The sequence below is a fragment of the Rubellimicrobium rubrum genome (assembly GCF_006152115.1).
GTDB classification, from domain to species: Bacteria; Pseudomonadota; Alphaproteobacteria; order Rhodobacterales; family Rhodobacteraceae; genus Rubellimicrobium; species Rubellimicrobium rubrum.
Genome location: NZ_VDFU01000001.1, coordinates 1 through 54,775, shown reverse-complemented (window position 1 = coordinate 54,775; position 54,775 = coordinate 1). Strand labels below are relative to the sequence as shown.

Genomic DNA, 54,775 nt, shown 5'->3' with positions numbered 1-54,775 from the left:
GCGACCGGGTGAACGCCGAGAACTTCGCCCAGCACGCCGAGCATTACACCCGCATGCTGGCCGAGGCGATGCGCGATGTCGAACGTGCCCGCGAGGAGCAGGAGCAGTTCCAGCGCGAACGCCAGCAGGAACGCGACCGCCAGATGGAGCGGGAGCGTGAACAGCAGCGCGAACGCGACCAGCAGCGCGAACGTCAGCAGGAACGCGCCGCCCGGTTCCGCCCGCAGGAGGAGCGTACCCCCGAGGAGGCGCAGCCTGCCGTGTTCCACAACGAGCCGAGCTTCCTGACCCAGCCCCTGTTCCCTGTCATGGTGGCCGAGCCGCAGGACGACATGGTGCCGAACGCGGGGCTTGTTGACACGCCCGAGGAGCGGGCCCCGCGCCGCGATCGCCAGCGCCGCGGCCCGCGCGAGGGCAACGAACGCCGGGCTCCCCAGCCGCAAGCCGCAGCCGAGTCCAGCGGAGCCGAGCGGGTCGAGCCGAGGCCCAATGCCATCGTGCCCCAGGCCGCGCCGCCCGCGCCCGTAACCCTCGAAGCCGTGACCTCCGAAGCGGTGGCCCCCGAAATCGTCACCCCGGTCAGCGTGGCGCCCGAAGCCGTGACGCCCGAGGCCGTGATTCCCGACGCCGCAACTCCGGACGTCAGCGCAGATGCCGCCCCAGCCCAGCGTCCCCGCCGGCCGCGCAAGCCTCGCGCCCCACGGGCCGAGGTCGCGACCCCCGACGCAGCGGAGTAAGGCGCGGCGAAACCGCCTCACTGTCAGGATGACGAGCGGGCGGGGCCGAGGCCCCGCCCTAATCGTTTGCGTCGAGGCTGCGGGCCAGGGCGCAGAATGCCTCGAGCGACACCCGTTCCGCCCGCTCGGTCGGCGGAATTCCGACAGCCCCCAGATGCGCCTCGATATCGGGCGCGAGCCCCCGGAGCGAGGCGCGCAGCATCTTCCGACGCTGGCCAAAGGCGGCGGCCGTGACCCGCTCCAGCGTCTTCAGCCGGGCCGGAAAGCGCGGCTCAGGCAGCGCGTCGAGGTGCACGACCGACGAGGACACCTTGGGCGGCGGCACGAAGGCATCGGGCGGCAGTTCCAGCACCACGCGCGGCGTGGCCCGCCACTGGGCAAGGATGGCCAGACGTCCGTAGGCGTCATCCCCAGCCTGGGCGGTGATCCGCTGCGCCACCTCGCGCTGGAACATCAGCGTCAGCGAGGTCCAGAATGGCGGCCACTCGGGCGGGGTCAGCCACCGGATGAGCAGCTCGGTTCCCACGTTGTAGGGCAGGTTCGCGACCACCCGGACAGGCGGGGCAAGGCGGCCCGACAGGTCCACCGTCAGCGCGTCGCCCTCGATCACCTCGAGCCGCCCTGGATAATGTGCCGCAACCTCGGCCAGCGCGGGCAGGCAGCGCGCATCCTTCTCCACCGCAACGACCTTGCGGGCCCCCTCGGCCAGCAGCCCGCGCGTGAGACCGCCCGGGCCGGGACCCACCTCAAGGATATCGGACTGGGCGAGTTTGCCCGCCGACCGCGCGATGCGCGCGGTAAGGTTCAGGTCCAGGATGAAGTTCTGCCCCAGCGCTTTGCGGGCCGACAGCCCATGCGTCGCGATGACGTCGCGCAGCGGCGGCAGCCCGTCTATGGCCGCCATGGCGTCCCCCTTTGGCCCGAAAGCCGCCCGGCAACCTCCAGCGCTGCGATCATGGAACGGGGGTCCGCCACGCCCTGACCGGCGATGCCGAAGGCGGTGCCGTGATCCGGCGAGGTGCGCACGAAGGGCAGCCCCGCCGTGACATTGACGCCGCGCGCGAAGTCCACCGTCTTGATCGGGATCAGTGCCTGATCATGATACATGCAGATGGCGGCGTCGTAGGTGGCCCGAGCCGCTTCATGGAACATCGTGTCAGCCGGGAGCGGTCCCGACAACACCATCCCCTCGGCCCGCAGACGGTCCAGCACGGGCCGGATGACCGTCCGCTCCTCCGAGCCCATGAGCCCGTCCTCGCCCGCATGTGGATTCAGCCCCGCGACCGCAATCCGCGGGGCCGTCAAGCCCCAGTCGTGGCGCAGCGACGCATCCGTTATGCGGATAACGGCTTCAAGCCGTTCGGGCGTCAGCAGGCGCGGCACTTCGGACAGGGCGATGTGTATGGTGGCCGGAACGACGCGCAGCCCTTCGCAGGCCAGCATCATCACCACGTCCACGTCGCCGCCCAGATGGGCCAGGTACTCCGTATGGCCGGGGTAGCCGAAGCCCGCGCCCGACACGAGCGCTGCCTTGGAGATCGGTGCCGTGCAGAGCGCCGAGGCGCGTCCCGTCCGGATCAGCGCCACCGCGTCCCGTATGGCGTCGATCACCCCTTGGGCATGGGCCGGGTTCGGATGGCCCGGCGTGACCGGCGGGCCAAAGTCGCGGGCCAGCACGGGGAGGGCGCGCGACGCCATCCCGGCCGCCTCCTCGGGGCCTGCGACTTCGGCCACCGGCGTTCCGGGTGGCAAATGGCACGGATCGCCGATCCAGAGCATGGGCAGGCGCAGCGCGTCCCAGGCCTTGGCCGCGACCTCGGGTCCGATGCCCGCAGGCTCCCCGCACGAGACGACGATCGTCATGACCGCGCCACGCCCGGCCGTGTCATTCGCCCACGATCGTGGCGCTGGCCCGTAGGTCGGCGATCAGCGTATCGGCATAGCCCTGCAACTGCTCGCCCCGGAGGAGGTTGCGGACGGCGTCCCGGTCCGGCGCTCCCTCGGGGAGCCCAAAGGTCCGGCCGCACAGCATGGTGAAGACCAGAACCTGCCCCCCGTTTTCCGTGCGGCCCCATGTCGCTTCGCCGGCATCGAGGGCGGCAAGGTCCAGGGCCACGTCCTGCGGGATCGCGGCTGGGGCGACCGTCTCTCGCTGGATGTTGCCGTCGGGCAAGCCCTTGCCGAACAGGTCCACGCAGTCGTCCACCTGCCCGTCAAGCTGGGCGGCCTGGGCCAGCGCCTCGGGCGACCGGCCACCCGGGATGCGGACCAGGGCGTAATCCACCGACTCGGGCGCTGCCGCTGGCACCTGGCCTTCGCGGACAGCCCGAAGCTGGAGAAGCGCCACCGCGCCCGTGACCGGGAGCGGCGGGGTCACCTCGCCGGGCGCCAGGCCCAGCAGAAGGTCGCGGAGCGCCTCGGGATAGTTCGACAGCGGCACCCAGTCGAGTTGTCCTCCCTGGTCCCGCGACGGCACGGCCGACACCTCGCGGGCGGCGGCCGAGAACGCCTCGGCGGAGTCGAGCCCCGAAATCTCCTCGGCCACGGCGCGCGCCTGCGCTTCCTGGCCCTCAGGCGCGGGGATGACGATCTCGGACAGCAGGACCTCGATCCCGGTGGTCTGGTTGGACTGCTGCGCGAGGGCTTGCTCCAGCTCCTCGTCCGAAATCTCGATCCGTTCGGCGTAGCGGGCGCGTATGTAGTCGCGCCAGCTTGCGTTGATGCCCACGTAATCGCGCAGCGATTCGTAGGCGATGCCTTCGCCTTCAAGTTGCGCCACGAAGGCTTCGGCGGACAGGTTCGCGCGAGAGGCGAAATCCTCCAAGGCCCGCTCGAGCCCGTCCTCCTCCAGGGCGATCCCGACTCGGTCGAGTTCCTGCTGCTTCAGCCGCTCCTCGACGAGCTGGGTCCGTGCCAGTTCGGGCAGGTCGCCCGGCGTGCCAAAGGCATCCAGGAGCCGGACGCGCTGGTCCAGTTCGTAGCCGGTGACCGCGCGGTCGTTGACCACGATGACCGGGGAGAACAGATCCTGCGCGGCAACGGGCCCAGACAAGGCTACAGCGACGCCAAGCGCCCGCAAGAAGTTACCGGTTGCCATCGCCCCTCCTAGCTCAGCCGCCGCATGCGCCAGGGGTGACCCGCGCCTGCCGTCCGGCCGAGAAGCCGTTGAGATTGACCCCGAGCCCGAAGCTGGTGGAGGGCTCCACGTCGTCGGTGGAGGTGTAGCGGCGCGCGACGGAGACGTCCACCTCCACGCATTCGTTACGCCAGCCCAGGCCCAGCCCGGCCCGCGCCGGCTGGGCGTTCGCGGCGTCGTAGCGGGCGTCCGCCCGGACCGTCCAGCGCTCGGACGGGGTCCAGGCGGCATCGATGGTCCATTCGGCGGCGCGATCGGGGCGCGACTCGGCCGGGTCGGCGGGCAGGTACAGGAACCCCGCCGAAAGATTGATCGCCCGGTTGGACCAGTCCACCCGTGCCTCGGTCTTGCCGATGTCGAAGTCCGACAGGCTCCCGGCCAGCAGCGTCCGCGCATCCAGGGCAAAGCCGCCCTCGAGGTCGAGCTGCCCGCCCAGAAGCCAATCCGAGGCTGTGCCCGAGAGCCCAGACGCGTCCGACGCCTCGACCGATTCGGTCCGAAGTACCCGTCCCAGCGCCAGCGTCGAAGCGAAGCCCGGCCCCTGCCGCGTCCAGGACAGCCCGACCGACAGGCGCCCGCCCTCCTCGGCGGCGTCCTCGCCGGGGAACCGGGTCAGGGCGAACAGGTTCGCCTCGTCGAACTCGGGTAAGCGGCTGTCCTCGTTCGGGGGCAGGTCGCCATAGACGCCCGACCAGCCCAGGGAGGCCACGGGCTCGATCAGGTCCGACACGCCGCCCCCGCCATGACGGACCACGGGCCAGCGCAGGGTCGCCGCCGCCGCGGGCGTCGCCCGCAGGAGGGAGCCGGGCCTATCCGGGTCGTCGTTGACGCGATAAGCGTCCAAGGCGCCCCGGGCCTCGCCCTCCACCACCAGTCCCGGCCCCCAGATGACATCCCGGCGCCAGCCCGCCGCGGCCCCGGCACGCGTCACGTCGCGCCGGTCCTCGATGTCGCCCTCGGCCCCCCGGCGGAAACTTTCGAGATCCGCGCGCAGCGTCGCGGTCCCACCCATGGCAGCCAGCCGCTTGTCCCAGGACAGGGCGCCCAGCACTGGCGGCAGGGCCTCCTCCTCGGCGTCGTCGTCGCGCAGGGACCGGATATGCGTGATCTCGCCCAGGAACAGCGCGGTCTCTCCCACCCGGCTCAGCCGGACCGAGGAATCGAGCCGATCCAGATCGGAATAGCCGTAGTCGAGCAGATAGGCCTCGTCGCTGACCGCCGTGCCCGAGAAGGCGAGGTCCAGCCGGTCGCCCAGGTCGAAGGCCCCGTCCACCGACACGAAGCCGCGCGGACCCTCCTTCAGGTCGTCGTTGCTGGTCGCGCCGTTCACCTCCAGCGTCCCGGCCAGGAATGCCTGCCGGTAGCGCGCCTCGAGGGTGCGGGTGTGGGGCGACAGGTAGGGCACCAGCGTCAGGTCGCGCGACGGCCCGATCTCGATGAAGGTGGGCAGTTTGATCCCGAGTCCGAGCTGGTCCGTCGTGCGGACGCGCGGGATGAGAAGGCCGGTCGCCCGCACGTTGGTCGGGTCCGGCAGCCGCAGGCGAGGGATCCACAGGATGGGCACGCCCCGGATCAGGAACCGCGCATTGTCGAAGAACAACTGCTGCGCCACCTCGTCGTGGACGACCTGCTCGGCCCGGATCTCCCATAGCGGCGCGCGTCCGGGGCAGACCTGGCACGAGGAGACCGCCGTGCCCGTCAGCGCCGTGAGCCCGCCCACGCGGTCGATGCGGTTCGCCGCAAGCTGGAGCTGCCGGTCCAGCACCAGCCGCGCCCCGCGCAGGAGGCCGTCCTCAAGCCGGGGGTCCAGCTCGGCCCTCTCGGCGGTCAGCACCGTGCCGTCCGGGTCGCGGATCAGGATCGGCCCTTCGATGGTCAGCCGGTCGGCGGCGCGGTCATAGGTGACCTGGGCGGCGGACAGGGTCGTCCCCTCATAGAGGGCCTGCACGTTGCCCGACGCGACCAGCCGTTCGTCGGCGGTGACGAACAGGCGGTCGGCCACCAGGACGGCGCTGTCCTGCGCCACGGCGACGGCAGGCAGCAACCAGAGGAGAAGGGCCAGGAGGCGTTTCATCCTTCCTCCAGATGCAGCAGCAGTCCCATGGACAGGCCAATGGCCACGAGGGGCGGGGCCCAGGCCGACAGGGCGGGCGGGATCTGCCCAGCCTCGCCCAGGACCTGCGACAGGTTGCGCAGGAAGTACACGGCAAAGCCCGCGAGGATGGCCGCCAACACCAAGGTTCCCGTGCGCCGCCCGCGCTGATGGTGCATGGTGAACCCCGCCGCGACCAGCACCATCGCGACCAGGAAGGCGGGCAGCGCCAGTTCCATCTGCAGGAAGACCCGGTGCCTCTGGGCGGCAAAGCCCGCCTCCTCGAGCCGCGCGATGAAGCGCGGAAGCTCCCAGATCGGGATGGAGGACGGCGTGCCGAAGCTGTCGCGGATCTGATCGGCGGTGAGAGAGGACGGCAGTTCGAGCGACGCATGCCGCTGCGCCCCGGCTTCGGGGTTCGCCGCATCCAGGGGCCAGACCGTCGCGTCGGTCAGGGTCCATCCGCCCGAGGCCAGATGGGCGGCCTGCGCCTCGACGCGCTGGACCGGGCGGCCGTCCCTGTCGAAGCCCAGGAAGGTCACGCCCCCCAGCGAGGTGCCGTCAAGGTTCGACCGTTCGGCCCGGATCACCGTCGGCCCGGACGACCCGCTCTGCCGCAGCCAGAGCCCGTCATCGGACAGGGCCAGCGCCGATTCCTGTCCTTCCAGGCGGCCCACGCGCGATTCGTACTCGCGCGAGGTGGCGGCCACGATGGGGTTGAAGGCGGCGACGGCCACCACGCCCAGCAGCGCCGCCACTACCGATGGCCCGAGCAGCGCCCGCAGCGCCGACCGCCCCGAGCCCCGCGTGACTGCCAGCTCCGACGACCGGGCCAGCCCCAGGAACATGGCGATGGCGGCGATGATCGTGACCAGCGGCAGAATGCCGTACAGGCCCGCCGGCACGTTGAGCAGCGTCAGCCCGATCAGAGGCCACAGCCCGTCCGCGTCGTCCGAAAAGCGCCTGACCTCCTCCACGAGGTCGATCAGGGCGAAGATGCCGAAGAACACCAGCAGCGTCCGTAGAAAGGTGCGCAGGAACCGCCGCGCGAGGTAGCGGTCCAGGATCATGCCGGCACCGCCCGCGCGACGCACCGGGGCCGTGCGGCAAGCCAAAGGAGCGCCGCCGCGGCCGTGAAGCCCAGGACTGCCGGCAGATAGCTCAGCGGCCAGAGCGTGGGTTCGTCGCGCACCGCCTGGAGGGAGGCCGACTCGATGCCCTTGATGACGATCACCAGCACGACCGCCAGGACGACCTGCCGCCAAACGCCGAATCGGCTGAACTGACCCAGCAGCAGCGACCCCAGCCCGATGAGCGCCGCCACCGGCGCGAGAAGTCCTTCCGCGATCCGGTCCTGCGCCTCGGCGAAAAGCTGCGGGCCGGTCTTGCCGGTCTCGAGGGTCAGCGCCTCAGAGGGCCGCAGCAGCTCCAGGGTCGACAGCTCGCGCGAGTTGCGGCGGGCCTGGGTGGCGCTGGGCAGAAGGGGGCTCAGGTCATAGGACAGGTCCGTGAATCCGGTGGACAGGAGCCGCCCCCGGTCTTCGTCCAGCCGCTGGATCATGCCGTCCACCATCACAAGCTGCGGCCCCTCGGTCCCGCGCACCAGATAGGCCGAGGCAGCGGTATAGGTGACGCTCTGGCCGGGGTCCCGCGTGTCGGACAGCAGCAGGCCCCGCAACTCGCCCTGGGGCGTGATCTGCCGGATATAAAGCGTCAGGCCGTCGCGGGGCGAGATGAACTCCCCCTCGCGCAGGAGGCGGGCGGTGGCGGTGGCCGCGATCTCGGACTGGCGGGCGTTGAGGCGGCCGAGGCTTGCGGGCGTCAGCACATGGGACAGCACGCCGATCAGCACGCCCACGATCAGGCCGAAGACCAGGACCGGCCGGGCCAACCGCCAGGGCGACGCGCCCGTCGCCTGCACCACCGTCAGCTCCGAATCGCCCGACAGCCGCGCCAAGGCGTAAAGCGTGGCCGCAAAGGCGGCGAGCGGCAGCACCAGCTTGATGATCGACGGCAGCGCCAGCGCCGTCAGCTCCAGAAAGACCCAGGCCGACTGCCCATCCGCGATGAGCTGGTCGAACAGGACCACCGCCCGGTTGATCCAGTACACCATCACGAGCACGAGAGAGGCGAGCCCGAAGACCGTCATCAGCTGCGACAGCAGGTATCGGTCGATCCGGGCCACGCGCATCCCTCTTGCCTCGGCCCCAGGACTATCGCGGATCGGGCGCGGGTTGAACCTTCTTCTGGCATAGGCCGGGGGGGCGGGCTACCAACACACCGCCAAGCCGCAGGAGCCCCCATGACCGAGCCTCTCGCCATCACCTATGCCGCCCCCGACGCCGAGGCGCTGGCCCAGGCCACCGGCCGCATCGCCCTCCTGGTCGAGACCGAGGGTCGGATGTCGCCCGCCGCGCGCAAGGTGGACCAACTGACCCGCAAGGCCGTGTCGCGCCTCGTGGCCTCCCCCGCCTGGGAAAAGGCCAAGCCCGGCGAGGCCACGCTTTTGGCCTTTCCCGCCGGGCTCGCGGCCGAGGGGCTGGTCGTCGTCAAGGCGCCCCGCAAGCCCACCGCGACCGAGGCGCGCGCCATCGGGGCCGCTCTTGCCAAGGCGCGTGGCACCGGGCCGCTGACCGTCGTCGCGACCGGATTTACCCTCCCCGAAGAACTGGCCATGGCGCTGACGCTGCGCGCCTATGACTTCGTGGACCACAAGACCGCCCCGCGCGACCCCACGGGGCCGGTGACGATGGTCGTGGACGACCCGGACGCCGTCCGCGCACGCCTCGGGCCCTTCGATGCCGTCGCCTCGGGGGTCTTCTTCACCCGCGACCTCGTCAACGAGCCCGCCAACGTCCTCACCACCACCGAATTTGCCCAGCGCCTCGAAGGGCTGCGCGACCTGGGGGTGGAGGTCGAGGTGCTGGAGGAGGCCGACCTCGAACGGCTCGGGATGCGGCTGCTGCTGGCCGTGGGGCAGGGCTCCGAGAGCCCGTCCAAGGTCGTCGTCATGCAGTGGAACGGCGGCGGGGACGAGAAGCCCTTCGCCTTCGTGGGCAAGGGCGTGGTCTTCGACACCGGTGGCATTTCCATCAAGCCCGCGGGCGGGATGGAGGACATGACCATGGACATGGGCGGCGCGGGCGTCGTGGCCGGGGTCATGCGGACGCTGGCGCTGCGCAAGGCGCGGGCCAACGTTGTGGGCCTTGTGGGCCTGGTGGAGAACATGCCCTCGGGCAACGCGACCCGTCCCGGTGACGTGGTCGCCTCCATGAAGGGCGACACGGTCGAGATCATCAACACCGACGCCGAAGGGCGGCTCGTCCTTGCCGACGTGCTCTGGTACGCCCAGGACCGCTTCCAGCCCACGGGCATCGTCAACCTCGCCACCCTCACCGGCGCGATCATCGTCGCGCTGGGCCACGAGAACGCGGGCGTTTTCTCGAACGATGACGCGCTGGCCGATGCGCTCGTGGCCGCCGCCAAGGCCGAGGGCGAGGGCGCGTGGCGGATGCCGATGGGCGACGCCTACGACCAGAAGCTGAAAAGCCGGATCGCCGACATGATGAACGTGGGCGGGCGTGACGGCGGCTCGATCACGGCCGCGCAGTTCCTCAAGCGCTTCATCAAGGACGGCACGCCTTGGTGCCACATCGACATCGCGGGCGTGGCGTCGGTCAAGTCCGACACGACGCTGGCCCCCAAGGGCGCGACCGGCTGGGGCGTCATGGCGCTGAACCGCCTGATCGCGGACCGCTACGAGGCCAAGGGCTGAGCCAGGACCGGGGTCCGATGCCCGAGGCCTTCTTCTACCAGCTCAACGGCGACTCGCCCGAGGCGGTCCTGCCCCGCATGCTCGACATGGCGCTCCAGAAGGGGTGGCGGATCGAGGTGCGGGGCCCCGAGGCCCACCGTCAGGAGCGGCTCGACCTCGCTCTCTGGGGCCCGGGCGAGGAGTTCCGGCCCCATGGTCTTGCCGGTGGGCCGCATGACGCGGACCAGCCGATCCTGCTGACGGTGGGGGCAGGGACGGGCGGGCGCGACTGCCTGATGGCGCTGGACGGCGCGCCCGTGACCGAGGCCGAAGCCCGCGCGGCGGCCCGCGTTTGCGTAATCTTCGACGGAGCCGACCCCGAGGCGCTGTCCACCGCGCGGGGGCAATGGAAGGCGCTGACCGGAGCGGGTCTCGCCGCGCGCTTCTACGTCCGCGAGGATGGCGGCTGGGCGCTCAGACAGGAGCGTCCGGCGACCCCGTGACGCTCCAGCGCCGCTCGTTCGCCTCGATGGCGGCGATGCGCTCCTCGGTCTTTGGATGGGTCAGCAGCCAAGCCGGCGCTTGGGCCGCACCCCCGCCCGCCATCGCTCCCAGCTTGCGGAACAGCGACTTCTGCGGCCCGGTCCCGATTCCCGCCTTGAGGAGGACAGCCGTCGCATAGGCGTCGGCCTCGTATTCGTCGCGCCGCGACAGCCCGGCCGCCAGCAGGCCCATCAGGGCCTGGGCGACCCAGACCCCGATGCCCGGCAGCAGCCGCCCCAGCACCATGGCGAGTCCGACCTTGACCGCATTCTGTCCGGTGAAGTCGATCATCCGCCGCCTTGCATGGCCCAACGCGACATGGCCCAGCTCATGGGCCACCACGCTCCCCATCTCCTCAGCGGTGACCTGGCCGGCGCGGAAGCGGTCATAGAAGCCGCGCGTGATGAAGATGCGCCCATCCGCCGAGGCCAGCCCGTTGATCATCGGCACCTGATACAGGTGCACCTTGATGCGCGGCACGTCCAGCACCTGCGCCAGCCGGGCCAGGATCGGGCGAAGCTCGGGGTCCACGAGCTCCACCGATTTCTCGTCAAACTCGCGGGCTGTGCGCCAGGCCAGCAGGCGCGCATAGACGACCGCGCCAACGACGAGGAGGATGAGCGGGAGGAAACGGATCATGCGGGGAATATGGGCACCCCGAAGCCTTGGCTCAAGCGCGGCCGGGACCCGCGCCGGTCACGATTCCGGCTATACGAGGCTGCGCTGAATGGCGATCAGCACGAAGGTTCCCAGAAGGCCGCCGATGATGGCCCCGACCGTCGTCCATTGCAGCAGGTCGAGCCCGCGCCCGCCACGCCTCCGCGCACCGAGGAGGCCAGACAGGGCGCCCAGAACAAGGCCCGCCAGAGGATAGATCATGGAGCCGGTCTCCTGTCCGCAGAAGCGTCGTGCGCGGCGACCGGGTTGTTCGGAACCAGACCACCCGGCCGCGTCCCGGAGCCCTAGCCTGCCCACCGGACAGGGTCCAGTCCGTCCGTCCGGTCCGCAGCGAGGTCCCGTGCCGCAAGGCGCCGCCCTTCGCACGGATTGTCGGCGGTTCCATGACGGTTCGAGGTCAGAACGATGGCGGACCGTCGATGCCGCGGCAGCCGTGGCGGTCCCGCAACAGGAAGAACCAAGGTTCCTGGCAACGGTCGCTGTCAAGCTGCGGTAAGCGTTCCAGCTTCGCCCTTGGGTTGAGAAACGGCGTCTGGATCGCTTGTCAAGTATTGGAGCGTCCTCACGAAAACGGGGCGTGACAGCGCAGGGCCGGGCGTGTAGGAGCCCGGCAAGGACAGCAAGGAAAGCCGGAAGACTGGTGCCCTTCACGTACCAGGCTTCGGCCGGTCAGGGGAGCTACCATGAAAGCCGAAGTATTCCTGCCGGAGGATTATCGTCCCGCCGAGGACGAGCCCTTCATGAACGACCGCCAGATGGAGTACTTCCGCCGGAAGCTGCTGGCGTGGAAAGTGGAACTGCTCAAGGACTCCCACGATACCATCGAAGGGATGAAGGACGGCACCCGCAACATCCCCGACGTCGCCGACCGCGCCTCCGAGGAGACTGACCGCGCTCTCGAGCTGCGGACCCGTGACCGGCAGCGCAAGCTCGTGTCCAAGATCGACGCCGCGCTGCGCCGCATCGAGGAAGGGGAATACGGCTACTGCGAGATCACCGGAGAGCCCATCTCGCTCAAGCGGCTCGACGCCCGTCCCATCGCCACCATGACCCTCGAAGCGCAGGAGCGCCACGAGCGTCGCGAGAAGGTGCACCGCGACGACTGACGTCCTCATCGTCGGGGGCGGCATCGCCGGCCTCGCCTGCGCCCTGACCTTCGGGCGGCGCGGCGCGCGGGTCCAGGTGCTCGAACAGGCCCCGGCCATCACCGAGGTCGGCGCCGGCCTCCAGATCACCCCCAATGGCAACGCGGTTCTGAGGGCCTTGGGGCTTGTCCCTGAGGCAGCCGGGCTCCGGGCGCAGGCGGTGGAGCCCTGGGATGCCCTGACGGGTCGCCGCATCGCCCGCTTCGACCTGAACCGGGTTGGCGGGGACTACCTGTTCTTTCACCGGGCCGACCTCATCGGCCTTCTCCACGACGCCGTGCAGGCCACGGGCATCCCCATCCGCACGGGCGGTCGCGTTCAGGCGGTGACGCCCACCGGCGTCCAGCTAGAAGACGGCGAATCTTTGGACGCCGACCTCGTGGTCGGGGCCGATGGGCTGCATTCGGTCGTGCGTCGGCATCTGATGGGCGGGGACGCGCCCTTCTTCACCGGGCAGGTCGCTTGGCGCGCCCTGGTGGACCACCCGCACGAGGCCGTGGCCCGCATCTGGATGGCCCCCGGCCGTCATGTCGTGACCTATCCGCTGCGCGATGGACGGCTGAACGTCGTCGCCGTCCGCGCCGAGGCCGCCTGGACCGAGGAAGGCTGGGCTCACGCCGACGATCCGGCGGCGGTAAGGCAGGCCTTTGCCGGCGTCGCGCCAGAGCTGTCCGACATTCTGGGCCGCATCCGCGAGGTGCGTCGCTGGGGCCTGTTCCGCCACCCTGTCCCCGAGCGATGGCACGATGGCAGGGCCGTCGTTCTGGGCGATGCGGCGCATCCGACGCTGCCCTTCCTGGCCCAGGGCGCGAATCTTGCTCTGGAAGATGCTTGGGTTCTCGCTCGCGAGGCGATGGAAGGTCGGCTCGACGCCTATCAGGCGCAGCGCCGCCCGCGCGTGCTGCGTGCCCTGGCCGCCGCCAACGCGAATGCCCGCAACTATCACCTGTCGGGGGTAGCCCGTCAGACAGCGGTTCTCGGGCTGCGGACGCTCGGCGCGGTGGCGCCTAACCTGTTCCTGCGCCGGTTCGACTGGCTCTACGGCTTCGACGTGACCCACCCGGCCTAGAAGTTGGCGCTCGCGCGGTCCGTGACCCGTTCCAGAACCTGGTGGGTGCGCCAGTCCACGCGGAAGGCATCCTGCCCGACCCGCATGTAGACCCAGCCATCCGACACCGGCGGCAAGCCGTAATAGTCCGCGTTCAGGATGATCGAGTACTCGCCGCGTGAGACCACCTGTCCCACATCGACCAGCGGCGTCGCGGCCGAGCTGCTGGTCATCGCGGTCTCGGGGGTCGCGGCCGCAGTGGTGACGGACGGCGTCACCCGGATGCAACGCGCCCCGGTCGTGGCCGTGCTGCACGCCGCCCAGGCCGGGACAGACAGGAAAGACACAGCCGCCGCAAGCGCAACGGCCGCAACCTGGGTAGAGAGGGACATGATCACGGCTCCTGACACGCATGTGATGTCCCAACAGCCACAGTCCGCTTAGGGTTCCAGGGTCGCAGTCCACTCCGTGCTTGACAGGCAGAAAAGATTCTGTCGCGCCTGCGGAACCCGATCAGGCGTCCAGATCGATCCAGACCGGCACATGGTCTGACGGCTTCGGTCCGCCACGCGCGTCCCGCTCGATCCATGCCTCCACGAGCAGGTCGGCAGCCTGAGGGGTCAGCAGGTGGTGGTCGATGCGGATGCCGTTGTCCCGCTCCCAGGACCCCCGCTGGAAGTCCCAGAAGGAATAGACGCCCGGCTCCTGGGTCCGCAGGCGTATGGCGTCATACAGCCCCAGCGCCTCGAGCCGCCGGAACGCCGACCGCGATTCGGGGCGGAACAGGGCATCCTCGCGCCAGTCGTCGGGCCGCCGCACGTCGCGCGGCTCGGGGATGACGTTGTAGTCGCCCGCAAAGACGGCCGGCTCCTCCGAAGTCATCACCGCGCGCACCCGCGCGCGCATCCGCTCCATCCAGGCCAGCTTGTAGCTGTACTTGTCGCCCGGCGCGGGGTTGCCGTTGGGCAGGTACAGGTTGCAGACCCGCACGGCGCGGCGCTCGCCCAGCACCGTGCCCTCGATCCAGCGCGCCTGCTCGTCCGATTCGTCGCCCGGGAGGCCCCGGATCACGTCCTCCAGCGGCAGCTTGGACAGGATCGCGACGCCGTTGAAACCCTTCTGCCCGTGGGTCGCGACGCGGTAGCCCAACCGCTCGATCTCCTCGCGCGGAAAGGCCTCGTCGACGATCTTGATCTCCTGCAGCAGCGCCACGTCGGGCGCCTGCTCGGAGAGCCACTGGGTCACGGTCTCGAACCGTGCGCGGATGCCGTTGATGTTGTAGGTCGCGATCTTCATGGCCGCGACCCTAGCCCACCCGCCTCAGATGGAGAAGGAGGTCCCGCACCCGCAGGACGCCGTGGCGTTCGGGTTGTCGATGACGAACCGCGCGCCGATCAGCTCCTCGGAAAAATCGATCCGGGCCTGGGCCAGGAAGGGCAGGGACACAGGGTCCACCACGACCGTCTCCCCCTCGCCGCTCAGCACGAGGTCGTCGGGCTTGGGCTCGTCCAGGACGATCTCGTATTGAAAGCCCGAGCAGCCACCCCCGGCCACGGCGACCCGCAGGACCTTGCCCTGCTCGGCCGCGCCGATCTCGGACAGCCGTGCAAAGGCGCGGGGGGTGACGATGGGCGGCACGACGGGCATCTGGAACGACATGGGGGGCCTCCGGGGATCGGACCTTCAGGATATAGGGCGGCCGCGCGACCGGCTCAACGGGTGCAGATCCGCCGCGGCCCCTCATAAGGCTGATAGGTGCAGTCCTCGGCGCGGAACGACTGGTAGGCGGCCGAGCAGGCGCGGATGTCGCATTGGGGGCCCTCGGCTCGCGCCGGGGCAGGGGCGACGCGCGCGGGCCCATCGTCCCGCGCGGCTTGCATGACCCGTCGGAAGATCTCGGCGGGCAACCCGCCCCCCGTGACCTCGTCCATGGGCGAATTGTCGTCGTTCCCGACCCAGACCCCGATGACCATCCCGCCGCCAAAGCCGATGAACCACGCGTCCCGGCTGTCCTGGCTGGTCCCGGTCTTGCCCGCGACCCGAAGGCCCTGAACCGTGGCCTCCCGGCCCGTGCCTTCGGACACCACGGCCCGCAGCATGCCCAGCATGGGATCGCGGGTGCGGGTCAGGCGGGTCTGCTCGCGGTCGTTCGTGCCGGTGACACCCAGCGCGTCGTCCTCGCCGAACCGCAGGGCCTCGATGCCCGTGGCGTTCACGGGCGTGCGGCCCAGCGCCATGGCGGCATAGGCTTCGGTCATATCCAGAAGCGTCACCTCGGATGTCCCGAGCGCGAGAGACGGCGTGGGCTTCAGCTCGGCCTCGATCCCGAACCGCCTAGCGACCGAGACGATGTTGTCCACGCCCACCTCCTGCGCCAGCCGCACGGTCGCCTGATTGTACGAATGGGTGAAGGCGTCGCGCAGCGTCACGGTGCCGTGGCTTTGGCCGCCAAAGTTCCGGGGCTCCCAGCCGTCGATCTCGATGGGGGCGTCCGAGATGGTGCTGTCCGGCGAGGCGCCCAGGATCAGCGCGGCCATGTAGACGAACAGCTTGAAGGTCGATCCGGGCTGGCGCAGCGCGTCGGTGGCCCGGTTGAACTGGCTTTCCCCGTAGTCGAGCCCGCCCACCATGGCCCGCACGCGTCCGTTTGGCGTCATCGCCACCAGCGCCGCCTGGCTCGCGCCCACCGCCGCGCCCTGATCCGCCATGACCTCCCGCACGATCCGCTCAGCCTCGGCCTGGAGTTCGAGGTCAAGGGTCGCCGTCGCGGTGAGCCCCTGAGATCCCGCGCTTTCCAGCGACACGGCCTCCTCCAGCACCCAGTCGCCGAAGTAGCTGCCCGCCCGGCTGGGCTGGGGCTCGGGCGCCAGGACGGCAAGCTGCGCGAGCGCCTGGTCCCGCGTCGCTTCGTCGATCCGGCCCTGATCCTCCATGACGGTCAGGACCAGCGCTGCACGGTTCTGCGCCCCGCCCAGGTCCGAGATGGGGTTGACCCGCGATGGCGACTGGATCGACGCCGCGAGAAGCGCCGCCTCGGGCAGTGACAGCTCTCCGATCTCCTTGCCGTAGTAGGTCTCGGCCGCGGCGGGCGCGCCATAGGCCCCGGACCCGAGATAGACCGAATTGAGATACAGCTCGAGGATCCGCTCCTTGGCCAACTGCCGTTCGAGGGTCGTGGCCAGCACGGCTTCCTGGAGCTTGCGCGACAGCGTCCGCTCGGGCCCGAGGTAAAGGATCTTGACCAGTTGCTGCGTGATGGTGCTGCCGCCCTCCACGACGCCGCCCGCGCTCAGGTTGCGGAACAGCGCCCGGCTGATCCCGCGCCAGTCCACGCCGTCATGCTCGCGGAAGCGCTGGTCCTCGATGGCGATCACGGCCTCGATCAGATGGGGCGGCATCTCGTCCAGCGCCGTATAGGGCGCGCGGTAGGCGCCGCGCGTGGTCAGCACCTCGCCGTCCGCGGTTCGGATCAGCAGCGTGGGCTCGGCTGCCGGCGGCAGCACGTCGGACAGCGGCAGGTCCCGCATGGTCAGCCAAAGCGCGACCAGCGTCCCCGTGACGCCAAGGCCCAGGCAAAGAAGCGCGCCGATGAACAGCCGCCACCCGCGCCGGATCGCACGGCTCCCCGGAGCCTTTCGCCGGCGGGGGCGACTCTGCGTGGACGGCATTCCGCTGTCCGGACCCGTGGCGGAGGCACCAGCAACGGCGGCGGTCCTGGATGAGGGCCTGCGCTTGGCAATCCCGCTCCGCACCGCCTGCCACCGGGTGGAGCCTTCGCGGCGCAGCGCCGAGGACAGCGCGCGGCCTGCGTCGCGCAGCGATGGCTCGGCTGGGGAAGGGGAGGAGACCGGCTCGGGAAGGGGCAACGGCTCGGCGGCCGACGGCTCCTCGCTGGGGCGGGGCTGGGTCGAACCGGGGTCGCGGGAAGGCGGATCGCTGGACGCGGACATCTCGGGCTCGACTGTTGCCTAAAAGCTAGTCACTCCTGCTCGTTCGTCAACCACGGCCCGGTTCGAGCCGCCGCCGGGCCTGTCGTTCCGCCCCCTCAGTCCGCCCCTGTCATCCCGCGCGTTTCGCATTAGGGTCAAGCTGCAACCCTCCGGGAATCCGTCATGCACGCCCCCTATGCCTCCTTGCCTGCCGAAAGCCGTGGCCGCCTCCACCCGGAGGAGGAAAGCCACTTCCGCACGCCCTTCCAGCGCGACCGCGACCGGATCATCCATGCCTCCGCGTTTCGCCGCCTCAAGCACAAGACGCAGGTCTTCATCGAGCATGAGGGCGACTACTTCCGCACGCGCCTCACCCACTCCATCGAGGTGGCGCAGGTCGCCCGCACCGTGTCCGCCGCGCTGGGCCTCAACACCGAACTGACTGAAGCCGTGGCGCTGGCCCACGACCTTGGCCATCCGCCCTTCGGCCACACCGGAGAGGACGCGCTGAACGATCTGATGGCCCCCTATGGCGGCTTCGACCACAACGCGCAGGCCATCCGCATCGTCACCAAGCTCGAACGGCACTATGCCGAATGGGACGGCCTCAACCTGACCTGGGAAACGCTGGAAGGCATCGCCAAGCACAACGGCCCGGTCCCGCGTCCCGCCCCTTATGCCCTGGAGGAATACAACGCCGTCCAGAACCTCGAACTCGAGACCCACGCCTCGGCCGAGGCGCAGGTGGCTGCGCTGTCCGACGACATCGCCTATTCCCACCACGACCTGCACGACGGCCTGCGGGCCGAGCTGTTCAGCACCGACGAGCTGGCCGAGCTGCCGGTCCTCCACGACAACTTCGCCGAGGTGGACCGCAAATATCCGGGCCTCAACTACTACCGCCGCCGCCACGAGGCGCTGCGCCGCTTCTTCGGGGTGCTGGTCGAGGATGTCATCACCCTGTCGCGCCGCACCCTGGCCGAGGCCGACCCCCAAAGCGTCGCGGATATCCGCCACGCCGGACGCATGATGATCCGCTTCTCGCCCGGCCTGTGGGACGACCTCAAGGTCATCCGCACTTTCCTGTTCCACCGCATGTACCGCGCCCCCAAGGTCGTGGATATGCGGCGCGAGGTGACGAGCGTGGTCCACGACTTGTTCCCCCTGTTCATGGCCAACCCGTCCGAACTGCCCAAGCAGTGGCGCAAGGACGTGGCCGAGGCCGCCGACGAGACGGCGCTGGCCCGGATCGTCGCCGACTACATCGCCGGCATGACCGACCGCTTCGCCATCGAGACGCACCAGCGGCTTCTGGGCAGTGACATGGTGGACCGGACACGGGCCCTGCGCGGCGGCTGAGCCGTGATCGGGGGCTGAAGCACGGGCCGGTCTCGGTCCGGCCACAGGCTGGCGGCTCTGGATGTTAAGGGTCTGTTAAGCGACCCTGCGCCCCTGGCATGGCGGGCTTGCAGGGATCGGACTCACGGTCGGGGCGCCGAAGCCCTATCTTGGTGGCAAGACAGAATCGCCCAGTTCCACCAAGGAATCCAAGATGTTCGCCCCGATCTCGCACTTTGCCGACCGTGTCCTCGGCGCCGCCGACATGTTCTTCACCGCCGCCCGCGTCGCAGGTGCCGTGGACCGTGGCGTGGCGCCCAACGACCGCGACCTCACGCGGCTCGGCATCGCACCCAAGGCCTTCGCCCGGATCAACTCGATCTGAGCGGTACGGGCTGAGCAGTACGGGCTGAGCGGTGCGCGGCCGCTCCGGCCCCCGGCTCTTCCGTAACCTCCCCGCTGCGTGGTAGGGCCTGCCCCCGAACAGTCAGGGGACCGGACCATGAACCTCTTCACCGACATCCGCACGCTCGTGCTCGACGCCGTGGGTGCCTTGGCGGCAGAGGGGCGACTGCCGCAGGGCCTTTCGACCGATGCCGTGGCGGTGGAGCCGCCGCGTGACCCGGGCCACGGCGACATGGCCACCAACGCAGCGATGGTGCTGGCCAAGCCCGCCGGCCAGAACCCCCGCGCCATCGCCGACGCCCTGGCCGAAAGGCTGCGCGCCGATCCCCGCATCCAGTCCGCCGAGCCTGCGGGTCCGGGATTCCTCAACCTCCGCCTCGCTCCGTCCGTCTGGCAGGGCGTCATCCGCGCCGTGCTGACCGACCCCGCCTATGGCCGCTCCACGCTGGGGCAGGGCCGCCGCGTGAACGTGGAGTTCGTGTCCGCGAACCCGACCGGCCCGATGCATGTGGGCCACACGCGGGGTGCGGTCTTCGGCGATGCGCTGGCGCGTCTTCTGGCCTTCGCGGGCTGGGACGTGACGCGCGAATACTACATCAACGACGGCGGCGCGCAGGTCGATGTGCTCGCCCGCAGTGCCTATGAGCGCTACCGCGAGGCCAACGGCCTCAGCCCCGAGATTGCCGAGGGCCTGTATCCCGGCGATTACCTCGTGCCCGTTGGCGAGGCGCTGAAGGAAAAGTACGGCGACACCCTTCTCGACAAGCCCGAATCCGAATGGCTGATCCCGGTGCGCGACATCGCCACCGACGCCATGATGGGCATGATCCGCGAGGATCTGGCCCTTCTGGGCGTCCAGATGGATATCTATTCGAGCGAGAAGGCCCTCTATGGCACCGGCCGGATCGAGGAAGCCATCGACCGCCTCCGCTCGCAGGGTCTGATCTACGAAGGCATCCTCGAGCCGCCCAAAGGCAAGCTCCCCGAGGATTGGGAGCCGCGCGAGCAGACGCTGTTCCGCTCCACCGCGCATGGCGACGACGTGGACCGCCCGGTGCGCAAGTCGGACGGAAGTTGGACCTACTTCGCCCCAGACATCGCCTACCATTACGACAAGACGCAGCGCGGCTTCGACCTGCTCATCGACGTGTTCGGGGCCGACCATGGCGGCTACGTCAAGCGGATGAAGGCGGCGGTCTCGGCCCTCACCAACGGCCGCGTGCCGATCGAGTTCAAGCTGATGCAACTCGTCAAGCTCCTCAAGAACGGGGAGCCTGTGAAGATGTCCAAGCGCTCGGGCAACTTCGTCACGCTCCGCGACGTGGTGGAGGAGGTGGGCGCCGACGTGACCCGCTTCGCCATGCTGACGCGCAAGAACGACGCGCCCTTGGACTTCGATTTCGACAAGGTTCTTGAACAATCCAAGGACAACCCCGTCTTCTACGTCCAGTACGCCCATGCCCGCGCGCAGTCGGTCCTGCGCAAGGCCCGCGAGGCCGGGATCGAGGTGGACGATCCCGCGCTGGAAGGTGTGGACCTGTCGCGTTTGGGCCACGAGGCCGAGATCAAGGTGGCCCATACCCTGGCCGAATGGCCACGCCTCGTGGAGATCGCCGCCAAGGGGGCCGAGCCGCACAGGATAGCCTTCTATCTCTATGACCTGGCGTCCGATTTTCATTCGCTCTGGAACAGGGGGAACGATGATTCATCCCTGCGATTCCTCCAGGAGGGCGATGTGGACACATCCCGCGCCAAGATTGCGCTCGTGCGGGCTGTTGCGGTTGTCATCGCATCCGGGCTCGGTATCCTTGGCGTGACCCCGGTGAACGAGATGCGCTGAAGCGCACCGGCCGGGTCGTTGAGGCAGCGGCGCCCCCGGATCGTTTCCGGTCGCGCGACAGAGCATGAGGCACGGCAATGGCAGATTGGACCGCCAACTCCAGTTTCGGCGGATTGAGCGCGACACGCGGTGAGGCACGCGCCCCCCGCGACAAGGCGCCCCGCGCGGCGGGCCCGAGGGCGGAGCGATTCGGACCCGACTTGCCGGGCGAGACGCCGCGGTCGGGCCCCTATGCCGCGCTGGCGGCCTACAACGCCGGGCAGGGCGGCCCTCTGGCCAAGGCCCGGCTCGCCGGCTGGGTGGCCGGCGGCGTCGTGTCGCTGGCCCTCGTGGGCGGAATCGGCGTCTGGGGCTACAAGCTCGTCCTGCGCGAGGTTCTGGGCCTGCCGGTCGTCGCGGCCGAGGAGGGACCGATGCGCGTCCTCCCGACCGACCCGGGCGGAGAGGTCGTGCCTTCGCAGGGCCTGGCCGTGAACGCCGTCCCGGCAGCCGGCATCGCCGCCCCGCCCTCGGACGTCCTCATGCTGGCCCCGCCGACGCCTGGCCTTTCCGAAGAGGACCTGGAGGTCGTCCAGACCACCGCCGAGGCCGATGAGATGGTGGCCCGCGACGTGGCGCCTGTCGCCCCCGCGCCCTCGGCTACCCCCGTCACCACCATCGTGCCGTCCGATCGGCCGATGACCTCGGACGAGGTGCTGGCCTTCGCCGATCAGATCTCGGCTGGCGTGCCTGCCATGACCACCGACTCCCCCACGGAGGCCGCGCCGGTCCAGGGCCCCGAGCAGGCCCCCGAGGTCGTCCCCGGAGCCGAGGCGGCAACCGTCCAGGCCTCGGTTCAGGCCGGCGTCATCGCACCCCCGGTCCGGGACGCCGCCCCCGAAGCGACCGTGATCCTGGCTCCGCCCGCCGATGCCGCAGCTGACGCCGCGCCCGAAGCGGCTCCGGTGCTCACCGTGATCCCGGCCGAGGTGCCCGGCGTCGCGGCGGCCCTGCGCCCGGCGCTGCGTCCGGCCCGCGCCTCGGCTCCGGCGCCCGAGGCTGTGGAGGCTCCGGCCACCGAAGCCGTCGCGGCGGTGGCCCCCGAAGGCGCGGTCGCCACGGGCACCCACATGATCCAGCTTGGCGCCTACGACTCGGCCGAGATCGCGGCCTCCGAATGGGTCCGCCTCCAGGGCGAGTTCGGCGCCTTCCTCGGCCCCAAGGAGCGGGTGATCCAGGAAGCCCAGACCGGTGGCCGGACCTTCTTCCGGCTGCGCGCCACGGGCTTTGCCGACCATGCCGACGCCCGCCGCCTCTGCGCCGCCCTGACGGCCGAGGACGCGGACTGCATCCCGGTCGTGGCCGACTGATGCCGATGGCCGCGATCCTGGGCGTCGGGGGGACCACCCTCACCGACTGGGAGCGCGGCTTCCTGCGCGAGGCGGACCCCTGGGGGTTCATCCTTTTCGCCCGCAACGTCGACCATCCCGTGCAGCTCCGCCGTCTGACGGCGGAGCTTCGCGACTCGGTGAGGCGCGACGCCCCGATCCTGATCGACCAGGAAGGGGGCCGGGTCCAGCGCCTGCGCGCGCCCTTCTGGCGCGAATACCTGCCCGCTTTGGACCAGATGCGCGTCGCGACCGATCCTCTCCGCGCCCAGTGGGTCCGCAACCGGCTTATCGCGGCCGAGCTGCGCGACGTCGGCATCGACGTGAACTGCGCCCCCCTGGCCGACCTCGTTGAGCCCGAGACCCATCCGGTCCTGCTCAATCGGCTCTACGCCCGCGACATCCCCACCGTGGTCGCCGCCGCCCGCACCTGCGCCGAGGCGTTCCTCGCCGGTGGCGTGCTGCCGGTCCTCAAGCACGTCCCCGGCTATGGCCGCGCCGTGGTGGACAGCCACAAGGACCTGCCCCGCGTCGGGGTGCCGCGCGACCGGCTCGTCGCCCGCGACTTCGCCCCATTCAGGGCCTTGCGCGACATTCCCCTGGGCATGACCGCCCATATCGTCTTCGACGCCATCGACCCCGACCGCCCCTGCACGACCTCGCCCACGGCGATCCGCATGATCCGTGATGAGATCGGCTTCGATGGCCTCCTGATGACGGACGACATCGAGATGGAGGCTTTGTCGGGCAGCATGGGTGAACGCGCCGCGGCCTCCATTGCCGCAGGCGTCGACCTCGTGCTCCACTGCAAGGGCGACCAGCCCGGCATGGAGCAGGTGGCCCAGGCGACCCCGCTCATGACCGACGCCGCCACCGCCCGCGCCGTCCGCGCCCTGGCGCTTCGCACGACGCCCGAACCCGCCGACATCCCCGCCCTGATCGAGGAGCTGGCCGACCTCGTGCCCGAGGGGGTCTGATGGACGGCGCCTCGCTGGGGGCCCTGCCTGTTCCCGACGCGCTGATCGTCGATGTGGGCGGATTCGAAGGGCCGCTCGACCTCCTCCTCACCCTTGCGCGCCAGCAGAAGGTGGACCTGCGCGAGATCAGCATCCTTTCTCTTGCCCGGCAGTACCTCCTGTTCATGGAGCGGGCGGCGCGCCAGCGGATCGAGCTTGCCGCCGACTACCTCGTAATGGCGGCCTGGCTCGCCTATCTCAAGTCGCGCCTCCTCTTGCCCGACGACCCCGAGGAGGAGGCCCCGGCCGAGGATCTCGCCCGCGAGCTGGCCTATCGCCTCGCCCGGCTGGAGGCCTTCCGCGCCGCCGCCGCCCGCCTCATGGAGCGCCCGCGCCTGGGCCGCGACATGTTCGCCAAGGGTCATGTGGAGACGACCGAGGAGACGCGGACCGTCCGCTTCACGGCAGGCCTCCACGACATCCTGTCGGCTTATGCCCGCCTGCGCACCCGCGACGAGTTCCGGCCCTTCGCCATGGACCGCGTCGGCGTCTACACCATGGAGGAGGCGCTCGACCGCCTGCGCCCCCTGATCGGCGACTGGGCCGAGTGGAGCGACCTGCGCGATTGGCTGCCCCCCGGCTGGAGCGAGGATGGCCCGCGCCGCCGCGCCGCCACCGCCGCCACCTTCGCCGCCGCGTTGGAGTTGGTCCGCGAAGGCCACGCCGAGATCCGGCAGGACCGCGCCTTTGCCCCCATCCACCTTCGGGCCCGGGTCGCGTCGTGATCCCCGCCGCTCCCACGCCCGAGGAGCAGGAGCGCATGGTCGAGGCGATCCTGTTCGCCGCGCCCGAGCCGCTGACCGCCGCCCAGATCGCTGAACGCCTGCCGCCCGGCTGTGATCCCCGGGCCGCGCTGGACCGCCTGCGCCGGAGTTATGAGGGCAGGGGCGTGACACTCGTCCGCGCCGGGTCCACCTGGGCCTTCCGCACTGCGCCCGACCTGCGCCACCTCCTGACCCGCGAGGTGGTGGAACGCCGCAAGCTGTCCCGCGCGGGCATCGAGACCCTGGCCGTCGTGGCCTATCACGGCCCGGTCACCCGCACCGAGATCGAGGAAATCCGGGGCGTCTCGGTCAGTCGGGGCACGCTGGATCAACTGGTGGAGATGGGCTGGGTCCGGCCTGGACGCCGTCGCCAGACGCCGGGGCGGCCCGCGACCTATGTCACCACGGACGCATTCCTGGACCAGTTCGGGCTGGAAAGCGCGGCGGACCTGCCCGGCCTCGCGGACCTTCGGGCGGCGGGCTTCCTGGGCGATCCCACCGTGCAGGACCCCCTCCCGCTGCCCGAGCCCGAGGACCCGTAGCGCGGGCTTCAGCCTGCCACCCGGTGCCAGTCATGGCGGGCTGTAGCCAGCCCTACGGTTCTGCGAAATGCTTGGACAGCTTCAGCCCCTGGCCCTGGTAGTTGGACGCGATTCCCCGGCCATAAAGCTGGTCCGGCACCTCGGCCATCCGCTCGTAGATCAGCCGTCCCACGACCTGCCCATGCTCCAGCGCAAAGGGCGCCTCGTGGCAGCGCACCTCTAGCACCCCGCGCGACCCCGTTCCGGCCGCGCCATGCCCGAAACCCGGGTCGAAGAAGCCCGCGTAATGCACCCGGAACTCGCCCACCATGGCGAGATAGGGGGCCATCTCGGCGGCGTGGTCGGGCGGGATGGTCACGGCCTCGCGGCTCATCAGGATGTAGAAGGCGCCCGGATCGAGGATGATCCGCCCGTCCTCGGCCAGGATCTCCTCCCAGAAGGCGCGGGGCGCATAGTGGCCGAGCCGGTCGAGGTCGATCACCCCGGTATGCGGCTTGGCACGCCAGCCCACGCGGCCCGTCCCCTCGAGGTCCACCGAAAAGCCCAAGCCGTCGTCGATCACCCCCTCCGCGCCCTGCACAAGGGGCACGCGCCCGTGGAGCGCCCGCAACTCCTCATCCGACAGCACCGCCGCGCCTTCGCGCAGCCGAAGCTGGTTCAGCCGCATTCCCGGCCGTACCAGCACGCTGAACGACCGGGGGCAGATCTCGGCCCAGAGCGGGCCGTGGTAGCCGTCCGGGATGTGGTCGAACTCCACCCCCCCGTCGCAGATCGTCCGCGTCAGCAGGTCCAGCCGCCCGGTCGAAGATTTCGCATTGGCGACTCCCTCAACGCCCTGCGGCAAGGCCAGCCGCTCCATCAGCGGCACGAGGTAGACGCAGCCCTTCTCCAGCACCGCGCCGTCCGAGAGGTCAAAGCGGTGCATCTCGAACGCCGCGAGCCGATCCTCCACGCTGCGCCCGTGCCCGGCCAGGAACGAGGCCCTCACCCGGACAGCGGTGCGCCCCAGCCTCAGGTCGAGAGAGGCGGGCTGCACCTGTCCGTCGCCGATCTCCTGCTCGGCGGCGATGACCCCTTCGGCGATCAGGGCGCGCAGGCGCTGGCTTGGCAGAACTCCCACGCGCATCTCCTTCGCGGTCCCTGCCAAAGGACAGGGAGGAGCGGCCCCGCTGTCAAGTCCGGCCGGACAGCCCGCAGGTTTCTGTTGCCGCGATGACTGCCGCTCTCCATCATTCAAGGCAGAAATGCGGCTGAAAGGTGGTGAAAAGTGGACCGGCTGAGCCCTGACGATCACATCCTGCGGCCCGTGGAGACGCTGGACCGCGCGCGGACCTTCCTGAGGGACCGACTGGGGCTCACCGAACTCCTAAGCCGTCCGGGGCTTGCCTGCTTCGACATGGCCGGGGTTCGCCTGATCCTGCGTGAGACCGGGCGCCGCGAGGCCGCCGATACCCTCTACTTCGGCGTGGCCGACATCTTTGCTGCCTGCGAAAGCCTGACGGCCCATGGTGTCCACTTTCCCGAGCCACCGCACCTCGCCGAACGGCGTCCGGATGGGTCCGAGGTCTGGGTGGCCTTCTTCACGGATGACGAGGCCCGGCCGCTCGCGCTCCATGCGGTGATGGCGCCCAAAGGGCGACTCCACTGATCTCGGAGCCGGGGGATGGTATGATGGTCGGGCTAGCAGGACTTGAACCTGCGACCTCCCGTCCCCCAGACGGACGCGCTACCAGACTGCGCTATAGCCCGACTGCGGGCCTTCTGACTGATTCACGCGGCAGGGGCAAGAGGGGAAAAGACCCCTCTCACCGTGCCGCGGACATGCCCTGCCGAACCTCGCGCAGACGCGCGACCAGCGGCGCCAGACGGGGGGCCTGCATCCGCAGCCGTTCGGCGTCCACGCGCGCCAGAACCTCGCGCAGATGGGTCACGCGCGACTCGGGCCGGGGGGCAGGCGGCATGGCCGCATCGGGCCGGGCTGCGGGCTCCAGGGGCGCGCTGGGCTGAAGCGGTGTACTGGCCTCCGGTGTCGGGGCGGACATCCGCGCCATGGTCCCGACCACGAACTCCTCGAGGATGGTGAGGCGCGCCGGCTGAACCGGAGCGGGCTCGTCCTCGGCCCGCGCGCCGGGCCAGGGCCCCACGATGACGGCTTCCTCCGGCATGGCGGCCTCCACGACCTCCTCTGCCGCGTCGCCTTCCCAGGGCAGGGTGGACAGGCCCGCGACATAACGCGGCCCCCGCTCGCGCAGGAGCTTCTGGACGCCCTTGATGGTCATGCCCTGCTCGTGCAGCAGTACCTTGATGCCGCCCAGCAGGGCGATGTCGTCGGGACGGTAATACCGCCGTCCGCCCGCCCGTTTCACCGGCTTGATCTGCGGGAACTTGGATTCCCAGAAGCGCAGCACATGCGCCGGGGTTTCCAGAAAGGCCGCGACCTCGCTGATGGTGCGGAAGGCGTCGGGGGACTTGCCCAAGGGTCTAGCTCCGGTTGCCATGGGCAATGCGGTCCTTCATGAGGTGGGAGGAACGAAACGTCAGGACGCGGCGCGGGTGGATCGGCACCTCTTCCCCGGTCTTGGGGTTGCGGCCGACGCGCGCGGATTTCTCGCGGACGGAGAAGGTCCCGAAGGACGAAATCTTGACCGTCTCCCCCCGCACGAGGGCGTCCGAGATATGGGCCAGGACGGCCTCGACAAGGGTGGCGCTGTCGTTGCGCGACAGGCCCACCTCGTGGTGGACCGCATCGGCCAAGTCCATACGTGTCAAGGTCTTGTCCGACATCTTTGTGCCCCCGCCGCTGTGTTCCCCAGATTAGGGCAGGCGACTCACCGGGTCAATCGCGACCCCGTGATGACATGCGCTACCAGCGCAGGACGACCGATCCCCAGGCAAGCCCGCCGCCGATCGCTTCCATGACCAGGAGGTCGCCGCGCTTGATTTGCCCCCGCTCCACGCCCACCGACAGCGCGAGAGGGATGGAGGCCGCCGAGGTGTTTCCATGGTCCTGCACCGTGACCACCACACGGTCCATCGGCACGCCCATTTTCTGAGCGGTGGCCTTGATGATGCGCAGGTTCGCCTGATGGGGCACGATCCAGTCCACGTCCTCGCCGCTCAGGCCCGCCCGCTCCAGCGCGGTTTCGGCCGTCTGGGCGAGCTTGCCCACGGCATGGCGGAAGACCTCCTTGCCTTCCATCCGCAACATCCCCTGCGCGCCGGTCGAGATGCCGCCGTCCACGTAAAGCAGGTCCTTGAAGCTTCCGTCCGAATGGAGGTCCGTGGCCAGCACGCCCCGGTCGCTGGCTGCGCCCTCGGTCTCCACTGCCTCGATCAGCACGGCCCCCGCTCCGTCGCCGAACAGCACGCAGGTGGTACGGTCGGTCCAGTCGAGGATCTTGGAAAAGGTCTCGGAGCCGATGACGAGCACGCGCTTGGCCTGACCTGCCAGCATCAGCGCATTGGCGGTGGTCAGGGCATAGACGAAGCCCGCGCAAACCGCCTGCAGGTCGAAGGCAAAGCCGCCGGTCATGCCGATGGCTTTCTGGATCATGGTCGCGGCCGAGGGGAATGTCAGGTCCGGCGTGGAGGTGGCGACGATGATCGCGTCCACCTCGGACGCGTCGCGCCCCGCCATGGCCAGCGCGGCAAGCGCCGCTCGGGCGCCCATGTCCGACGTCGTCTGGCCGGGGGCCGCAAAGTGCCGCCGCTCGATGCCCGTCCGTTCGCGGATCCATTCGTCCGAGGTGTCGAGGGTGGCCTCGAATTCGGCGTTCGGCACAACCCGCTCGGGCAGATAGTGCCCGATGCCCGTCACGGTCGCCCTGATCGTCATGACTGCTCCCGCTCTCCCGGTGCCGATGCACCGTCCGCGGGGGTTGGTCCCCCGTCTGCCAGACCCTCATCCTGGGCGATGGCGACCGCCGAGGCAACCCGCGCGGCCAACCGGCCGGCAAAGCCCGCCGCGCCCAGCTTGTGCGCCAGCCCCAAAGCCGCTGCGATCCCCGTGGCGTCGGCCGAGCCATGGCTCTTGATGACGGTGCCGTTCAGGCCCAGGAACACGCCGCCATTGACGCGCCGCGGATCGACCCGGCGGCGGAACTGCTGGAGCGAGGGCAGGGCCAGCAGCCCTGCCATCTTGCTCAGCGGCCCGCGCCCGAACGCCTCGCGCAGGAGGGTGGAGATCAGCGTCGCTGTCCCTTCCCCGGTCTTGAGCGCGACGTTCCCGGTGAAGCCGTCCGTCACCACGACATCCACCCGGTTCGACGGGATGTCGCCGCCTTCCACGAAGCCCACGAACTCGAAATCGCCCCGAGGGGCGGCCTCTTCCATCAGCTCGTGCGCGTCCTTCAACTCCTGCCGGCCCTTGTGCTCCTCGGTGCCGACATTGAGAAGGCCGACCCGAGGCCGGGTGATCCCCAGGCCCTGACGGGCGTAGGACGTCCCCATCAGCGCGTAAAGCAGCAGGTCCTCCGCATCCGCGCGGATGTCGGCACCCACGTCCAGCATGACGTTGAAATTGGTCGGGTTCAGCGACGGCCAAAGGCAGGCAATGGCCGGACGGTTCACGCCGGGGATCTTGCGCAGCCGCAGCATGGACAGAGCCATCAGCGCGCCGGTGTTCCCGCAAGACACGACCGCCTGGGCCGCCCCGTCGCGCACGGCGTCGATGGCGGACCACATGGAGGTGTCCTTGCCGTTCCGCATCACCTGCGACGGCTTGTCGGTCATGGCGACCGACTCGGGCGCATGCACGACGGTCACCCGCTCACCCAGCTTGCGGGTCAGGGGGGACAAGACCCCCTCGGGCCCGTGCAGCAGCACCCGTGCGTCGGGATGCGCGCCCAGGAAATGCTCGAGCCCCGCGACGACGGCCTGCGGCCCCTTGTCGCCGCCCATCGCATCCAGCGAAATGACCAACCCGCCGGGCTGGGCCGGCGGGGTCCCTCGGGACGGACGGGCGTCGTTCATCGGGGGCCGGGGGCCTGTCTGTTAAGCCGCGTCGTCTTCGAGTTCGACGTTGTTCGCCAGGGCCACGACCTCGCGCGAGTCGTAGTGACCGCAGGACGGGCAGACGTGATGGGGGCGCTTCAGCTCGCCGCAGTTCCCGCATTCGTTGGGATTCGCGGCGACGAGGAAGTCGTGGGCGCGGCGCTGGTTGCGGCGCGACTTGGAGACTTTGTTCTGCGGGACGGCCATGTCACAACCTCGGTGTTCTGGCAGGGCACGGGGCCCAAGGTGATCGTTGAGCGAAAGGATCGCTTATCCGGGGGCGGCAATAAGGCCTCCCCGTCGGAATGTCGAGCCTCGACGGAAGGCCGCGAACATAGCGGAATATGCGCCGCCCGCAACCCTCGGCGGTTCATTCCTCGCGCGGCTTGAGCGCATCCCGGAGCGCGGCGAACGGCTTGGCCTTTTCCTCGGTCATGGGCTGAGAACCCGGCGCGGTGATGACGACCTCGCCCAGTTCGACCCCTTCGGCGCGGGGATAGGGGGGCAGCGCGAGCGCCAGCGCCTCGGCCATGACCTCCACGAGGTCGAGGCTCTGGGGCAGCTCCTCTATCGTGTCGTCGTCGGGCATCTCGGATTCGCCGGTGTCGGGCGGGGTCACGTCGGCCAGGTAGCGGCGGACCACATGCTCATCGACGCGGCTCGTCACCGGGGCCAGGGTGACCACGCATTCCTGGATCGCGGTCGCGCCCAGGTCGGCCTCGAGCCGCCAGTCCTGACGGCCCTGCGGGGTGAGCCGCCCGGCGAAGCGCAGCTTCCGCAGGCCGGGGATGCCCAGGTATCGCGCGATGCGGGCGCGGTCCTCGGCCTCGGGGTTCAGGCTGAAGGGGATCGCCTGCCGCTGGCCAGGATCGGACAGCCGGACGGGATGGCGGGGGAGGGTATCGGGATCGCTCACGGGCGCTTCCTTTCTTGAAGGGGCTCGCTCCATGCCCTAAGCCGCGATATGAGGCGTCCAAAGGCAAGGCAAGGGGGCATCTTAATGCGGACGAGTTCGGCCGCCGTCGTCGCGGTGGCGCTCCTGTTGCAGGCCTGCTCGCCCCAGTTCCGCAACCACGGCTATGTTCCACCCGAATCCGCGGTGTCGGCGCTGACCTATGGCGTGGACACGCGCGAGACCGTGTCGGCCACGCTGGGACGGCCGACCACGACCGGCCTCCTGGGGGACAGCACCTTCTACTACGTGCAAAGCCGCTTCCGCACCGTCGCCTACCAGGCGCCCGAGGAGATCGAGCGGCAGGTCCTGGCCGTCAGCTTCGCGCCCAACGGCACGCTCGGCAACATCGAGCGGTTCGACCTTGCGGACGGGCGCGTGGTCCAGCTTTCGGGCCGCACTACCGCCGAGATCTTTGCCGACCGGACCTTCATCAACCAGCTCCTGGGCAACGTCGGCCGCTTCGACGCGGGCAACCTCCTGGGCGATGACGAATGAGGGCGTGACCCTCGTCCACAACGAATAGACCAAGCTCACGGCCACCTACCTGAACGGGGTGGCCATCGCGGTCTTCGCAGTGGGCGGGCTCGGATCTCTGATCCCAGCCCTGTCCGACCGCGGCCTGTCCGATGGCGGCGGGCCCACCGTGCTGTCGCTGATCGTCAGCGGGGTTTGTTTTGTGCTGTCCTTCGGATTACATGGTCTGGCGAGACGTGTCCTGAGGAGGCTCGCGCCATGACAACCCTTCACGTGATCGCGCTCCTGATGACGCCGGTGGGCGGGCTCCTGATCGGGGCTGCGGCCTATTGGGTGGCCACGCGGCCGGCGAGACCGCCGCGCCACCACCCGGCCGAATGACCGGTCAGCCCTGCTCGGGCTCAAAGGTCAGGGCCGCGCCGTTGATGCAGTAGCGCAGGCCGGTCGGCTTCGGACCATCCGGGAAGACGTGGCCCAAATGCGCCGCGCAGCGGTTGCAGTGCACCTCGGTCCGCGTCATCCCGTGGCTGCGGTCCACCGTCTCGCCCACGGCCTCCTCCGCGAGGGGCGCATAGAAGGACGGCCAGCCCGACCCGCTCTCGAACTTGGTGTCCGACTCGAACAAGGGCTGCCCGCAGGCCACGCACAGAAAGGTGCCGTCGGCCTTGGGGAAGTTATCGTTCGTGAAGGGCCGCTCGGTCCCGTGCTGCCGCGTCACGCGGTAGGCTTCGGGCGACAGCTGCTCGCGCCATTCGGCATCAGTCTTGTTGATTTTTTCCATCGGGGTTCTTGGACCTCATTTTCGACTTTATTGATCTAGGTAGCGGACGACCAAGGACCAAGCCCGATGATTCGGAAATGGACACCCGGATGACCCTGACGCTTCGCCAGCGCGAGGCGCCGCCCAGGCGCTACCATGCGCGGATCGCGGCCGTGCCTCGCGACATTCATCTGGCGCAGGCCCTGCGTCATCTCTGCCTCGTGGCCATGCGGGGCCGGGCGGCCCAGCGGGGCGATCCCAGCGGCGGCCAGGATGCGGCCTCGGACCACATCCTCATCGAGGACCGGGACGGCGCCCTTGCGGGAAGCTTCCGGGTCCGCCAGTTCCGCAGCGGCCGGGATCTCGGGGATGGCCACGCCGCGCGCTCCTTCGATCTGTCGGCGTTGGCCGCGCTTCCGGGGCCGGTGACCGAAGTGGCCGAGTTCTGCGCCCATCCCGATGCCGACGGGTCCGATGTCGCCCAACTGGCCTGGGGCGTCCTGATGACCCTGGCCGAGCGTCAGAGGGCCTGCGTCCTGCTGGTCTCCTGCGCCTTCGACGGCACGGATCCCGACCCCCACCGCGAAGCCTTCGCCTATCTCCGCGCGAACCATGTGGGCTCGCCCGAATGGCTGCCCCGCAACGCGGCGGCCGAGACCGTGCCGCTCGAGTCGCTGGGCCGCCCCTGCAACCCCGTCGCGGCCCTGCGCGGCCTGCCGCCCTTCCTGCGCCACACGCTCGGGCTGGGGGCCAGGGTGTCCGACCATGCGGTCGTGGACCGGACGCGGGATGCGCTGGACGTCCTCGCGGTGCTCGACCTGTCCCGCGTGCCCCGCGACCGCGCGGCGGCCCTCCGCGCCATCGCGCCCCGCCTTGACTGATACCCGCCCCGATTGACACTGCGCCTCGGTTGACGCCGCCCGCCCGGCCCCATAGGTCGCCCCCATGGCGCGCGCACCCCTTCTCCAACTGTCCGGCATCTCGCTCACCTTCGGCGGGGATCCCGTCTTCGACGGCCTGTCCCTGGCCGTGCAGGAGGGCGACCGCATCGCTCTGGTGGGCCGCAACGGCTCGGGCAAGTCCACGCTGATGAAGGTCATGGCCGGGATCGTGGAGCCCGACCGCGGCCTGCGCGCGACTGCCCCCGGCACCCGCGTGGGCTACATGGAGCAGGACCCCGACCTGTCCGGCTTCGCCACCTTGGGCGACTACGCCAGCGCCACCCTTCCCATGGGGGAGGAGTACCGCGTCGCCATGGCCGCCGAGGGGCTGGGTTTCGACCCCGACCGCGACACCGCCCGCGCTTCCGGGGGTGAACGCCGCCGCGCCGCGCTCGCCCGCCTGATGGCCGAGGCGCCGGACCTCATGCTCCTTGACGAGCCCACGAACCACCTCGACATCGCCGCCATCGAATGGCTCGAAAGCCAGCTCTCCGAGACCCGCTCGGCCTTTGTCCTCATCTCCCACGACCGCGCCGTGCTGCGGAACCTCACCCGCGCCACGCTCTGGATCGACCGGAGCGAGGTGCGGCGGCAGGACCGGGGCTTCCAGAACTTCGAGGCCTGGCGCGAGCAGGTCTGGGACGACGAGGACGCCGCCCGCCACAAGCTCGACCAGAAGATCAAGGTCGAGGCGAAATGGGCGGTCGAGGGCATCTCGGCCCGGCGCAAGCGCAACATGGGCCGCGTCCGCGCCCTTCAGGACCTGCGCGACGAGCGGCGCAACCAGATCCGGCGGCAAGGCACGGCGGCGCTCGCCATGGAATCGGGCCCGACCTCGGGCAAGCGCGTGATCCTGGCGCAGGGCGTTTCCAAGTCCTTCGGGGACCGCGCCATCGTCCGCAGCCTCGACCTGACCGTGCAGCGCGGCGACCGCCTCGCGCTCGTGGGGCCCAATGGCGCGGGCAAGACGACGCTGGTCAAGCTCCTCCTCGGGCAGATCGCGCCCGACGCGGGGACCGTGACCCACGGCACCAACCTCGAGGTCGCCGTCCTCGACCAGACCCGCTCCGCGCTCGACCCCGAGATGACGCTCTGGGACAGCCTGTCCTCGGACCCCGAGCTCAAGGCGGGCCGGTCCGATCAGGTCATGGTGCGGGGCACGCCCAAGCACGTCGTGGCCTATCTCAAGGACTTCCTGTTCCAGGAGTCGCAGGCCCGCGCACCGGTCAAGTCGCTTTCGGGCGGGGAAAAGGCGCGGCTCCTGCTCGCGCGGATCATGGCCAAGCCCTCGAACCTCCTCATCCTCGATGAGCCGACCAACGACCTCGACATCGAGACGCTGGACCTCCTGCAGGAGGTGCTCGACGACTACGACGGCACCGTGATCCTGGTCAGCCACGACCGCGACTTCCTCGACCGCGTGGCGACGCTCACCATCGCCATGGAAGGGGACGGCCAGGCGACGGCCTATGCGGGCGGCTGGACCGACATGATGGCCCAGCGCGGCGGCGAGAGCCTCGGCCATCGCACCGAAGCTGTGGCAACGCCCCGGCCCGCCGAGGCTCCGGCGCCCAAGCCCGCCGCCCCTGCCGCGACCCCGGCCCCGCGTCGCAACGGCCTCAGCTTCACCGAAAAGCACCGCCTCGACAGCCTCCCCGCCGAGATCGACCGCCTGACGGCCGAGATCGGCAAGATCGGGGCGCTTCTGGCCGACCCGGATCTGTTCACGCGCGAACCCGTCAAGTTCCACAAGGCCACGACCATGATGGCCGAGCGTCAGGCCGCGCTCGACGCCGCCGAGGAGGAATGGCTCCTGCTGGCGGAGCGGGCCGAAGGGTAGGGACCTCCTCCCCGCCCTCAGCCGCACCGCCGCAGCACCAGAGGCGCCGCCTCTGCGGCGGGCTCAAGGCGCTGCCCGTCGGACCAGACGCTACCGAAGCCCATCCCGTCCTCTCCGACGCTCAGGCGCACGGCCTCCCCTTCGCCGTCCAGCCGGAAGTCGCCCTCGTCCTCCATCCGGCACTCAAGGCCGTCCCGGTCGGGGCTGCAACTCGCCAGGGCGCGATACTCCTGCCCGTCGCCGAAGAACGTCGCCCGGACCTGCACCGGGGTGGTGCCCAGTGAATGCATGCTGCCGGCAGGCTCACGGGTCAGGGCGAGGGACCGCAGCCCCGCCTGGGGCCGGACCGCGCTCCCCGCATCGAGCCGGACCTCGTAGCAGAAGTTCATCGTGAAATGCGTGTCCGCGAGCGTCTGCGCCTGGGCCGCGATGGGCAAAAGGAGAAGGGCCAGGGCACGCATGGAAAAAGGCTCCGGGGGCGATTGCACCCCGGAGCCTGCTCTGCCGTTCGGACGGGATCAACCGTCGAAGTTGACTTCTTCCATGATCCGCAGCGCGGCGGCCCGATGCCCGGCGACATCGGTCAGGCCGATGGTGTCCGGCGTGAACTCGCCCCATGAGGCCATGAGTTCGGACACCTGCGCGTCGGCGCGCACCGGATACTCGTTGTTCTCCTCGGCATAGATCGCCTGCGCCTCGGGCGAGACGAGGAACTCCATGAGCTGCAGCGCCTCGTCCTTGTTCGGGGCCGAGGTGGTCATCGCGACGCCCGACACGTTCACATGGGTGCCGCCATCCTCGAAGGTGGGGAACTCGATCCGGACGGACTCGGCCGCCTCGCGCTGCTCCTCGCTCTTGAGCATCTGGCCCATGTAGTAGGTGTTGCCGAGCGAGATGTCGCATTCGCCCTGCCAGATCGACAGGACCTGGTCGCGGTCGCCGCCTTCGGGCTTGCGCGCCAGGTTCGCCTTCACGCCGGCCGCCCATTCGCGGGCATACTCCTCGCCGTGATGGGCGATCACCGCCGACAGCAGCGCGAGGTTGTAGTTGTGCACGCCCGACCGGGTGCAGATCCGGCCCTGCCACTTCGGATCGGCCAGATCCTCGTAGGTCGTGACCTCGCCCTCGGCCACGCGCTCCTGGGAGGCATAGACGATGCGCGCCCGCTTGGTCAGCGCGAACCAGAGCCCGTTCGGGTCGCGCAGCTCGGCCGGGATCGCCTGCTCCAGCACGTCGCTCTGGACGGGCTGGGTCACGCCCGCGTCCACGATCTGCTGGAGGTTGGCAATGTCCACGGTCATCACGAGATCCGCAGGCGAACGCGCGCCCTCGGCGGTCAGCCGCTCCACGATGCCTTCCTCGACAAAGGCGAGGTTCACCGCAATGCCCGTCTGCTCAGTAAAGGCGTCGATCACCGGCTGGATCAGCTCGGGCTGGCGGGTGGTGTAGACGTTGACGTCGGCCAGGGCGGGCAGGGCGGTGCCGCAGGCCACGGTGGCCAGAAGAAGGCTGCGCAGGGTCATTGTCGCTCCATCGAGTTTGGGTCTCGTTGGAGCGGCCTTAAATCCGACTGTTTCGCTTGGGTCAATGCCCGATAAGATCGGTCAGGAACCTGTCATCCCGCCGGACCCGCCTTGTCCGTCGCGCGCACTGCGTCCCAGATGGCGTCCATCTCCTCCAGGGTGCTCTCGGCCGGGGTGCGGCCCCGCGCCCCAAGCTCGTCCTCGATCGCCCTGAATCGCCGCTCGAACTTGGCGTTGGCGCGGCGCAGCGCGGCCTCGGGGTCCACGCCCAGATGCCGCGCGATGTTGGCGCACACGAAAAGGAGATCGCCCACCTCCTCCTCCAGCCGGTCGGGCCCTTGATCGCGCGCCTCCACGACCTCACGGGCCTCCTCCGCCACCTTCTCCAGCACGGGCCCGATGTCCGGCCAGTCAAAGCCCACCCGCGCCGCGCGGTTCTGCAGCTTCTCCGCGCGCTTGAGGGCGGGCAGGGCCAGCGCCACGCCATCGAGAGTGCGCCCGCCACGTTCCCGCGCTTTCTGGACCTCCCAGGCAGCGGTCTGCTCCTCGGCCGTCCGCGCGCCCTCCGCGCCGAAGACATGGGGGTGCCGCTGGATCATCTTGTCCGAGATCGCGCGGGCCACGTCGGCGAAATCGAACAGCCCCGCCTCCTCGGCCATACGGGCGTGGAACACCGACTGGAACAGCAGGTCGCCCAGCTCGCCCTTCAGGCCGGGCCAGTCCTCCTTGCCGATCGCGTCCGCGACCTCGTAGGCCTCTTCGATCGTGTAGGGTGCGATGGTGGCAAAGGTCTGCTCCACGTCCCAGGCGCAGCCCGTCTCCGGGTCGCGCAGCCGGGCCATGATCTGCAGGAGGCGGGTCATCTCGGTCGTGGCGTCGGCCATTGCGGTTTCCCCCAAGCCGTGGGTAGCTGTCCGGGCCGTCCTCCCACGGCACAGCCACCGGAGTCCACCCATGCCCGTCGTCAACCGTATCGCCGCCTTTGCGGAGGACATGGCCGCGTGGCGCCACACCATCCACCGCCGGCCCGAGCTGGGCTTCGATCTGCACGAGACCGCCGCCTTCGTCGCCGCACGCCTGCGTGAATTCGGCGTAGACGAGGTGCACGAGGGCATCGCCAAGACCGGCCTCGTCGCGCTGATCCACGGCCGCCATCCCGGCGGGGCAATCGGCCTGCGCGCCGACATGGACGCGCTCCCCATGGACGAGATCACCGGCGCCCCCTACGCGAGCGAGATCCCGGGCCGGGCCCACGCCTGCGGCCATGACGGCCACACCGCCATGCTGCTCGGCGCCGCCAAGTACCTGTGCGAGACGCGCAACTTCGCGGGCACCGCCGTGCTCCTGTTCCAGCCTGCCGAGGAACAGGGCGGCGGCGGCGAGGTTATGGTCAAGGAAGGCGTGCTCGACCGCTGGAACGTGCGGGAGGTCTACGCCATGCACATCGCCCCCGGCACGCCGCTGGGCGAGTTCGCGACCACCCCCGGCCCGATCATGGCCGCCGTGGACGACTTCACGATCACCCTGCGCGGCAAGGGCGGCCACGCGGCTTATCCCCACGACGCCGTGGACCCGATCCCCGGGGCCTGCGCGCTGGTCTCCGCACTCCAGACCATCGCCAGCCGGAACGCCGACCCGATGAAGCAGCTCGTCGTGTCCATCACGCAGGTCCATTCCGGCAGCGCCTACAACGTCATCCCCGAGGAGGCGACGATCTGCGGCACGATCCGCAGCTACGACAAGGCGCTCCATGCCCTCGCGCGGCGGCGGCTGGACGAGCTGGTGCAGGGCCATGCGACGGCCTTCAACCTCGAAGGCCGGGTGAACATCCTTCCGGGCTACCCGCCCACGGTGAACGACCCCGAGCGCACCGCCTTTGCCGCCGAGGTCGCCCGCGAGGTCGCGACCCGCGTGGACACCGCCATGGTGCCCGAGATGGGGGCCGAGGACTTCTCCTTCATGCTGGAAGCCCGGCCCGGCGCGTTCCTGATGCTCGGAAACGGCGACACGCCCATGTGCCACCACCCGGCCTTCGACTTCGACGACCGCGCCCTTCCCGTGGGCGCCAGCACCTTTGCCCGCCTCATCGAGCGGGCCCTTCCCCTGACGGAGTGAGCCATGGGACTTGAGGACGCCAAGACGCAGGTGGACCGCGCCTTCGGCAACGAGGATCGCGGCCTGGCCTTCGAGAACGCCTTCGGCGGCGCCACGAGCTTCCTGCGCCGCCGCTACACCAAGGACGTGACGGGGGCCGACCTCGCCATCCTGGGGGTGCCCTTCGACCAGGCGGTGACGCATCGCCCCGGCCCCCGCTTCGGGCCCCGCGCGATCCGCGAGGCCTCGACGCTCCAGCCCTTCGACCCGCCCTATGGCTGGCCCTTTGACCCGCTATCCGAGATGACGGTGGTGGACACCGGCGACCTCGCCTTCGACTACGCCAAGCCATCCGAGTTTCCTGCCACCCTGACCGCCCGCATCGCAGAGATCCTGTCCCACGACATCGGCACGGTGGTCCTGGGCGGCGACCACTTCATCACCCTGCCGATCCTGCGCGCCTATGCCGAGGCGCACGGCCCCATCTCCATCGTCCAGTTCGACGCGCATTCGGACCTTTGGGCGGACGACGACATGGACCGGCTGGACCATGGGACCTTCCTCTACAAGGCCGTCAAGCAGGGCCTCGTGGACCCGGAGCGGTCGGTCCAGATCGGCATCCGCACGGTGACCGAGGATCGGCTGGGCATGCCCATGATCGACGCCCGCGCCGTCCACGAGGACGGGCCCGACGCCGTGGTGGAGGAGATCCGCCGCATCGTCGGCGCGGCCCCCGTCTATCTCAGCTTCGACATCGACGCGCTCGACCCCGCCTTCGCGCCCGGCACCGGCACCCCGGTCTGGGGCGGGCTGCATTCCTGGCAGGCGGCGGCGATCCTGCGCGGCATGGCGGGCCTGCGCGTCGTCGGCGGCGACGTGGTCGAGGTGTCCCCGCCCTTCGACCCGACGGGGGCCACGGCCATCGCGGGCGCGCATGTCGCGACCGAGATCATGTGCCTTTACGGCTGGTATCGTCTGGGGAAGTAGGCCGCGGCGCTATGCCGTGAACGGACACTTGCGGGACCGGGCGGTGCGCGAACGCGCCGTCCATCCCCGCCGGGCATCCTGTCCCTGGACCGCCCAGGGAGTCCGCCCATGCCCACCCAAGACCGCTACGATGCCGCCCTGCAATGCCGGGAAGCGGCCATGGCGCTGTATGTGGAGGTGCGGCGGATGCGGCTCGCCCGCGAACGGGCAGCGGCGCTGCGGGAAGGAAGCGTCGGGCCGGAGCGCCATGCGCCCCGGCCCGCCAGCAGGTCAGAAGCCCGACTTGATCTCTTCGAAGGTCTGCGCGTGCCGTTCGCGCGACTCGATGGAGATGGGGAGCTGCGCGAAGATCGGGGCGGTGATGGTGCCCAAGCCCGAAGCGGTCAGGTCCTCCTCGGTGATCTCGCCCATGCCGGCGGTGTTGGCGCTGCCCCAGCCGGCGGCGACCAGCACGGGCGCGGTCTGCGGCGACAGGAAGGCGTTGGCGTAGTCATAGACCTTGTCCTCGGAGCCGGGCCCGCCGACCATGTTGACGAGGCCGCAGAGCCAGACCGACGACCCCTCGGTGGGCTCGCGCTGGAAGCCGATGGGGCGGCCCTCCTCCTGCATGGTGGGGTAGGTCTCGTTCCAGGCCCAGGCGACCAGCACCTCGCCGGTGGACATGAGCTGGGCAAGCTCGGCCGGGTCGGTCCAGTAGGTGCGCAGGTTGGGATGGATCTCGCGCAGCCAGGCGGCGGCGGCCTCGAACTGCTCGTCGGTGGCGTTGGTCCAGTCGGTCACCCCGGTGGCGAGGTAGGCCAGCGCCCAGGCGTCGTCGACGTTGTCGGGGATCGCGATCCGGCCCGCATAGGCGGGGTTGCGGAACACCTCGAGGCTGGCCACGTCCTCGGCCGGGACCTCGTCGGGGTTGTAGGCGATGGCGGTGGTCCCGAAGTCGGTCGGGATGAAGAAGGTCTCAACCTCGCCGCCGATCTGCGTCCCCGTGAGGTTCGCGTTCAGCGTCGTGGCGGCCTCGATCCTCGACATGTCCCAGGCCTCGATCAGGCCCGACTCCTGCCATTTGGGCACAGAGCCCGAGCAGATATGGGCGACATCGGCCTGAAAGCCCGAGCGGACCTTCTGGAAGGCCTCTTCCTCGTCCCCGAAGAACGAGAAGGTGGGCGAGGCGCCGTTCTTGTCGAGATAGGGCTGGTGGAAGTCCGGCGTCTCGAAGCCGGGGTAGTCGAGCACCGTCAGCTCGGCGTCCTGCGCCCGAACGGCGGCGCCCAGGGCGAGGAAGGAAAACGACGCGGCACCCAGAAGGGTCGCAATCTTCATTGGTCGATGTCTCCCGTTGGACAAGTCCTGCGATACGGGAACGTTAGGAAGCCCCGTCCGCCCCTTCAAGTGCCGAATCCGACAGGGGTTCCGCCGGAGCGCGCCGTCGTGACCGGACGCGATGACAGGCGATCCCCTTGCAGGCTCGCGCCGCGCCTGCCACCCTCACGACCGAGGGAACGGGACGGGGCCCACAGCCGGGCTCCGCCCGCAACCGGCCCGACTGCTCCGCCGATCCAAGGATTGCCCATGAAAGCCCTGCTCGTGGAAAAGGATGACGCCGGCCTGCGCGTGGCGGTCCAAGAGGTGCCCGACGACCGGCTGCCCAAGGGCGAGGTCACGGTCGCGGTGCGCCACTCGACCCTGAACTACAAGGACGGGCTGTGCCTGACCGGCGGGGGCGGGCTCGTGCGGACCTATCCGCATGTGCCGGGCATCGACTTCGCCGGTGTCGTGGAGGAGTCCTCGGACCCCCGCTGGCATCTGGGCGACGAAGTCATCCTGACCGGCTGGCGCGTGGGCGAATCCCGCTGGGGCGGCTACGCCACACGCGCCCGCGTCAAGGCCGACTGGCTCGTCCGCCGGCCCGAGGGGCTGTCACTGCGGCAGGCCATGGCGGTGGGCACGGCGGGCCTCACCGCGATGCTCGCGATCCATGCTCTCGAGGCGCATGGGTTGGAGCCGGGGCAGGGCGAGGTGCTGGTCACCGGGGCTTCGGGCGGGGTGGGAAGCGTGGCCGTCGCGCTTCTGTCCGCGGCGGGGTATCAGGTCGCCGCCGTCACGGGACGCCCCGAGACCGAGGCCTATCTCCGCGATCTTGGCGCGACACGGATCGTGCCCCGGTCCGACCTGGCCGAAGCCTCGCCCAAGCCCCTCGAATCCGAGACCTGGGCCGGCTGCGTCGATGCCGTTGGCGGACCGATGCTGGCGCGGGTGCTGGGGCAGATGACGTATCGCGCCTCAGTCGCCGCCGTGGGCCTTGCCGGTGGGGCGCAGCTTCCGACGACGGTGATCCCGTTCCTGCTGCGGGGGGTGAACCTCCTTGGCATCGACTCGGTCATGGCACCCATCCCGGAGCGTGAGGCCGCCTGGACCCGCATCGCCCGCGACCTGCCCAAGGACCGGCTCGACGCGATGACCCGCCCCGCTACGCTGGAGGAGTTGCCCGAACTCGGCCGCGCGATCCTCCGGGGCGGCGTGCAGGGGCGCGTCGTCGTGGACCTGTAAGCCGGGCCGCATATCCCGGCCGCCCCATCCTCATCGTTCAATTCGGATCACTGCCGCAATGACAACGCTCGACACCGCCTGGGTCCGCGCCCAGTTCCCCGCCTTTGCCGCGCCCGCCCTTCAGGGGCAGGCCTTCTTCGAGAACGCCGGAGGCTCCTTTCCCTGCGCACAGGTGGTGCACCGCCTGACCCGCTTCTACACCGAGCGGAAGGTCCAGCCCTACGCCCCCTATGCCGCCTCGCAGATCGCCGGGGCCGAGATGGACGAGGCGCGGGAGAGGCTGGCCGCCATGCTGGGCGTTCAGACGCACGAGCTGTCCTTTGGGCCGTCCACGACGGCGAACACCTATGTGCTGGCCCAGGCCGTCCGGCGCTGGCTGAAGCCCGGCGAGGCCATCGTGGTCACCGACCAGGACCACGAGGCCAACACCGGCCCCTGGCGTCGGCTGGCCGAGGACGGCGTCGAGGTGCGCGAGTGGCGCATCGACCCCACCACCGGACACCTCGACCCCGAGGCGCTGGCCCCGCTTCTGGCGGACGGACGGGTGCGGCTCGTGTGCTTTACCCATTGCTCTAACGTCGTCGCCGAAGTCAATGATGTTGCTGGAATTTGCGCCATGGCCGCTGCCCTTGGCGCGCGCACGTGCGTGGACGGGGTGAGCTATGCCCCCCACGGGTTGCCCGATGTGGGCGCGCTGGGCTGCGACGTGTACCTGTTCAGTGCCTACAAGGTTTATGGGCCGCATCAGGGCCTCATGGTGATCCGCGAAGGCTTTGGCGCCGAACTTCCCAACCAGGGCCATTTTTTCAACTGCGACACGCTCTACAAGCGCTTCACCCCGGCGGGGCCGGACCATGCGCAGATCGCCGCCTCGGCGGGGATGGCGGACTACTTCGAGGCGCTGTCACTGCATCATGGCGGTCCGGCCACAGGCGCAGGCGCCGCGCGGGCCTCGCATGATCTCATGCGCGCAAGGGAGGTCGCCCTGCTCCAGCCGCTTCTCGATGCGCTTGTGGGCCGCAACGACGTGCGGCTGATCGGGCCACAGGATGCCGCACTCCGTGCGCCGACCGTAGCGGTGGAACTGCCCGGCAATGCGGAGGCCGTGGCGGCGGCCCTTGCCCCTCATGGCATCATGGCGGGGGGCGGCGACTTCTATGCCGTGCGGCCCCTGCAGGCGCTGGGCATCGACCTGGACAAGGGCGTGCTGCGGATGAGCTTCACGCATTACACCTCGGAGGAGGAGGTGGATCGCCTTCTCCACGCGCTGGACGCGGTGCTGCCCGGCTGAGCGCCCTCGCTGGCGCGGCCCGCTGCGCTAGTGTTCCCTGCGCGCAGGAGGACCGCCGCCCATGACCGATTCCGCCACCCCGATCCTGATCTGGTTCCGCCGCGACCTGCGGCTGACGGACCATCCGGCCCTGAGCGCGGCCACCGCCACGGGTCGGCCCGTCATCCCGGTGTTCCTGTGCGACGAGGGCGTGGAGGCTCTGGGCGCGGCTCCCCGGATGCGGCTGGGACTCGGCGTCGCGGAACTGGCCAGGAGTCTGGAGGCGCTAGGAAGCCGCCTGATCCTGCGGCGGGGGGCCGCGCTGCCGACCCTTCGGGCACTGGCCGCCGAGACGGGGGCGGGCGCGGTCTGGTGGACGCGGCTCCATGATCCGCTGTCGCGGCGACGCGACGATGGGGTCATGCAAGGGCTTGGGGTGGAAGGGCGGGCCTTTCCCGGCCATCTCCTTCATGAGCCCGAGGCGATCCGGACGGGCGCGGGCGGGGGGTTCAAGGTCTATGGCCCCTTCTTCCGGGCCTTGCGCGCCCGCGATCCGGGCGAGCCGCTGCCCGCGCCGAGCCGCTTGGCGCCGCCCCGAACTTGGCCACAATCCGAGGAGTTGGCCGGCTGGCGGCTCGATGCCGCGATGAACCGCGGCGGGCCCATCGTCGCGGCCTGGCAGAACCCGGGCGAGGCGCGGGCTCGCGAGCGGCTCGACCGTTTCGTCGCCGAGCGGATCGGCGGCTATGCCAAGGCCCGGGACTACCCGGCGCAGGACGGCTCCTCGCGGCTGTCCGAGAACCTGACCACGGGCGAGATCAGCGCCCGGACCTGCTGGCATGCTGGGACGGCGGCGCTGGACCGGGGCGAGGCGGGGGCCGAGCAGTTCCTCAAGGAACTGGCGTGGCGCGACTTCTCGCATCACCTCCTGTTCCATTCGCCGGGGATCGCCACCGATCACTGGCGGCCGGAATGGCGCAGCTTTCCCTGGGCGCAGGACGCGGATTCGCCGCTGGTCCGGGCGTGGCAGAGGGGGCGGACGGGCATCCGCCTTGTCGATGCGGCCATGCGCGAGATGTTCGTCACGGGACGGATGCACAACCGGGCGCGGATGATCGCGGCCTCCCTGCTGACCAAGCACATGATGACCGACTGGCGCGTCGGGCTGAAATGGTTCGAGGACTGCCTGACCGACTGGGACCCGGCGGCCAATGCGGTGAACTGGCAGTGGGTGGCGGGGTCGGGGCCCGACGCCTCGCCGTTCTTCCGCATCTTCAGCCCCCAGTCGCAGGCCAAGGCCTATGACGGCAAGGGAGAGTACGAGCGGATGTGGGTCGCCGAAGGGCAGGCCGCCCCCCCGGCGACGGCGCTGAGCTTCTTTGACGCGGCGCCCCGGTCCTGGGGGATGTCGCCCCGCGATCCCATCCCCGCGCCGGTGCTGGACCTGGCCATTGCCCGCGAGGCTGCGCTCGCGGCGTTCCGCGCCCGGCCGCGACCGGGCGACGAGGCGTCTGAAAACGCGTGACAAAATGGCCCGAACCCTTAACCTGCCGTTAACGTAAGGGCGAGGGCCGGCACCGAGATGATCTTCACGTCCACCGAAGGGCAGGAGAACCTGCCGCGTTACTTCACGCAGGTCTTCGGAGCGGCGAGGGGTCTGCCCAAGGGACGGCTCGACATCGTGCTCCCCGACGGGCGCCGCTTCCGGGCCGAGGGAACGGAGCCGGGCTACGTGGCCGAGATCGCCGTCCACAATCCCGACCTGTTCGCCCGCACCGTGCGCGAAGGGCATCTGGGCTTTTCGGACGCCTACCTCGAGGGGTGGTGGTCCACGCCGGACCTCCTGGCCTTCATGGACTTCGTCAACGACGACGCCGACCGGCTTTACGACAGCTTTCCGGGGGCGTTCTTCGTGCGCGCCTACGAACGGATGCGCTTCTGGCTGCAGCGCAACACCAAGACGCAGGCCCAGAAGAACATCAGCCAGCACTACGACCTGGGGAACGCCTTCTACGGGCTCTGGCTGGATCGGACGATGACCTACTCCTCGGCGCTGTTCGACCGGGGGCAGCAGAGCCTCGAGGCCGCGCAGCGCCGCAAATACGAGAGCATGGTGGATGGCATGGGCGCGCAGCCCGGCGACCACGTGCTCGAGATCGGCTGCGGCTGGGGCGGATTTGCCGAATACGCCGCAAAGGAGCGGGGGCTGCGGGTGACGGGCCTCACCCTGTCGCGCGAGCAGCTGGCCTATGCGCAGGAGCGGATAGAACGGGCAGGGCTCGGGGACCGGGTGACGCTGAAGCTGCAGGACTACCGGGACGAGACGGGGGTCTATGACGGCGTGGCCTCGATCGAGATGTTCGAGGCCGTGGGCGAGCAGTACTGGCCCGTCTATTTCGAGACGCTGAAGCGCTGCCTCAAGCCGGGGCGGAGAGCGACGCTCCAGATCATCACCATCGCCGACCATCGCTGGGAGCTGTACCGGTCCAGCGTGGACTTCATCCAGAAGTACATCTTTCCGGGCGGCATGCTGCCCAGCCCCAAGGTCCTGCGCGCCGAGGTCGAGAAGGCTGGGCTGCGCCTCCTTCATTCGATCGAGTTCGGGGACAGCTACAGCCAGACGCTTCGGCGCTGGCACGAGACCTTCAACGCCCGCTGGGACGAGGTGGCGCGACTTGGATTCGACGACCGTTTCAGAAGAATGTGGAACTTTTATCTGGCCTCTTGCGCGGGCGCTTTCCGTAGCGGTAGCTGCGACGTCACCCAGATCACCATGACCCGCCCCGCCTGAGGGGGAAGCGAGCCCGCCATCATGCCGACCTCTGCCAAGCTTGCCGCTGCCGTCCTGTTCGGCGTCCTGGCGTGGTTCGTCTCGGAGCTGGTCAAGCCGCTGTTCCCCGAAAGCAGCGGTCTTGGCCGCTTTTCCGAGTACAATGCCCTGATCGGACTGGTCATCGGCTGGCGCATCTGGGGGCGGAGGGCCCGGACGACCTGGGCCAATGCGGTGGCCTACGGGCTGACCAGCGCGTTGGCCACGACACTCGTGACGCTGTTCCTGCACAGTCTGGGCCGGATGGTCGCCCAATCCTTCCGCAGGGTCTATGATGGTCCGATGGAAGCCCTGGTGGATGTTGCCCAGTTGATGATCAAGAATGGGCAGATGATTCTGACCCAGGAGGTCGTGGTCACCCTGCTGGTCGGCGGAGTCCTTGGCGGACTGGCCACCGAATGGGTGGCGCGCAACTACTCATGACGACATTCTTCTTCTACGGCACCCTGCGCTACCGACCCATGCTCGAGCTGCTGTCGGGCGGCACGAACGGGGCCTCCTGCCGCGAGGCGGTGCTGCCCGGCCATCGCGTGCTCCGCTCGGTCGAGGGCGACCTGCCGATCCTGATCGAGGACGGGACCACCTCGGCCAAGGGAACCGCCTGGACGCTGAGCCAGGACGCGCAGGAGCGGCTCGACGCCTATGAGCTGCCCTTCGGCTACACCCGGCGGCCCGTGACGGTGCTGGCCGAGGGCCAGCCGGTCGACGCGCAGGCCTACTTCCCCCCCGGGTCGCTGGAAGCGAGCGGGGAGGACTGGTCCTACGAGGGCTGGCTTCGTCATTCGCTGCCCCTGCCGATGCGCCGCGCGGCCGAGATCGCCACCAACGAGCCGCCCCTTGGCGGAGAGGCTTTGCAGGTGCAGGGGTCCATGATCGACCACCGCGCGGCCGCGTCGTTGCGGGCGAGGGGGATGCCGACCCGGTTGCGCCACAGGGCCGGGCCCGAGGACTTCGAGCTTCGGCGGGCCGGACCCCCGGCGGGCACGTTCTTCCGCTTCGAGGGGCTGGAGATCGACCACCGCCGCTTCAACGGGGAGCGCGCGACGGGGCTGTCCCGCGAGGTCATGGTGGGCGCCGACGCCGCCTTGGTCCTGCCCTACGACGAGGCGCGCGACCGCGTGCTGCTCGTCGAGCAGTTCCGCACCGGGCCCGCGCGCCGGGGCGACCCGCAGCCCTGGATCCTGGAGCCGGTCGCGGGACTCGTGGACGCGGGCGAGACGCCCAAGGAGGCCGCACTGCGCGAGGCCAAGGAGGAGGCGCATCTCGACCTGGGCTCGCTGATCCCGATGTTCACGGGCTACGCCTCTCCGGGGAACGCGACCGATCACTTCTTCGCGTATCTTGCGCTCTGCGACCTGCCCGACGACCATGCCACCAGCGGCGGCCTTGAGGCCGAGCACGAGGATCTGAGGCTGCACCTGCTGCCCTTCGAGGAGGCCATGGGCCTTGTGGAGAGCGGCGAGGCCAACGCCGTGCCTCTCATCTCCATGCTGCTCTGGCTGGATCGCTGGCGGGCGAAGCGCCGCTAGGACGGCATCATCGGCGTTCCTGCCTCCCTTGAGTTGGCCTCGGTCGCCGCCTAGACAGGGGCGGCAACCAGAAGGCCGCCCTCCATGTCCCCGATCAAGCCCGACCTTGCCGCCACCGTGGGGAACACGCCCCTGATCCGGCTCCGCCACGCGAGCGAGGCGACCGGATGCGAGATCCTCGGCAAGGCCGAGTTCATGAACCCCGGCCAGTCGGTCAAGGACCGCGCCGCGCTCTACATCATCGAGGATGCGGTGCGGCGGGGCGAATTGCGGCCCGGCGGCACCATCGTCGAGGGGACGGCCGGCAACACAGGCATCGGCCTCGCGCTGATGGGGGCGTCGATGGGGTTCAAGACGGTCATCGTCATCCCCGAGACGCAGAGCCAGGAAAAGAAGGACATGCTGCGCCTGGCAGGGGCCGACCTCGTGCAGGTGCCGGCCGCGCCTTACAAGAACCCGAACAACTACGTGCGCTATTCGGGCCGACTGGCTGAGGAGTTGGACCGCGCGCTGCCCAACGGCGCGATCTGGGCCAACCAGTTCGACAACATCGCCAATCGGCGCGCCCATATCGAGGGCACCGCGCCCGAGATCTGGGACCAGACCGGAGGCAAGGTCGACGGCTTCGTCTGCGCCGTGGGGACCGGGGGCACGCTGGCGGGCGTGGCCATGGGCCTTCAGCCCAAGGGCGTGAAGATCGGGCTCGCGGACCCCGAGGGCGCCGCGCTGCACAGCTTCTACACCGAGGGCGTCTTCGACATGCCCGGATCGTCGATCACCGAGGGCATCGGGCAGAGCCGCATCACCGCCAACCTGGAGGGGGTCACGCCCGACTTTTCCTGGCGCATCCCGGACGCCGAGGCGCTGCCCATCGTGTTCGACCTTCTGGAGCACGAAGGGCTGTGCCTGGGCGGGTCGTCGGGGATCAACGTCGCGGGCGCGATCCGCATGGCCAAGGAAATGGGGCCGGGCCACACCATCGTGACGATCCTGTGCGACTATGGCACGCGCTATCAGTCGAAGCTCTGGAACCCCGACTTCCTGCGGGACAAGGGGCTGCCGGTTCCGGGCTGGCTCGACCGCGCGCCCGCCTCGATCCCGGGCGTATTCGAGGACTGATGCGCGCGGTCCGGGCCTGCCTCGCCGCCCTTGTCCTGGGGCTTGCGACGCCTGTCCTGGGACAGGAGGCCAACACTGCCCCTGCCGCCCAGGACGCAGCGGCGGAGGACGGGCAGGCGGGCCCAGCCACCGAGGCCCCCGGCGGCGGACCCGACTACGCCGCCTGGGCCGAAACCGCCGCGCGCGCCGAGGCCCTGTCCGAGTCCGGGCGCGGATCGGCCTTTGCCCTGAGCCGCCTGCGCGAGGAGATCGTCGCCTGGCGCGACGTGTTCGCCACCGCGCAGGCCGCCAACGCTTCGCGCATCGCCACCGTGGAGGCTCAGATCGCCGCGCTGGGCCCCGCTCCCGCCGAGGGAGAGCCCATCGAGGACGGCCGCGTGGCCCAGCGCCGGGCCGACCTGACCGGCTCGCTGGCCCGACTGCGGGCTCCCGGCCTTCTGGCGCAGGAGGCGTATGTCCACGCGGACGGCCTTGTTGGCGAGATCGACACCCTGTCGCGCGGCCGTCAGGCGGCGGCCCTTCTCAGCCGCAGCGCGCCGCCGCTCGATCCCCGGATCTGGCCCGAGGTCGGGGATGCCGTCCTGACCCGCACCATCGGACTCTGGAAGGAGCTGAACACCTCGGTGCGGAGCGAGGCCCGGCGCGAGGTCTTTGCGGTCAACTGGCCGCTGGCGCTCGTGTTCCTGGTCATCGGCGCGGCGGTGCTGGCCCGCGGGCGCGGATGGGTCGCGATGCTTGGGGCCCGCTTCCTGGCCGCGAGGACCCGGGGACGGTTCCGCGGCCCGCACGCGGTGAATGTGGCGACGCTGGCCACCTCGGTTGGGTACGAGCTGGTGCCCCTGGCCGGGCTTCTGTCGCTGGCCTGGGCCGTCGACGCCTCGGGCCTGTTCGGAACGCGGGTCATGGCGCTGATCAACGCGGTGCCGCTGGCGGGGGCCTGCGTCCTGGGGACTGCATGGCTGGCGCGGCTGTTCTTCGCCTCCGACCGCGTCAACCCCGCCCCCTTCGATTTCCCCTCCGAGTCCAAGGAGGACCTGGGGTCCCGCCTGCGCCAGTCCGGCTGGATCCTGGCCGCTGACGTGGTGGTGCGCGCCTTTCTGTCGGTGGGCGACATCGCGCCCGAGGTGAAGGCCGCCCTGCTGTTTCCGGTGGACCTGCTGCTGGCCCTGGTGGTGTTCCGCCTGGGCCGCAGCCTCGCCCGCGCCGGCGCCCCCTCGGCCGGGCAGGAGGAGGACGAATCCACCCTGTTCCGCCGCCGCATGGTCACCTTTGCCGGGCGGGCGATGATCGGCGTCGCGGTGGCCGCGCCCGTCCTGTCGCTTCTGGGCTTTCACCGGGCGGGCAGCGCGATCCTGTTGCCCAGCGTCATCACCCTGGGGCTGCTGGGCCTGCTGATCGTGCTGCAATGGTTCGCCACCGACGTCTATGCCCTGCTGACCCGCCGCGAGGACACGATCCGCGACGCGCTGCTGCCAGTGCTGGTGGGCTTTGCGCTGTTCCTGCTGGCGCTGCCGGTGCTGGCCCTCATCTGGGGAGCCCGGCCCGAGGATCTGGCCGAGGCCTGGACGCGGTTCCTCAACGGCATCACCGTGGGCGAGACGCGCCTGTCGCCCCGACAGTTCGCGACCTTTGCGGTGATCTTTGCCGCGGGTTGGTTCCTGACCCGGCTGTTCCAGGCCATGCTGCGGTCGACGCTGCTGCCCAAGACCAGGCTCGATGCCGGGGCGCAGAACGCCGTCGTGTCGGGCCTGGGCTATCTGGGCCTGACCCTGGCCGCGCTGCTGGCAGTGACCATCGCGGGGCTGGACTTGTCGAACCTTGCCATCGTGGCGGGGGCGTTGTCGGTGGGCATCGGCTTCGGCCTGCAGAACATCGTCCAGAACTTCGTGTCGGGCATCATCCTGCTGATCGAACGCCCCTTCAACGAAGGCGACTGGATCGAGGTCGGGCCGCGCATGGGCTACGTGCGCGACATCTCGGTCCGGTCCACCCGGATCGAGACCTTCGACCGGACGGACGTGATCGTGCCCAACGCGGACCTCGTGTCGGGGCAGGTGGTGAACTGGACGCGCGGGAACCTTGTCGGACGGCTGGTGATGCCCGTGTCCGTGGGGTTCGGCAACGACGTGGATCACGTGATCGCGGTCCTGCGGTCCGTGGCCGAGGCCAATCCCATGGTCCTGCTGTCGCCGCCGCCCGCCGTGATCCTGGCGGGCTTCGGGGCGGATGTGCTCAACTTCGAGATCCGGGCGATCATCCGCGACGTGAACTTCGGCACCACCGTCCGGAGCGAGATCAACCAGGAGATCGCCCGCCGCTTCCTTGAGGAGGGCATCCACACCGCCGCGGTGCCCCCGCCGCCTCCGCCGCCGCCCAAGCCTGTCCCCGCCTGAGCATTCTGCGTGACGCCGTTCCATCTTTGGTTACCGCCGCCCCTTGCATCCGCCCCCGCGCCAAGGCTAAGGAGCGCCCAACGGAGCGGTGGCCGAGTGGTCGAAGGCGCACGCCTGGAAAGTGTGTAGGCGGGAGACCGTCTCGAGGGTTCGAATCCCTCCCGCTCCGCCACGGACCCTAAGTCATTGAGACCGTTCGGCAAAGGCCCGAATAGCTACGTCATATCCGTGGGTTCCGAGGACCTGTTTGCCGCAGACACGCCCCGTCCCCGCCTGATCGCCCGATCATCGGCTCGGCGTCTCTGAGCCCCTCGGGGCGCGGTGCGATTTGCGCAAGCTGCGGCGGTTTACAGGGAATCTACAGGGATTGTGCGAGAAGCGTGGTGGGTCTGATTGACGGTTTTCGCTCGACTCATTTGCTCCAGGCCTTATGGCACACGTCGGCTTCTGGAGCGGGGCTGGCTCTGTCTGGAGCGGGAGTGACGACTGATCTGGTCCACTCTGGTCTACGATGCGTGACGCCGCAGGGCCGGATGGGCCTGCGGCGTCGGTGTGATCGGTAGCGCTGGATGAGAGTGCCTGACTCGCGGGCTAGCTGGGTCAGCCTCGGCTGTGAATAATGGGCGTCCCGCTGCCGGTGATCCAGTGCTGCCCTTGACCCCGAACACCTGCTCCTGCTCGGCCCAGTCCAGGGGCAAGGCGGTGCGCACGATGCGCTCTAGCGTGAGGTCCAGGGGCTGAGTGCCCTCCACGATGGCGGCCTGAATGAGGGGTGAGAGGAACGCCAGCTCCGCCCGTCGCCGGATGAAGGTCTCCGACCGGCTTTCCCGTCGGGCGATGGCCACCACCGACTCGCCTCGGCGCATGGCCGCGGCCCAGCGGTGCGCCTGGGCCAGGGCCCGCAGGAGCGTGCTGTCCGGCGCAGCCTCCCGCTGGCCGGCCACGATCCGCAACTCCACGCCGCGTCGGCGCATCTGCAGCGGCGCCTCTATACTGAGGAGGGCGGGACTGAGCGCCTCGACCGGAGTGGCAAGCTCGGCCGCAAGTGCGCTGCCGTCCAGCGCCAGGCGGATCTGCCCGGGCCCGATCTGCCCCGAGGCGATGATCCGGCGCAGGAGGCTGTCGCGCGTGGCGGCCTCGCGCAGGCCAGTGACCAGGGCCATGGCCGCCGTCTGCAGCGCCTCTGCGCCCAAGACGTCCGGCTCGGACAGGAGCGCATGGCCATCCGCTGCCCGCTCCAGGTGCTCGGCTAGGACCTTCGCGACCGCCCCCTCCAGCTCAGGCGCCGTCAGCCGCCAGCCGGAGGGGTTTGCTCCTCCGGCGATGAGCCGGTGCGAGGTGTAGTACCGCAATCTCCGTTTTCCCTTGACGCTGTGAGTGGGCGTGAGCCGGTCGCCGGTGTCGTCGCGCAAGAGCCTCGTAAGAGGCGCGGCTTCCGCAGGTGACAGGCTAGGTAAGTTTGCGATCCTGAAACCAGCCTTTGGCCTCCTCCGACTGCCCGCACTGGCGCCGACCTCTGTCACCCACGCCGCGAGCCGGCCCCGCCGTCCTCGTGGCCGGGCGCTCGCCTCTTGCATGCGGGCCTGCACCCTGTCCCAGAGCTCCTGGTCCACGATGGCAGGGTGCAGCCCGGGGAAGGCTTGGTCCTTGTGCTTGGTGGGCGCTGTCAGAGCGATGCGGCTTGAGCGGGGCAGGGGGCCTGCTACTCTCGCCAGATGACCCAGCACGGTCCTTGTCGGTCCGTCCGCACCAGCCCTGAGATCATCCGGCTCGCGGTGATGCTTTACGTCAGGTTTCCGCTCTCGCTCCGGGACGTCGAAGACCTTCTCCACGAGCGGGGGATCGAGGTGAGCCACGAGACGGTGCGGTTCTGGTGGCTGCGCTTCGGCCTGATGTTCGCAGCCGAGATCCGCAAGAAGCGGATAGGCCAGATGCGTTCCTCACGCTGGCGGTGGCACCTCGACGAAGTGTTCGTGAAGGTGAACGGGGTCCAGCATCACCTCTGGCGTGCCGTGGACCACGAAGGCGAGGTGCTCGAGGCCTATGTCTCCAAGTATCGGGACAAGAAGGCGGCCCTGAGGTTCCTGCGAAAGCTAATGAAGCGGCACGGGCGAGCCGAGGAGCCGGTGACGGATGGGCTCAAGTCCTACGGGGCAGCCCTCAAGGCGATCGGCGCCGAAGGTCGACAGATCACCGGTCACTGGGAGAACAACCGGATCGAGAACTTACACCTGCCGTTCCGAAGGCGAGAGAGGGCGATGCTGCGCTTCCGGCGCATGCGAGGTCTGCAGACCTTCGTTGCCGTCCACTCCTCGATCCACAACCTCTTCAACACCGAACTGAGCCTACCAAGCCGCCCTATCTACAAGCTGAACCGTGCCGCCGCTCTCGCTGAGTGGCGGCAGCTCTGCGCCGCCTGAGATTCCACGCACCTGCCAAATTCGAGACGAGTTCGCATCCGTCTGACAGCACCAGCGCGCCTATCCACCTGTCCAATGACTACCGCCCGGCCCCGACCTGCAAGGGGGGTCGATGGATGATCAAGCGGACCCCCAGCCAGGACACCCCGGGACGCTGTGGGGCTAATGGGCTCATCCATCTGATCCGGACCCGGCTTGTGGACTTCATCAAGGCCAGCGGTCAGCTGCATCGCACCGAAAGGCCGAAGACATGATCGCCCCGCTTCGATCCCTCACACCACCACATCAGCAGTTGCAGACCCTGCGGCCATCCAGACACGACAGCACCATCACGTCCAGTGCCCAGAGACAAGCTGGGTTGGACGATACAGGCGGGCTCATGCTTTCTTCTCCGGCAGTGCCGTCCTAGGGCCACCTCGGACGACCTCTCTCGCATGTAGGAGTGCAAGCCCGCCACTGGTCCGCATGCAAGGCAGCGCAAAGTGTCCGGAACGAGCGTCGGGTCCTGTTTCACTTAACCCGGTTTTCACCGCGCCCGAGCAAGGCTCGGGTCAGTCCGGCGTTCATCGAGTCTGGCTGCTTCCAGGCCGTTCGCCCGGTAGCGGCGCACGACCGTGCGCCGACCCAAAAGGACAGTGGCGATGAGCATTGAACTCTACTCGATCAGTCAAACCCCGCTGCAGGGCGGATGGCTGACATCCTCGTGGAAGTCGGGACAATCAACGATCCTGGAATGGCAGAACGACAACGTAGGCAAGTTGGCGGACGGCACCATAACGTTGACCTTGGACAAAACGGGCGTGAGTAACCCGTGGGCCAGCGGCGAGATCCAGTCCCAGGACAAGGACGCCCTGGGCACTTGGAGTTGGACTGCCCAAGCGCCCAAGATGGTGGACGGCGCCGTATTCGGACTGTTTACCTACCAAGCCGATTATAGGAACCCTTGGCTCGAGTTCGATTTCGAGTTCGTTGGCGCGGACACCACTCATGTGGAGCTGGCGATGCACATGGCCCAACCGGACGGCTCCGTGCGCCACCATGGGCAGACCGTCGCGCTTGGCTTCGATGCGGCTCGAGGCTTTCACGACTATGCCGTCACCGTGACCGGCACCGATGCGACCTTCACCATCGACGGCAAGGTGGTCTCGGTCATGGATGTTTCCGACTTGGGCCCGGGAGCGGTGTGGAAAACTGGCGAGATGAAGTCCTATGTAGACCTGTGGCCCGCCGATCCACGATATAACGGCTGGACCGGTGTCTGGACGGGCCAGGCTGTCCCGCTGACGGCCTATGTGCGGAATGCTTCCACGCCTGGCTCCCTTCCCACGACGCAACCTGATCCAACTCCAACGACGCCACCCGGTTTGACGCTGAACGGCGACGGAAAGGCGAACAGCCTTTCAGGCCAAGGCGGCAACGATCTCATTCGTGGACATGGCGCCGGTGATCATTTGCATGGTCGGAGCGGCGACGATGTCATCTACGGCGGCTCCGGGGACGATCAAGTCTGGGGCGGGCTCGGCAATGACACCCTCCTGGGCGACGGCGGCAATGACCGTTTCGGCGGCGGAGCAGGTGACGACCGCCTCGACGGCGGGCTCGGCAACGACACCATCACCGGCGGGACTGGCAACGACACCCTTCTGGGGCGCGATCGCGACGACACCCTTCTGGGAGGCGACGGAAGCGACTTCCTCCAGGGCGGCATTGGCAACGACACCCTCGACGGCGGCGCCGGCGCGGACAGGATGGAGGGCGGGACTGGCGATG

The 54,775-nt window shown here is 69.7% G+C and carries 55 protein-coding genes and 2 tRNA genes (1 of these 57 cut by a window edge); 31 read left to right on the top strand and 26 right to left on the bottom strand.

The window, feature by feature from the left end; all coding sequences use genetic code 11:
- Window positions 1–737 carry the 3' portion of a DUF4167 domain-containing protein gene (locus FHG66_RS22805; protein WP_139074532.1) on the top strand. The gene continues 175 nt to the left of window position 1, outside the view, so 737 of the gene's 912 nt are visible here — the last part of the coding sequence; the start codon falls outside the window, past its left edge; its stop codon occupies window positions 735–737.
- Window positions 738–795: 58 nt separating this feature from the next.
- Here FHG66_RS22805 and rsmA read toward each other — a convergent pair whose 3' ends face one another.
- Genes rsmA through lptF form a run of 6 tightly spaced genes read right to left on the bottom strand, consistent with a single transcriptional unit; the run spans window position 796 to window position 8,150 of the window.
- Complete coding sequence (gene rsmA, locus FHG66_RS00270; protein WP_139074531.1) at window positions 796–1,641, bottom strand: 16S rRNA (adenine(1518)-N(6)/adenine(1519)-N(6))-dimethyltransferase RsmA; 846 nt, start codon at window positions 1,639–1,641, stop codon at window positions 796–798.
- Window positions 1,629–2,600, bottom strand: coding sequence for a 4-hydroxythreonine-4-phosphate dehydrogenase PdxA (gene pdxA, locus FHG66_RS00265; RefSeq protein ID WP_139074530.1), 972 nt, complete (start codon window positions 2,598–2,600; stop codon window positions 1,629–1,631). Before pdxA ends, rsmA begins: the two co-directional genes overlap by 13 nt.
- 22 nt (window positions 2,601–2,622) lie before the next feature.
- Window positions 2,623–3,834 (bottom strand): peptidylprolyl isomerase, encoded by a 1,212-nt coding sequence (locus tag FHG66_RS00260; RefSeq protein ID WP_139074529.1) that lies wholly within the window; start codon window positions 3,832–3,834, stop codon window positions 2,623–2,625.
- Window positions 3,835–3,847: 13 nt separating this feature from the next.
- The gene (locus FHG66_RS00255; protein WP_139074528.1) at window positions 3,848–5,947 is read right to left on the bottom strand and encodes an LPS-assembly protein LptD; all 2,100 of its coding nucleotides are present in this window, start codon (window positions 5,945–5,947) and stop codon (window positions 3,848–3,850) included.
- Complete coding sequence (lptG, locus tag FHG66_RS00250) at window positions 5,944–7,035, bottom strand: LPS export ABC transporter permease LptG (protein ID WP_139074527.1); 1,092 nt, start codon at window positions 7,033–7,035, stop codon at window positions 5,944–5,946. The genes FHG66_RS00255 and lptG overlap by 4 nt, the downstream gene beginning before the upstream one ends.
- A complete protein-coding gene (gene lptF / locus FHG66_RS00245) occupies window positions 7,032–8,150 on the bottom strand; it encodes an LPS export ABC transporter permease LptF (RefSeq protein ID WP_139074526.1) in 1,119 nt (372 codons plus the stop codon). Before lptF ends, lptG begins: the two co-directional genes overlap by 4 nt.
- 117 nt (window positions 8,151–8,267) lie before the next feature.
- Here lptF and FHG66_RS00240 point away from each other — a divergent pair, with 117 nt between their 5' ends.
- Together FHG66_RS00240 and FHG66_RS00235 are read left to right on the top strand one after the other, a co-directional pair.
- On the top strand, window positions 8,268–9,740 hold the full coding sequence (locus tag FHG66_RS00240; protein ID WP_139074525.1) for a leucyl aminopeptidase: 1,473 nt from the start codon (window positions 8,268–8,270) through the stop codon (window positions 9,738–9,740).
- Between the two features lie 17 nt (window positions 9,741–9,757).
- On the top strand, window positions 9,758–10,222 hold the full coding sequence (locus FHG66_RS00235; RefSeq protein WP_139074524.1) for a DNA polymerase III subunit chi: 465 nt from the start codon (window positions 9,758–9,760) through the stop codon (window positions 10,220–10,222).
- Here the strand turns inward: FHG66_RS00235 and FHG66_RS00230 are convergent.
- Window positions 10,194–10,901, bottom strand: a complete 708-nt coding sequence (locus FHG66_RS00230; protein ID WP_139074523.1) for a M48 family metallopeptidase — start codon at window positions 10,899–10,901, stop codon at window positions 10,194–10,196. The genes FHG66_RS00235 and FHG66_RS00230 overlap by 29 nt on opposite strands.
- Before the next feature lie 69 nt (window positions 10,902–10,970).
- Window positions 10,971–11,141, bottom strand: coding sequence for a hypothetical protein (locus tag FHG66_RS00225; protein WP_139074522.1), 171 nt, complete (start codon window positions 11,139–11,141; stop codon window positions 10,971–10,973).
- Window positions 11,142–11,623: 482 nt separating this feature from the next.
- Between FHG66_RS00225 and dksA the strand changes: the two genes are divergently transcribed.
- Window positions 11,624–12,046, top strand: coding sequence for an RNA polymerase-binding protein DksA (gene dksA, locus FHG66_RS00220; RefSeq protein WP_139074521.1), 423 nt, complete (start codon window positions 11,624–11,626; stop codon window positions 12,044–12,046).
- Between the two features lie 7 nt (window positions 12,047–12,053).
- A complete protein-coding gene (locus tag FHG66_RS00215) occupies window positions 12,054–13,154 on the top strand; it encodes an FAD-dependent monooxygenase (protein WP_139074520.1) in 1,101 nt (366 codons plus the stop codon).
- On the opposite strand, the gene FHG66_RS00210 is transcribed toward FHG66_RS00215, so the two are convergent.
- From FHG66_RS00210 to FHG66_RS00195, 4 genes are all read right to left on the bottom strand, one after another.
- Complete coding sequence (locus FHG66_RS00210) at window positions 13,151–13,525, bottom strand: hypothetical protein (RefSeq protein ID WP_139074519.1); 375 nt, start codon at window positions 13,523–13,525, stop codon at window positions 13,151–13,153. The two genes, FHG66_RS00215 and FHG66_RS00210, sit on opposite strands and share 4 nt — an antisense overlap.
- Window positions 13,526–13,646: 121 nt before the next feature.
- On the bottom strand, window positions 13,647–14,429 hold the full coding sequence (xth, locus tag FHG66_RS00205) for an exodeoxyribonuclease III (RefSeq protein WP_139074518.1): 783 nt from the start codon (window positions 14,427–14,429) through the stop codon (window positions 13,647–13,649).
- A 24-nt stretch (window positions 14,430–14,453) separates the two neighbouring features.
- Window positions 14,454–14,780, bottom strand: a complete 327-nt coding sequence (locus FHG66_RS00200; RefSeq protein WP_139074962.1) for a HesB/IscA family protein — start codon at window positions 14,778–14,780, stop codon at window positions 14,454–14,456.
- Window positions 14,781–14,845: 65 nt separating this feature from the next.
- Window positions 14,846–16,801: a PBP1A family penicillin-binding protein gene (locus tag FHG66_RS00195; RefSeq protein WP_246082404.1), complete on the bottom strand. Its 1,956-nt coding sequence runs from the start codon at window positions 16,799–16,801 to the stop codon at window positions 14,846–14,848.
- Here FHG66_RS00195 and FHG66_RS22070 point away from each other — a divergent pair.
- From FHG66_RS22070 to scpB, 8 genes are all read left to right on the top strand, one after another.
- Window positions 16,791–17,105 carry a hypothetical protein gene (locus FHG66_RS22070; RefSeq protein ID WP_246082403.1) on the top strand — a complete coding sequence of 105 codons (315 nt, stop codon included), beginning with the start codon at window positions 16,791–16,793 and terminating at the stop codon, window positions 17,103–17,105. The two genes, FHG66_RS00195 and FHG66_RS22070, sit on opposite strands and share 11 nt — an antisense overlap.
- A gap of 140 nt (window positions 17,106–17,245) precedes the next feature.
- Window positions 17,246–18,421, top strand: coding sequence for a deoxyguanosinetriphosphate triphosphohydrolase (locus FHG66_RS00190; protein WP_139074516.1), 1,176 nt, complete (start codon window positions 17,246–17,248; stop codon window positions 18,419–18,421).
- Window positions 18,422–18,614: 193 nt separating this feature from the next.
- Window positions 18,615–18,785 carry a hypothetical protein gene (locus FHG66_RS21420; RefSeq protein WP_176556066.1) on the top strand — a complete coding sequence of 57 codons (171 nt, stop codon included), beginning with the start codon at window positions 18,615–18,617 and terminating at the stop codon, window positions 18,783–18,785.
- A gap of 117 nt (window positions 18,786–18,902) precedes the next feature.
- A complete protein-coding gene (argS, locus tag FHG66_RS00185) occupies window positions 18,903–20,645 on the top strand; it encodes an arginine--tRNA ligase (protein ID WP_139074515.1) in 1,743 nt (580 codons plus the stop codon).
- Window positions 20,646–20,722: 77 nt separating this feature from the next.
- On the top strand, window positions 20,723–21,994 hold the full coding sequence (locus tag FHG66_RS00180; protein WP_139074514.1) for an SPOR domain-containing protein: 1,272 nt from the start codon (window positions 20,723–20,725) through the stop codon (window positions 21,992–21,994).
- Window positions 21,994–22,989: a glycoside hydrolase family 3 N-terminal domain-containing protein gene (locus FHG66_RS00175; protein WP_139074513.1), complete on the top strand. Its 996-nt coding sequence runs from the start codon at window positions 21,994–21,996 to the stop codon at window positions 22,987–22,989. Before FHG66_RS00180 ends, FHG66_RS00175 begins: the two co-directional genes overlap by 1 nt.
- Window positions 22,989–23,753 (top strand): segregation and condensation protein A, encoded by a 765-nt coding sequence (locus FHG66_RS00170; RefSeq protein WP_139074512.1) that lies wholly within the window; start codon window positions 22,989–22,991, stop codon window positions 23,751–23,753. Before FHG66_RS00175 ends, FHG66_RS00170 begins: the two co-directional genes overlap by 1 nt.
- Window positions 23,754–23,788: 35 nt before the next feature.
- Entirely contained in the window at window positions 23,789–24,334 is a 546-nt protein-coding gene (scpB, locus tag FHG66_RS00165) for an SMC-Scp complex subunit ScpB (RefSeq protein ID WP_139074961.1), read from the top strand.
- Between the two features lie 52 nt (window positions 24,335–24,386).
- Here the strand turns inward: scpB and FHG66_RS00160 are convergent, their stop codons facing one another.
- The gene (locus tag FHG66_RS00160; protein WP_425471686.1) at window positions 24,387–25,454 is read right to left on the bottom strand and encodes a 2'-deoxycytidine 5'-triphosphate deaminase; all 1,068 of its coding nucleotides are present in this window, start codon (window positions 25,452–25,454) and stop codon (window positions 24,387–24,389) included.
- A gap of 147 nt (window positions 25,455–25,601) precedes the next feature.
- On the opposite strand from FHG66_RS00160, the gene FHG66_RS00155 reads away from it, so the two are divergent.
- Complete coding sequence (locus tag FHG66_RS00155; protein ID WP_139074510.1) at window positions 25,602–25,982, top strand: VOC family protein; 381 nt, start codon at window positions 25,602–25,604, stop codon at window positions 25,980–25,982.
- Between the two features lie 24 nt (window positions 25,983–26,006).
- On the opposite strand, the gene FHG66_RS00150 is transcribed toward FHG66_RS00155, so the two are convergent.
- The 7 genes from FHG66_RS00150 to FHG66_RS00120 all read right to left on the bottom strand — a co-directional run bounded on the left by FHG66_RS00150 (window position 26,007) and on the right by FHG66_RS00120 (window position 30,242).
- Window positions 26,007–26,083 (bottom strand) — tRNA-Pro (locus FHG66_RS00150).
- A gap of 56 nt (window positions 26,084–26,139) precedes the next feature.
- Window positions 26,140–26,811: a MerR family transcriptional regulator gene (locus FHG66_RS00145; protein WP_246082402.1), complete on the bottom strand. Its 672-nt coding sequence runs from the start codon at window positions 26,809–26,811 to the stop codon at window positions 26,140–26,142.
- A gap of 4 nt (window positions 26,812–26,815) precedes the next feature.
- Window positions 26,816–27,118, bottom strand: a complete 303-nt coding sequence (gene ihfA, locus FHG66_RS00140; RefSeq protein WP_139074508.1) for an integration host factor subunit alpha — start codon at window positions 27,116–27,118, stop codon at window positions 26,816–26,818.
- Window positions 27,119–27,197: 79 nt separating this feature from the next.
- Window positions 27,198–28,169, bottom strand: a complete 972-nt coding sequence (locus FHG66_RS00135) for a beta-ketoacyl-ACP synthase III (protein WP_139074507.1) — start codon at window positions 28,167–28,169, stop codon at window positions 27,198–27,200.
- Window positions 28,166–29,305, bottom strand: a complete 1,140-nt coding sequence (gene plsX / locus FHG66_RS00130; protein ID WP_139074506.1) for a phosphate acyltransferase PlsX — start codon at window positions 29,303–29,305, stop codon at window positions 28,166–28,168. The genes FHG66_RS00135 and plsX overlap by 4 nt, the downstream gene beginning before the upstream one ends.
- A 21-nt stretch (window positions 29,306–29,326) precedes the next feature.
- Window positions 29,327–29,533, bottom strand: a complete 207-nt coding sequence (gene rpmF, locus FHG66_RS00125; protein ID WP_139074505.1) for a 50S ribosomal protein L32 — start codon at window positions 29,531–29,533, stop codon at window positions 29,327–29,329.
- A 163-nt stretch (window positions 29,534–29,696) separates the two neighbouring features.
- Window positions 29,697–30,242, bottom strand: a complete 546-nt coding sequence (locus FHG66_RS00120; RefSeq protein ID WP_246082401.1) for a YceD family protein — start codon at window positions 30,240–30,242, stop codon at window positions 29,697–29,699.
- Window positions 30,243–30,326: 84 nt separating this feature from the next.
- Between FHG66_RS00120 and FHG66_RS00115 the strand changes: the two genes are divergently transcribed.
- Together FHG66_RS00115 and FHG66_RS22565 are read left to right on the top strand one after the other, a co-directional pair.
- Window positions 30,327–30,776, top strand: coding sequence for an outer membrane protein assembly factor BamE (locus FHG66_RS00115; protein WP_246082400.1), 450 nt, complete (start codon window positions 30,327–30,329; stop codon window positions 30,774–30,776).
- 237 nt (window positions 30,777–31,013) lie between these two features.
- Window positions 31,014–31,136: a hypothetical protein gene (locus FHG66_RS22565; RefSeq protein WP_281282887.1), complete on the top strand. Its 123-nt coding sequence runs from the start codon at window positions 31,014–31,016 to the stop codon at window positions 31,134–31,136.
- 4 nt (window positions 31,137–31,140) lie between these two features.
- Here the strand turns inward: FHG66_RS22565 and msrB are convergent, their stop codons facing one another.
- Window positions 31,141–31,536 carry a peptide-methionine (R)-S-oxide reductase MsrB gene (gene msrB / locus FHG66_RS00105; RefSeq protein WP_139074502.1) on the bottom strand — a complete coding sequence of 132 codons (396 nt, stop codon included), beginning with the start codon at window positions 31,534–31,536 and terminating at the stop codon, window positions 31,141–31,143.
- An 89-nt stretch (window positions 31,537–31,625) separates the two neighbouring features.
- On the opposite strand from msrB, the gene FHG66_RS00100 reads away from it, so the two are divergent.
- Window positions 31,626–32,396, top strand: coding sequence for a GNAT family N-acyltransferase (locus tag FHG66_RS00100; protein WP_176556065.1), 771 nt, complete (start codon window positions 31,626–31,628; stop codon window positions 32,394–32,396).
- A gap of 64 nt (window positions 32,397–32,460) precedes the next feature.
- Window positions 32,461–34,296, top strand: a complete 1,836-nt coding sequence (locus tag FHG66_RS00095) for an ABC-F family ATP-binding cassette domain-containing protein (RefSeq protein WP_139074500.1) — start codon at window positions 32,461–32,463, stop codon at window positions 34,294–34,296.
- A gap of 17 nt (window positions 34,297–34,313) precedes the next feature.
- Here the strand turns inward: FHG66_RS00095 and FHG66_RS00090 are convergent, their stop codons facing one another.
- The 3 genes from FHG66_RS00090 to mazG form a co-directional block, all read right to left on the bottom strand.
- Window positions 34,314–34,757 carry a hypothetical protein gene (locus FHG66_RS00090; protein WP_139074499.1) on the bottom strand — a complete coding sequence of 148 codons (444 nt, stop codon included), beginning with the start codon at window positions 34,755–34,757 and terminating at the stop codon, window positions 34,314–34,316.
- A gap of 57 nt (window positions 34,758–34,814) precedes the next feature.
- Window positions 34,815–35,819, bottom strand: coding sequence for a Fe(3+) ABC transporter substrate-binding protein (locus FHG66_RS00085; RefSeq protein ID WP_139074498.1), 1,005 nt, complete (start codon window positions 35,817–35,819; stop codon window positions 34,815–34,817).
- Window positions 35,820–35,911: 92 nt separating this feature from the next.
- Window positions 35,912–36,703, bottom strand: coding sequence for a nucleoside triphosphate pyrophosphohydrolase (mazG, locus tag FHG66_RS00080; protein ID WP_139074497.1), 792 nt, complete (start codon window positions 36,701–36,703; stop codon window positions 35,912–35,914).
- Window positions 36,704–36,773: 70 nt separating this feature from the next.
- On the opposite strand from mazG, the gene FHG66_RS00075 reads away from it, so the two are divergent.
- Window positions 36,774–37,934, top strand: a complete 1,161-nt coding sequence (locus tag FHG66_RS00075) for a M20 aminoacylase family protein (RefSeq protein WP_139074496.1) — start codon at window positions 36,774–36,776, stop codon at window positions 37,932–37,934.
- Between the two features lie 3 nt (window positions 37,935–37,937).
- On the top strand, window positions 37,938–38,900 hold the full coding sequence (gene speB, locus FHG66_RS00070) for an agmatinase (RefSeq protein ID WP_139074495.1): 963 nt from the start codon (window positions 37,938–37,940) through the stop codon (window positions 38,898–38,900).
- A gap of 270 nt (window positions 38,901–39,170) precedes the next feature.
- On the opposite strand, the gene FHG66_RS00065 is transcribed toward speB, so the two are convergent.
- Window positions 39,171–40,217, bottom strand: coding sequence for an extracellular solute-binding protein (locus FHG66_RS00065; protein WP_139074494.1), 1,047 nt, complete (start codon window positions 40,215–40,217; stop codon window positions 39,171–39,173).
- Window positions 40,218–40,466: 249 nt separating this feature from the next.
- On the opposite strand from FHG66_RS00065, the gene FHG66_RS00060 reads away from it, so the two are divergent.
- The 9 genes from FHG66_RS00060 to FHG66_RS00020 all read left to right on the top strand — a co-directional run bounded on the left by FHG66_RS00060 (window position 40,467) and on the right by FHG66_RS00020 (window position 50,757).
- A complete protein-coding gene (locus FHG66_RS00060) occupies window positions 40,467–41,444 on the top strand; it encodes an MDR family oxidoreductase (protein ID WP_139074493.1) in 978 nt (325 codons plus the stop codon).
- A 58-nt stretch (window positions 41,445–41,502) separates the two neighbouring features.
- Window positions 41,503–42,735 (top strand): aminotransferase class V-fold PLP-dependent enzyme, encoded by a 1,233-nt coding sequence (locus FHG66_RS00055; RefSeq protein WP_139074492.1) that lies wholly within the window; start codon window positions 41,503–41,505, stop codon window positions 42,733–42,735.
- A gap of 61 nt (window positions 42,736–42,796) precedes the next feature.
- A complete protein-coding gene (locus FHG66_RS00050; protein ID WP_139074491.1) occupies window positions 42,797–44,239 on the top strand; it encodes a cryptochrome/photolyase family protein in 1,443 nt (480 codons plus the stop codon).
- 57 nt (window positions 44,240–44,296) lie between these two features.
- Window positions 44,297–45,505 carry an SAM-dependent methyltransferase gene (locus tag FHG66_RS00045; RefSeq protein ID WP_139074490.1) on the top strand — a complete coding sequence of 403 codons (1,209 nt, stop codon included), beginning with the start codon at window positions 44,297–44,299 and terminating at the stop codon, window positions 45,503–45,505.
- 21 nt (window positions 45,506–45,526) lie between these two features.
- The gene (locus FHG66_RS00040; RefSeq protein WP_139074489.1) at window positions 45,527–45,967 is read left to right on the top strand and encodes a TrgA family protein; all 441 of its coding nucleotides are present in this window, start codon (window positions 45,527–45,529) and stop codon (window positions 45,965–45,967) included.
- Window positions 45,964–47,073 carry an NUDIX domain-containing protein gene (locus FHG66_RS00035; RefSeq protein ID WP_176556064.1) on the top strand — a complete coding sequence of 370 codons (1,110 nt, stop codon included), beginning with the start codon at window positions 45,964–45,966 and terminating at the stop codon, window positions 47,071–47,073. Before FHG66_RS00040 ends, FHG66_RS00035 begins: the two co-directional genes overlap by 4 nt.
- Window positions 47,074–47,157: 84 nt before the next feature.
- Window positions 47,158–48,192 carry a cysteine synthase A gene (locus tag FHG66_RS00030; RefSeq protein ID WP_139074487.1) on the top strand — a complete coding sequence of 345 codons (1,035 nt, stop codon included), beginning with the start codon at window positions 47,158–47,160 and terminating at the stop codon, window positions 48,190–48,192.
- On the top strand, window positions 48,192–50,585 hold the full coding sequence (locus FHG66_RS00025; protein ID WP_139074486.1) for a DUF3772 domain-containing protein: 2,394 nt from the start codon (window positions 48,192–48,194) through the stop codon (window positions 50,583–50,585). The genes FHG66_RS00030 and FHG66_RS00025 overlap by 1 nt, the downstream gene beginning before the upstream one ends.
- 82 nt (window positions 50,586–50,667) lie before the next feature.
- Window positions 50,668–50,757: transfer RNA gene (locus FHG66_RS00020), tRNA-Ser, on the top strand.
- A gap of 334 nt (window positions 50,758–51,091) precedes the next feature.
- Here the strand turns inward: FHG66_RS00020 and FHG66_RS00015 are convergent.
- Complete coding sequence (locus FHG66_RS00015; RefSeq protein ID WP_176556063.1) at window positions 51,092–51,937, bottom strand: hypothetical protein; 846 nt, start codon at window positions 51,935–51,937, stop codon at window positions 51,092–51,094.
- 363 nt (window positions 51,938–52,300) lie between these two features.
- Here FHG66_RS00015 and FHG66_RS00010 point away from each other — a divergent pair, with 363 nt between their 5' ends.
- The gene (locus FHG66_RS00010; protein WP_139074484.1) at window positions 52,301–53,005 is read left to right on the top strand and encodes an IS6 family transposase; all 705 of its coding nucleotides are present in this window, start codon (window positions 52,301–52,303) and stop codon (window positions 53,003–53,005) included.
- Window positions 53,006–53,646: 641 nt separating this feature from the next.
- Window positions 53,647–54,775, top strand: a 1,129-nt coding sequence (locus FHG66_RS00005) for a family 16 glycosylhydrolase (RefSeq protein WP_139074483.1), incomplete at its 3' end; no start/stop codon positions are given.

What these genes read in the sequence shown, in the direction of transcription:
- rsmA (WP_139074531.1), bottom strand. Translation starts at nt 1,641, where the DNA reads ATGGCGGCCATAGACGGGCTGCCGCCGCTGCGCGACGTCATCGCGACG.
- pdxA (WP_139074530.1), bottom strand. Translation starts at nt 2,600, where the DNA reads ATGACGATCGTCGTCTCGTGCGGGGAGCCTGCGGGCATCGGACCCGAG.
- FHG66_RS00260 (WP_139074529.1), bottom strand. Translation starts at nt 3,834, where the DNA reads ATGGCAACCGGTAACTTCTTGCGGGCGCTTGGCGTCGCTGTAGCCTTG.
- FHG66_RS00255 (WP_139074528.1), bottom strand. Translation starts at nt 5,947, where the DNA reads ATGAAACGCCTCCTGGCCCTTCTCCTCTGGTTGCTGCCTGCCGTCGCC.
- lptG (WP_139074527.1), bottom strand. Translation starts at nt 7,035, where the DNA reads ATGATCCTGGACCGCTACCTCGCGCGGCGGTTCCTGCGCACCTTTCTA.
- FHG66_RS00240 (WP_139074525.1), top strand. Translation starts at nt 8,268, where the DNA reads ATGACCGAGCCTCTCGCCATCACCTATGCCGCCCCCGACGCCGAGGCG.
- FHG66_RS00235 (WP_139074524.1), top strand. Translation starts at nt 9,758, where the DNA reads ATGCCCGAGGCCTTCTTCTACCAGCTCAACGGCGACTCGCCCGAGGCG.
- FHG66_RS00230 (WP_139074523.1), bottom strand. Translation starts at nt 10,901, where the DNA reads ATGATCCGTTTCCTCCCGCTCATCCTCCTCGTCGTTGGCGCGGTCGTC.
- FHG66_RS00225 (WP_139074522.1), bottom strand. Translation starts at nt 11,141, where the DNA reads ATGATCTATCCTCTGGCGGGCCTTGTTCTGGGCGCCCTGTCTGGCCTC.
- dksA (WP_139074521.1), top strand. Translation starts at nt 11,624, where the DNA reads ATGAAAGCCGAAGTATTCCTGCCGGAGGATTATCGTCCCGCCGAGGAC.
- FHG66_RS00210 (WP_139074519.1), bottom strand. Translation starts at nt 13,525, where the DNA reads ATGTCCCTCTCTACCCAGGTTGCGGCCGTTGCGCTTGCGGCGGCTGTG.
- xth (WP_139074518.1), bottom strand. Translation starts at nt 14,429, where the DNA reads ATGAAGATCGCGACCTACAACATCAACGGCATCCGCGCACGGTTCGAG.
- FHG66_RS00200 (WP_139074962.1), bottom strand. Translation starts at nt 14,780, where the DNA reads ATGCCCGTCGTGCCGCCCATCGTCACCCCCCGCGCCTTTGCACGGCTG.
- FHG66_RS00195 (WP_246082404.1), bottom strand. Translation starts at nt 16,801, where the DNA reads ATGCCGTCCACGCAGAGTCGCCCCCGCCGGCGAAAGGCTCCGGGGAGC.
- FHG66_RS00190 (WP_139074516.1), top strand. Translation starts at nt 17,246, where the DNA reads ATGCACGCCCCCTATGCCTCCTTGCCTGCCGAAAGCCGTGGCCGCCTC.
- FHG66_RS21420 (WP_176556066.1), top strand. Translation starts at nt 18,615, where the DNA reads ATGTTCGCCCCGATCTCGCACTTTGCCGACCGTGTCCTCGGCGCCGCC.
- argS (WP_139074515.1), top strand. Translation starts at nt 18,903, where the DNA reads ATGAACCTCTTCACCGACATCCGCACGCTCGTGCTCGACGCCGTGGGT.
- FHG66_RS00180 (WP_139074514.1), top strand. Translation starts at nt 20,723, where the DNA reads ATGGCAGATTGGACCGCCAACTCCAGTTTCGGCGGATTGAGCGCGACA.
- FHG66_RS00175 (WP_139074513.1), top strand. Translation starts at nt 21,994, where the DNA reads ATGCCGATGGCCGCGATCCTGGGCGTCGGGGGGACCACCCTCACCGAC.
- FHG66_RS00170 (WP_139074512.1), top strand. Translation starts at nt 22,989, where the DNA reads ATGGACGGCGCCTCGCTGGGGGCCCTGCCTGTTCCCGACGCGCTGATC.
- scpB (WP_139074961.1), top strand. Translation starts at nt 23,789, where the DNA reads ATGGTCGAGGCGATCCTGTTCGCCGCGCCCGAGCCGCTGACCGCCGCC.
- ihfA (WP_139074508.1), bottom strand. Translation starts at nt 27,118, where the DNA reads ATGTCGGACAAGACCTTGACACGTATGGACTTGGCCGATGCGGTCCAC.
- FHG66_RS00135 (WP_139074507.1), bottom strand. Translation starts at nt 28,169, where the DNA reads ATGACGATCAGGGCGACCGTGACGGGCATCGGGCACTATCTGCCCGAG.
- plsX (WP_139074506.1), bottom strand. Translation starts at nt 29,305, where the DNA reads ATGAACGACGCCCGTCCGTCCCGAGGGACCCCGCCGGCCCAGCCCGGC.
- rpmF (WP_139074505.1), bottom strand. Translation starts at nt 29,533, where the DNA reads ATGGCCGTCCCGCAGAACAAAGTCTCCAAGTCGCGCCGCAACCAGCGC.
- FHG66_RS00115 (WP_246082400.1), top strand. Translation starts at nt 30,327, where the DNA reads ATGCGGACGAGTTCGGCCGCCGTCGTCGCGGTGGCGCTCCTGTTGCAG.
- FHG66_RS22565 (WP_281282887.1), top strand. Translation starts at nt 31,014, where the DNA reads ATGACAACCCTTCACGTGATCGCGCTCCTGATGACGCCGGTGGGCGGG.
- msrB (WP_139074502.1), bottom strand. Translation starts at nt 31,536, where the DNA reads ATGGAAAAAATCAACAAGACTGATGCCGAATGGCGCGAGCAGCTGTCG.
- FHG66_RS00100 (WP_176556065.1), top strand. Translation starts at nt 31,626, where the DNA reads ATGACCCTGACGCTTCGCCAGCGCGAGGCGCCGCCCAGGCGCTACCAT.
- FHG66_RS00095 (WP_139074500.1), top strand. Translation starts at nt 32,461, where the DNA reads ATGGCGCGCGCACCCCTTCTCCAACTGTCCGGCATCTCGCTCACCTTC.
- FHG66_RS00090 (WP_139074499.1), bottom strand. Translation starts at nt 34,757, where the DNA reads ATGCGTGCCCTGGCCCTTCTCCTTTTGCCCATCGCGGCCCAGGCGCAG.
- FHG66_RS00085 (WP_139074498.1), bottom strand. Translation starts at nt 35,819, where the DNA reads ATGACCCTGCGCAGCCTTCTTCTGGCCACCGTGGCCTGCGGCACCGCC.
- mazG (WP_139074497.1), bottom strand. Translation starts at nt 36,703, where the DNA reads ATGGCCGACGCCACGACCGAGATGACCCGCCTCCTGCAGATCATGGCC.
- FHG66_RS00075 (WP_139074496.1), top strand. Translation starts at nt 36,774, where the DNA reads ATGCCCGTCGTCAACCGTATCGCCGCCTTTGCGGAGGACATGGCCGCG.
- speB (WP_139074495.1), top strand. Translation starts at nt 37,938, where the DNA reads ATGGGACTTGAGGACGCCAAGACGCAGGTGGACCGCGCCTTCGGCAAC.
- FHG66_RS00065 (WP_139074494.1), bottom strand. Translation starts at nt 40,217, where the DNA reads ATGAAGATTGCGACCCTTCTGGGTGCCGCGTCGTTTTCCTTCCTCGCC.
- FHG66_RS00060 (WP_139074493.1), top strand. Translation starts at nt 40,467, where the DNA reads ATGAAAGCCCTGCTCGTGGAAAAGGATGACGCCGGCCTGCGCGTGGCG.
- FHG66_RS00055 (WP_139074492.1), top strand. Translation starts at nt 41,503, where the DNA reads ATGACAACGCTCGACACCGCCTGGGTCCGCGCCCAGTTCCCCGCCTTT.
- FHG66_RS00050 (WP_139074491.1), top strand. Translation starts at nt 42,797, where the DNA reads ATGACCGATTCCGCCACCCCGATCCTGATCTGGTTCCGCCGCGACCTG.
- FHG66_RS00045 (WP_139074490.1), top strand. Translation starts at nt 44,297, where the DNA reads ATGATCTTCACGTCCACCGAAGGGCAGGAGAACCTGCCGCGTTACTTC.
- FHG66_RS00040 (WP_139074489.1), top strand. Translation starts at nt 45,527, where the DNA reads ATGCCGACCTCTGCCAAGCTTGCCGCTGCCGTCCTGTTCGGCGTCCTG.
- FHG66_RS00035 (WP_176556064.1), top strand. Translation starts at nt 45,964, where the DNA reads ATGACGACATTCTTCTTCTACGGCACCCTGCGCTACCGACCCATGCTC.
- FHG66_RS00030 (WP_139074487.1), top strand. Translation starts at nt 47,158, where the DNA reads ATGTCCCCGATCAAGCCCGACCTTGCCGCCACCGTGGGGAACACGCCC.
- FHG66_RS00025 (WP_139074486.1), top strand. Translation starts at nt 48,192, where the DNA reads ATGCGCGCGGTCCGGGCCTGCCTCGCCGCCCTTGTCCTGGGGCTTGCG.
- FHG66_RS00010 (WP_139074484.1), top strand. Translation starts at nt 52,301, where the DNA reads ATGACCCAGCACGGTCCTTGTCGGTCCGTCCGCACCAGCCCTGAGATC.